Annotated in this window: 53 protein-coding genes (2 of these 53 cut by a window edge); 34 read left to right on the top strand and 19 right to left on the bottom strand. The window is 36.8% G+C overall.

Annotation, left to right across the window (positions count from 1 at the left end; genetic code table 11):
- Positions 1–918, top strand: the 3' portion of a protein-coding gene (locus DCS32_RS14065) for a dipeptidase (RefSeq protein WP_108878858.1). Its footprint begins 399 nt before the window's first position; 918 of the gene's 1,317 nt are visible here — the last part of the coding sequence; its start codon lies beyond the left edge, outside the window; it ends in the stop codon at positions 916–918.
- A 102-nt stretch (positions 919–1,020) separates the two neighbouring features.
- Here DCS32_RS14065 and DCS32_RS14070 read toward each other — a convergent pair whose 3' ends face one another.
- The gene (locus DCS32_RS14070) at positions 1,021–2,544 is read right to left on the bottom strand and encodes a DEAD/DEAH box helicase (protein WP_108878859.1); all 1,524 of its coding nucleotides are present in this window, start codon (positions 2,542–2,544) and stop codon (positions 1,021–1,023) included.
- A gap of 141 nt (positions 2,545–2,685) precedes the next feature.
- Complete coding sequence (locus tag DCS32_RS14075) at positions 2,686–3,195, bottom strand: DUF6155 family protein (RefSeq protein ID WP_108878860.1); 510 nt, start codon at positions 3,193–3,195, stop codon at positions 2,686–2,688.
- 110 nt (positions 3,196–3,305) lie between these two features.
- Here DCS32_RS14075 and DCS32_RS14080 point away from each other — a divergent pair, with 110 nt between their 5' ends.
- The gene (locus tag DCS32_RS14080; protein WP_013752154.1) at positions 3,306–3,689 is read left to right on the top strand and encodes a hypothetical protein; all 384 of its coding nucleotides are present in this window, start codon (positions 3,306–3,308) and stop codon (positions 3,687–3,689) included.
- Positions 3,690–3,788: 99 nt separating this feature from the next.
- Here the strand turns inward: DCS32_RS14080 and DCS32_RS14085 are convergent, their stop codons facing one another.
- Positions 3,789–4,100 (bottom strand): hypothetical protein, encoded by a 312-nt coding sequence (locus DCS32_RS14085; protein WP_108878861.1) that lies wholly within the window; start codon positions 4,098–4,100, stop codon positions 3,789–3,791.
- A gap of 51 nt (positions 4,101–4,151) precedes the next feature.
- On the bottom strand, positions 4,152–4,748 hold the full coding sequence (folE, locus tag DCS32_RS14090; RefSeq protein WP_108878862.1) for a GTP cyclohydrolase I FolE: 597 nt from the start codon (positions 4,746–4,748) through the stop codon (positions 4,152–4,154).
- 129 nt (positions 4,749–4,877) lie between these two features.
- Here folE and DCS32_RS14095 point away from each other — a divergent pair, with 129 nt between their 5' ends.
- The 8 genes from DCS32_RS14095 (at position 4,878) to DCS32_RS14130 (ending at position 14,420) form a co-directional block, all read left to right on the top strand.
- Positions 4,878–7,343, top strand: coding sequence for a DUF5916 domain-containing protein (locus tag DCS32_RS14095; protein ID WP_108878863.1), 2,466 nt, complete (start codon positions 4,878–4,880; stop codon positions 7,341–7,343).
- A 51-nt stretch (positions 7,344–7,394) separates the two neighbouring features.
- The gene (locus DCS32_RS14100; protein ID WP_108878864.1) at positions 7,395–8,060 is read left to right on the top strand and encodes an ABC transporter ATP-binding protein; all 666 of its coding nucleotides are present in this window, start codon (positions 7,395–7,397) and stop codon (positions 8,058–8,060) included.
- A gap of 52 nt (positions 8,061–8,112) precedes the next feature.
- Positions 8,113–8,877 (top strand): TIGR02757 family protein, encoded by a 765-nt coding sequence (locus DCS32_RS14105; RefSeq protein ID WP_108878865.1) that lies wholly within the window; start codon positions 8,113–8,115, stop codon positions 8,875–8,877.
- Between the two features lie 85 nt (positions 8,878–8,962).
- Positions 8,963–10,156: a sensor histidine kinase gene (locus DCS32_RS14110; protein WP_108878866.1), complete on the top strand. Its 1,194-nt coding sequence runs from the start codon at positions 8,963–8,965 to the stop codon at positions 10,154–10,156.
- Between the two features lie 40 nt (positions 10,157–10,196).
- Positions 10,197–12,128, top strand: coding sequence for a BatA domain-containing protein (locus DCS32_RS14115; protein ID WP_108878867.1), 1,932 nt, complete (start codon positions 10,197–10,199; stop codon positions 12,126–12,128).
- Positions 12,125–13,378 carry a dihydroorotase gene (locus tag DCS32_RS14120; protein ID WP_108878868.1) on the top strand — a complete coding sequence of 418 codons (1,254 nt, stop codon included), beginning with the start codon at positions 12,125–12,127 and terminating at the stop codon, positions 13,376–13,378. The genes DCS32_RS14115 and DCS32_RS14120 overlap by 4 nt, the downstream gene beginning before the upstream one ends.
- Positions 13,378–13,707 (top strand): DUF4870 domain-containing protein, encoded by a 330-nt coding sequence (locus DCS32_RS14125; protein ID WP_108878869.1) that lies wholly within the window; start codon positions 13,378–13,380, stop codon positions 13,705–13,707. Before DCS32_RS14120 ends, DCS32_RS14125 begins: the two co-directional genes overlap by 1 nt.
- A gap of 71 nt (positions 13,708–13,778) precedes the next feature.
- Positions 13,779–14,420, top strand: coding sequence for an alpha/beta hydrolase (locus DCS32_RS14130; RefSeq protein WP_108878870.1), 642 nt, complete (start codon positions 13,779–13,781; stop codon positions 14,418–14,420).
- Positions 14,421–14,495: 75 nt separating this feature from the next.
- Here DCS32_RS14130 and DCS32_RS14135 read toward each other — a convergent pair whose 3' ends face one another.
- Complete coding sequence (locus tag DCS32_RS14135; protein WP_108878871.1) at positions 14,496–14,987, bottom strand: hydrolase; 492 nt, start codon at positions 14,985–14,987, stop codon at positions 14,496–14,498.
- Between the two features lie 3 nt (positions 14,988–14,990).
- Positions 14,991–15,782: an MBL fold metallo-hydrolase gene (locus tag DCS32_RS14140; protein ID WP_108879302.1), complete on the bottom strand. Its 792-nt coding sequence runs from the start codon at positions 15,780–15,782 to the stop codon at positions 14,991–14,993.
- 126 nt (positions 15,783–15,908) lie between these two features.
- Here DCS32_RS14140 and DCS32_RS14145 point away from each other — a divergent pair, with 126 nt between their 5' ends.
- Both DCS32_RS14145 and DCS32_RS14150 read left to right on the top strand, forming a co-directional pair.
- Positions 15,909–17,366 carry a nicotinate-nucleotide adenylyltransferase gene (locus DCS32_RS14145; protein WP_108878872.1) on the top strand — a complete coding sequence of 486 codons (1,458 nt, stop codon included), beginning with the start codon at positions 15,909–15,911 and terminating at the stop codon, positions 17,364–17,366.
- 5 nt (positions 17,367–17,371) lie between these two features.
- Positions 17,372–17,791 carry a hypothetical protein gene (locus tag DCS32_RS14150; RefSeq protein ID WP_162533668.1) on the top strand — a complete coding sequence of 140 codons (420 nt, stop codon included), beginning with the start codon at positions 17,372–17,374 and terminating at the stop codon, positions 17,789–17,791.
- Positions 17,792–17,864: 73 nt separating this feature from the next.
- Here DCS32_RS14150 and bcp read toward each other — a convergent pair whose 3' ends face one another.
- On the bottom strand, positions 17,865–18,320 hold the full coding sequence (gene bcp / locus DCS32_RS14155) for a thioredoxin-dependent thiol peroxidase (RefSeq protein WP_108878874.1): 456 nt from the start codon (positions 18,318–18,320) through the stop codon (positions 17,865–17,867).
- 210 nt (positions 18,321–18,530) lie between these two features.
- Between bcp and DCS32_RS14160 the strand changes: the two genes are divergently transcribed.
- On the top strand, positions 18,531–19,202 hold the full coding sequence (locus tag DCS32_RS14160; RefSeq protein WP_108878875.1) for an endonuclease III domain-containing protein: 672 nt from the start codon (positions 18,531–18,533) through the stop codon (positions 19,200–19,202).
- 238 nt (positions 19,203–19,440) lie between these two features.
- On the opposite strand, the gene DCS32_RS14165 is transcribed toward DCS32_RS14160, so the two are convergent.
- Positions 19,441–20,025, bottom strand: coding sequence for an RNA polymerase sigma factor (locus DCS32_RS14165; protein ID WP_108878876.1), 585 nt, complete (start codon positions 20,023–20,025; stop codon positions 19,441–19,443).
- Between the two features lie 249 nt (positions 20,026–20,274).
- Between DCS32_RS14165 and uvrA the strand changes: the two genes are divergently transcribed.
- From uvrA to DCS32_RS14225, 12 genes are all read left to right on the top strand, one after another.
- The gene (uvrA, locus tag DCS32_RS14170; protein WP_108878877.1) at positions 20,275–23,070 is read left to right on the top strand and encodes an excinuclease ABC subunit UvrA; all 2,796 of its coding nucleotides are present in this window, start codon (positions 20,275–20,277) and stop codon (positions 23,068–23,070) included.
- A 45-nt stretch (positions 23,071–23,115) separates the two neighbouring features.
- Positions 23,116–23,955, top strand: a complete 840-nt coding sequence (locus DCS32_RS14175; protein WP_108878878.1) for a hypothetical protein — start codon at positions 23,116–23,118, stop codon at positions 23,953–23,955.
- Between the two features lie 50 nt (positions 23,956–24,005).
- Positions 24,006–24,866 carry a hypothetical protein gene (locus DCS32_RS14180; protein ID WP_108878879.1) on the top strand — a complete coding sequence of 287 codons (861 nt, stop codon included), beginning with the start codon at positions 24,006–24,008 and terminating at the stop codon, positions 24,864–24,866.
- 43 nt (positions 24,867–24,909) lie between these two features.
- Positions 24,910–25,704, top strand: coding sequence for a sugar-binding protein (locus tag DCS32_RS14185; RefSeq protein WP_108878880.1), 795 nt, complete (start codon positions 24,910–24,912; stop codon positions 25,702–25,704).
- A 192-nt stretch (positions 25,705–25,896) separates the two neighbouring features.
- Positions 25,897–27,216 (top strand): M28 family metallopeptidase, encoded by a 1,320-nt coding sequence (locus DCS32_RS14190; protein WP_204161825.1) that lies wholly within the window; start codon positions 25,897–25,899, stop codon positions 27,214–27,216.
- A gap of 40 nt (positions 27,217–27,256) precedes the next feature.
- A complete protein-coding gene (locus DCS32_RS14195) occupies positions 27,257–28,534 on the top strand; it encodes an amidohydrolase (protein WP_108878882.1) in 1,278 nt (425 codons plus the stop codon).
- Positions 28,535–28,548: 14 nt separating this feature from the next.
- The gene (locus DCS32_RS14200) at positions 28,549–30,378 is read left to right on the top strand and encodes a Xaa-Pro dipeptidyl-peptidase (protein ID WP_108878883.1); all 1,830 of its coding nucleotides are present in this window, start codon (positions 28,549–28,551) and stop codon (positions 30,376–30,378) included.
- Between the two features lie 17 nt (positions 30,379–30,395).
- A complete protein-coding gene (locus DCS32_RS14205; RefSeq protein WP_108878884.1) occupies positions 30,396–31,673 on the top strand; it encodes an amidohydrolase in 1,278 nt (425 codons plus the stop codon).
- Positions 31,674–31,858: 185 nt separating this feature from the next.
- The gene (locus tag DCS32_RS14210; RefSeq protein ID WP_108878885.1) at positions 31,859–32,212 is read left to right on the top strand and encodes a BlaI/MecI/CopY family transcriptional regulator; all 354 of its coding nucleotides are present in this window, start codon (positions 31,859–31,861) and stop codon (positions 32,210–32,212) included.
- 3 nt (positions 32,213–32,215) lie between these two features.
- Positions 32,216–34,675, top strand: coding sequence for a M56 family metallopeptidase (locus DCS32_RS14215; protein WP_108878886.1), 2,460 nt, complete (start codon positions 32,216–32,218; stop codon positions 34,673–34,675).
- Between the two features lie 846 nt (positions 34,676–35,521).
- On the top strand, positions 35,522–36,706 hold the full coding sequence (locus tag DCS32_RS14220) for a hypothetical protein (protein WP_108878887.1): 1,185 nt from the start codon (positions 35,522–35,524) through the stop codon (positions 36,704–36,706).
- 68 nt (positions 36,707–36,774) lie between these two features.
- Positions 36,775–36,924 carry an SsrA-binding protein gene (locus tag DCS32_RS14225; protein WP_108878888.1) on the top strand — a complete coding sequence of 50 codons (150 nt, stop codon included), beginning with the start codon at positions 36,775–36,777 and terminating at the stop codon, positions 36,922–36,924.
- Here the strand turns inward: DCS32_RS14225 and ytxJ are convergent.
- Positions 36,921–37,313 (bottom strand): bacillithiol system redox-active protein YtxJ, encoded by a 393-nt coding sequence (gene ytxJ / locus DCS32_RS14230; RefSeq protein WP_108878889.1) that lies wholly within the window; start codon positions 37,311–37,313, stop codon positions 36,921–36,923. The two genes, DCS32_RS14225 and ytxJ, sit on opposite strands and share 4 nt — an antisense overlap.
- A gap of 231 nt (positions 37,314–37,544) precedes the next feature.
- On the opposite strand from ytxJ, the gene clpB reads away from it, so the two are divergent.
- The 7 genes from clpB to trhA all read left to right on the top strand — a co-directional run bounded on the left by clpB (position 37,545) and on the right by trhA (position 44,751).
- Positions 37,545–40,151, top strand: a complete 2,607-nt coding sequence (gene clpB, locus DCS32_RS14235; RefSeq protein ID WP_108878890.1) for an ATP-dependent chaperone ClpB — start codon at positions 37,545–37,547, stop codon at positions 40,149–40,151.
- A 209-nt stretch (positions 40,152–40,360) separates the two neighbouring features.
- The gene (locus tag DCS32_RS14240) at positions 40,361–40,975 is read left to right on the top strand and encodes a hypothetical protein (RefSeq protein ID WP_108878891.1); all 615 of its coding nucleotides are present in this window, start codon (positions 40,361–40,363) and stop codon (positions 40,973–40,975) included.
- A gap of 256 nt (positions 40,976–41,231) precedes the next feature.
- On the top strand, positions 41,232–41,717 hold the full coding sequence (locus DCS32_RS14245) for a YcxB family protein (RefSeq protein ID WP_108878892.1): 486 nt from the start codon (positions 41,232–41,234) through the stop codon (positions 41,715–41,717).
- A gap of 284 nt (positions 41,718–42,001) precedes the next feature.
- The gene (locus DCS32_RS14250) at positions 42,002–42,220 is read left to right on the top strand and encodes a hypothetical protein (RefSeq protein WP_108878893.1); all 219 of its coding nucleotides are present in this window, start codon (positions 42,002–42,004) and stop codon (positions 42,218–42,220) included.
- Positions 42,220–42,522, top strand: coding sequence for a type II toxin-antitoxin system RelE/ParE family toxin (locus DCS32_RS14255; RefSeq protein ID WP_108878894.1), 303 nt, complete (start codon positions 42,220–42,222; stop codon positions 42,520–42,522). Before DCS32_RS14250 ends, DCS32_RS14255 begins: the two co-directional genes overlap by 1 nt.
- A gap of 853 nt (positions 42,523–43,375) precedes the next feature.
- Positions 43,376–44,104 carry a TlpA family protein disulfide reductase gene (locus DCS32_RS14265; RefSeq protein WP_162533669.1) on the top strand — a complete coding sequence of 243 codons (729 nt, stop codon included), beginning with the start codon at positions 43,376–43,378 and terminating at the stop codon, positions 44,102–44,104.
- Positions 44,104–44,751, top strand: coding sequence for a PAQR family membrane homeostasis protein TrhA (trhA, locus tag DCS32_RS14270; RefSeq protein WP_108878897.1), 648 nt, complete (start codon positions 44,104–44,106; stop codon positions 44,749–44,751). The genes DCS32_RS14265 and trhA overlap by 1 nt, the downstream gene beginning before the upstream one ends.
- 88 nt (positions 44,752–44,839) lie before the next feature.
- On the opposite strand, the gene DCS32_RS14275 is transcribed toward trhA, so the two are convergent.
- Entirely contained in the window at positions 44,840–48,058 is a 3,219-nt protein-coding gene (locus DCS32_RS14275; RefSeq protein WP_108879303.1) for a TonB-dependent receptor, read from the bottom strand.
- 280 nt (positions 48,059–48,338) lie between these two features.
- Here DCS32_RS14275 and DCS32_RS14280 point away from each other — a divergent pair, with 280 nt between their 5' ends.
- Positions 48,339–49,649 carry a DEAD/DEAH box helicase gene (locus DCS32_RS14280; RefSeq protein WP_108878898.1) on the top strand — a complete coding sequence of 437 codons (1,311 nt, stop codon included), beginning with the start codon at positions 48,339–48,341 and terminating at the stop codon, positions 49,647–49,649.
- A 97-nt stretch (positions 49,650–49,746) separates the two neighbouring features.
- Here the strand turns inward: DCS32_RS14280 and DCS32_RS14285 are convergent, their stop codons facing one another.
- The 4 genes from DCS32_RS14285 to rpsF form a co-directional block, all read right to left on the bottom strand.
- Positions 49,747–50,223 (bottom strand): DUF6495 family protein, encoded by a 477-nt coding sequence (locus DCS32_RS14285; protein ID WP_108878899.1) that lies wholly within the window; start codon positions 50,221–50,223, stop codon positions 49,747–49,749.
- A 98-nt stretch (positions 50,224–50,321) separates the two neighbouring features.
- Complete coding sequence (gene rplI / locus DCS32_RS14290; RefSeq protein WP_013752086.1) at positions 50,322–50,774, bottom strand: 50S ribosomal protein L9; 453 nt, start codon at positions 50,772–50,774, stop codon at positions 50,322–50,324.
- A 14-nt stretch (positions 50,775–50,788) separates the two neighbouring features.
- Positions 50,789–51,085, bottom strand: coding sequence for a 30S ribosomal protein S18 (rpsR, locus tag DCS32_RS14295; protein ID WP_108878900.1), 297 nt, complete (start codon positions 51,083–51,085; stop codon positions 50,789–50,791).
- Positions 51,086–51,088: 3 nt separating this feature from the next.
- Positions 51,089–51,430, bottom strand: a complete 342-nt coding sequence (gene rpsF / locus DCS32_RS14300) for a 30S ribosomal protein S6 (protein ID WP_013752084.1) — start codon at positions 51,428–51,430, stop codon at positions 51,089–51,091.
- 459 nt (positions 51,431–51,889) lie between these two features.
- On the opposite strand from rpsF, the gene DCS32_RS14305 reads away from it, so the two are divergent.
- Positions 51,890–52,591 (top strand): LytR/AlgR family response regulator transcription factor, encoded by a 702-nt coding sequence (locus DCS32_RS14305; RefSeq protein WP_108878901.1) that lies wholly within the window; start codon positions 51,890–51,892, stop codon positions 52,589–52,591.
- 90 nt (positions 52,592–52,681) lie between these two features.
- Here DCS32_RS14305 and priA read toward each other — a convergent pair whose 3' ends face one another.
- The 5 genes from priA to nadC all read right to left on the bottom strand — a co-directional run.
- Positions 52,682–55,138, bottom strand: coding sequence for a primosomal protein N' (gene priA / locus DCS32_RS14310; protein WP_108878902.1), 2,457 nt, complete (start codon positions 55,136–55,138; stop codon positions 52,682–52,684).
- Positions 55,139–55,305: 167 nt separating this feature from the next.
- Positions 55,306–55,734: a DUF2147 domain-containing protein gene (locus DCS32_RS14315; RefSeq protein ID WP_108878903.1), complete on the bottom strand. Its 429-nt coding sequence runs from the start codon at positions 55,732–55,734 to the stop codon at positions 55,306–55,308.
- Positions 55,735–55,842: 108 nt separating this feature from the next.
- Entirely contained in the window at positions 55,843–56,406 is a 564-nt protein-coding gene (locus DCS32_RS14320; protein ID WP_108878904.1) for a chalcone isomerase family protein, read from the bottom strand.
- 26 nt (positions 56,407–56,432) lie between these two features.
- A complete protein-coding gene (locus DCS32_RS14325; protein ID WP_013752079.1) occupies positions 56,433–57,380 on the bottom strand; it encodes a YihY/virulence factor BrkB family protein in 948 nt (315 codons plus the stop codon).
- A protein-coding gene (nadC, locus tag DCS32_RS14330; RefSeq protein WP_108878905.1) for a carboxylating nicotinate-nucleotide diphosphorylase crosses the window boundary here: on the bottom strand, positions 57,380–57,671 show its end. 569 nt of this gene lie beyond the right edge of the window; the window shows 292 of its 861 coding nt (coding positions 570–861); its start codon lies off the right edge, out of view — the gene reads right to left on this strand; the stop codon is at positions 57,380–57,382. Before nadC ends, DCS32_RS14325 begins: the two co-directional genes overlap by 1 nt.

The following is a 57,671-nucleotide window of genomic DNA, read 5'->3' on the forward strand; positions in this document are numbered from 1 at the left end:
ACTACTTCACAAGAAGCAAGAGATATCTGGAAATCTGGTAAAAAAGTAGCCATGATCGGTATAGAAAATGGATATCCAGTAGGTACAGATGTTTCTAATGTAGAAAAATTTTATAATCTAGGAGGTCGTTATATGTCTTTAGCGCATAATGGGCATAGTCAGCTAAGTGATAGTAACACCGGTGAAGCAGATGATGTATGGCTTCATAATGGATTGAGTGACTTAGGAAAGGAAGTTATTGCAGAGATGAACCGTGTTGGGATGATGATAGACGTATCGCATCCTAGTAAGGAAGCCATGCGCCAGATGATTGAGCTAAGTGAGACACCTATCATTGCATCTCACTCTTCTGCAAGAACGTTATGTAACCATAGCCGTAATCTTGATGACGAGCAATTGCAATGGATGCAAGATAATGGCGGTGTGGTGCAAACAGTTGCTTTTAAAAGCTACTTAAACACAGAAAAAAATGACGCATACCAAGCCGAAGCAAATCAAGTAATAAAAGATATCGCCGATTCTCTAGGAGTTGCATGGCTTGATCGCTCAGCAGCAAGAGCACTACCAGATGCCGAAAGAAAAGCGTATTACGAGACCTATACAGACGTGTTACTTCCTGCACAAAAGAAGAAACTGGCAGAACGCACAGACCTTCCTCCTGCGGTAGATGTGACAGACTTTATAGATCACATAGACTACCTAGTAGAAAAAATAGGAATTGATCACGTAGGTATCTCATCAGACTTTGATGGCGGTGGCGGTGTAGAAGGCTGGAGCGATGCTTCTGAAACTATGAATGTGACTATAGAACTTGTACGCCGTGGTTATACACAAGAGGAAATCGAGCAATTATGGAGTGGTAATTTACTGCGCGTTCTTGATGAAGTACAAGCATATGCCGCAGAGCAGAAAAGCTAATTTCTCATTTTAGAAATTAATCGTTCTTAAAAATAAAAGAGCCCAGAAGTGTAAACTTCTGGGCTCTTTTTATAGGTTATCTATAGTAGCTAAATGAATAGATTACATATCTCGTTCTCTACAAATCTGGTTAACCCTAAGCTTTAATTTACGCTCGTAATCCTCTTGTAACCAGTCTCTATAGTTTTTAGTATTATTCATAATGCTGTATGAATATAAACGCACGCGGTAAGCGATATCATCTTTTAACTTACGTGCAAGTATTCTCGCATCAAAAACATCTTCACTATTTTCAATGACCATTTCTGCGTGTTGCTCGATGGCATTTTCTAATGTTGTTTTTGCTTTAAGTCCTTCTTTAATTACACGTTTGTATTCCTTCTTGATATCAAAATAGACATTCTTAGTGTTTGCAAACTCCTTACGTAAATCTGGAGGCATCACATAGGTGAAGTTACGCTCTATCTCCTCATCTGCAATTAAATTTTCAAGATAGAAATCTGGGTATGCAAAAATCTCTTTCCAATCTATTGGTGCTTCCCAAAGTCCAAAACGTGCTGCATTGTTTCCTAAGTCAAGTACCTTAAAAGTGGTTTTACCTGGAGCAATACGCGATCCACGACCTATCATCTGGAAGTATAAGGTAAGAGATTTTGTTGCTCTGTTTAAGATAATAGTATCTACCGTAGGTTCATCAAAACCAGTGGTAAGGATACTTACAGAAGTAAGTATCGCATCTGGAGTGTTTTTAAACCAGTCTAAGATTTCTGTTCGCTCCTTTGCACTGTTGGTATTATCTAGGTGGCGTATGTCATACCCTGCCATTTTAAACGTCTCATAGACATAGCGAGAGGTATTTATACCATTATTAAAGATAAGCGTCTTCTTCCCTTTAGATTGATCCTCATAAGCGCTCAACAGCTTTTGCTGCATGATGGTATCTGTGTACAGTATATCTGAAGACTTTACTGTATAATCACCATTAATACCCAGCTTAAGCGAACTCAAACCTACATTATAGCTTATTGTTTTAGCTTTAGAGAGGAATCCTCTTTTTATCAATGCAGGTATACTCTCCCCTATTAAAAGTTCGCTATAGTTGTCCTTCATAGGCAACTTAATATTAGAACTTAGTGGAGTTGCAGTTACCCCTAAAATAAAAGCCTTATCAAAGTAGCTGAAGAGTTTTCTAAAGGAATTATAATGCGCCTCATCAATAATGACAAGACCCACATCATCCATATTCATCTGTTCCTCTTGCAATCTGTTAGTAAGCGTTTCTACCATCGCCACATAACACATGTAATCATCACCCTCCTCTAAGGTCTTCACGTCACTACTTATGATCATGTTAGGAACCATAAATTCGGTAAGCATTCTTGAGGTTTGATTAGAAAGCTCAATACGGTGCGTGAGGATTACTACTTTCTTATTTGCTCTTTTTATATAGTTACGAACTATCTCAGAGAAAATAACTGTTTTTCCACCACCAGTAGGTAGTTGATATAACAAGTTATAGTCTTCCGATGTACGATCCATTACGCTAAAAACAGCCTCAAGATCCTTGAGTTGGTAGTCGTATAATTCTTTTTCTGGAGTTTCTTTTTCTTGAATAGCGTCGCTCAAAAGTGTAGGTTTCTTCGGTTAAAAGTGAATCTTGCAAAACTAAGGGATTTTTATGCTTTCGCGAAAGCGTACTGCAAGAATTCTTGCTACAATTTTAAAAATTATGTCTTAATTATTAAAAATAGATGAAAGACGATGTTTTTAAGATGGATCTGCTGCTTCGTCAAACAAATCTGCATTAGGCCACTTACCTTCCTCGGCTAGTGCGACTATGCGCTCTAGTCGTTCTCCAAGCTCCTCTAATAAATGATGATAAGTAACATACTGTACAAGTTCTTTAAACGAGTTGAGCATACTTTTATAAAACGCATCTGGCTGCCCAGGACTAGATTGCTCAAAAGTCTGCGCAATTTCAATATTAAAAATCATCACATCAGAAAGCAACAGCGGATTCATGCCTAAGGTTTTAAAGTGCTTGATATACTTCTGTGCAATAGAACGTCTTTTTCTAGGGCGTTTGCGTCGTGTGGGGAAATACTCGTTACTTATTTTAATTTTGGCCTCGTCTACGAGCTTGTCTTCTTTAGGGTTAAACACAAAGTCATAATAGGTCTTCACCTCAGGTATACGCTCATAAAGCTCCATAATTTGCTCTTGCAATTCTGCATTGCTTAATGTGGAAATTTGCTTTTTTAACGCCCGTTTGCTCATTGCTAATTGATTACTTATTGCGAATTTATAATAAAAAATAGTCGTAAAAAGCGAATCAAAAACCTATTTTTGCAACAATACCAACTTCATATATAAATCATCATTTTACAATGAATACACTTCAAGATAGTAAAGCCGTAAACTTGATCAAAAAACTCATAGGAGATGTTGCTCAAAACGGAATTATAACGAATACAGTGGTTGAAGACCTTAAAGCGCTTCGCCCTCATACTATTACAGAGCAACTACCTTTATTAGCCAAAGCTACACGCCTTGCCGCTGAACATATAGAGGAGACAGGAACTTTTGCAATTCCTATCCCTGCAGATGATGATATTGAAGATGAAAACGAAGAAATTATTGCAGCTGCAGATCCTGCCGAAAGCACTCCGGAAGAAAGCTTACACTACTTCTTTTGCTTAATAAGAGATGTAGATAAAAAAACAAATGAAGACGAATTACGTGAATACGTAAAGGCGTTAAGAGAGTACTAGTATATCAATACTCTTTATCGATATTATAAAAAAGCCACTCAATCGAGTGGCCTTTTTTATGCGATATAATGCTGTAAATCAAGTTGTGCAAGTAAGATTTCAATCAAATTTCTTCTCAATACTTTGCCCGATTGCAGTGCTTTTAAAAACGTATGTATATAACCACATTAGTGTAAATGAAGGAATGATGTCTAAACCAGGTACAATCTCTTCTACAAAGGTGATGACACCTCCTACCTTTCCTGCAGCGCCTTTATACAATCTTGTCATAAGCCATGCAGATAACGGTGCCCATACCACGTCAGACATATCTCCTATTACTGGAAACACCCAGCTTGAGGTAACGATACCTAAGACGTCTATAAGAAGTCCAATTAATAAAAGTTTGTATTTATTTGTTTGATTATCCATAAGTATATTAAATATAATACTTTAAACTAATCAAATAACATTCCAAAAATATTAATCTAAACTTGAGGAAATCAATTTGAGAAATTCATTACGAGTTTCTTGCTTTTCAAATTGCCCTCTAAAACCAGAAGTGGTCGTTGTGGAGTTTTGCTTTTGTACACCTCTCATCATCATACACATGTGAGACGCCTCAATGACCACAGCAACACCCTTAGGATTTAATGTCGAGTTGATGCATTCTAAAATATCATGTGTAAGCCTTTCTTGTACCTGAAGTCTTCTTGAAAACACGTCTACAATACGTGGTAGTTTACTTAGTCCTACAATATGTCCATTAGGTATATATGCAATATGAGCCTTACCGAAGAAAGGAAGCATATGATGCTCGCACAATGAATAAAGCTCTATATTCTTTACAATAACCATGTCATCATAATCTTCTTTAAACATCGCTCCTTTAAGTATAGCAGCTGGATCCATATCATATCCAGAAGTAAGGAACTGCATTGCTTTTGCAGCCCTCTCTGGTGTTTTAACGATACCTTCTCTACCAGTATCTTCTCCTAAGTTTTTTATAATTGATGTAAAATTATCTTTGATTTCGTCTGTAACTTCAATGTTATATTCTTCAAAACTTCTATACGGCATAGGAGATATTTATTTTTGTTTAATCAAATATACTATTTATTAAACATTTTTATTTCTCTATTTAACTTTTTATTTAGAGTTTTCTTAGAATGACACGGTTAGATTTGTCAAGCCAATCAAACACATGCTATGCGCATTTTTCTATTTGGGATATTCTCCCTGTTTTTACTATTGCCCCATTTCCTTAAAGCTCAGCAAACTAAAACGCTTAATGCAGAGCGCATAAACACGCCACCTAAGATAGACGGTGTGCTAGATGATGCTGTATGGAAGTCTCTAGCTACTTATGATGGCTTTAACATGTTTGAACCTGGGAATGTAGGAATCATAGATGAAGACCAGCGCACAGAGATTAAAATGGCTTATGATGATAAGGCAGTTTACATAGCGGCCTATTTATTTGACCCAGATCCAGAAAATATCCCTAGTCAGTTCAGTCAGCGTGATCAAGTATTCTCACAAGCAGATCACTTTGTCGTTGCCTTAAATACTTATAATGACGGTATCAATGAAACTCGATTTTATGTAACTAGCGCTGGAACCATAGGTGATCAACGTATTACACAAAACAATAGAGATTTTGGATTTAATGTAGTCTTTGAATGTAAAGTTTCTAGAGATGACAAAGGATGGTACGCAGAGTATCGCATTCCTTATAATGCACTACGATTTCCAGAAGTAGCAGTTCAAGACTGGAGTGTAAATTTCTATAGAAGGTTAGTAAAAAAGAACGAAACACACACATGGAATTTTATAGAACGTGGTGTGGGTAGAGACACGCAGTACAACGGTACAGTTACAGGTGTACGTGATATTGATCCACCTGTAAGGCTTACTTTTTTCCCTTTTGCACAAACCTCTAATAATTTCTTTGACGGGAATAATGAAACCAATTTTGCTGGTGGTCTTGATATAAAATATGGTCTTACAGATAGTTTTACACTTGATGCCCAGCTAATTCCAGATTTTGGTCAGGTAGCTTTTGATAATGTAGAGCTCAACTTAGGGCCTTTTGAGCAAACTTTTGGGGAGAATAGAGCATTCTTTACAGAAGGAATAGATTTATTCAATAAGGGAAGAATTTTCTTCTCTAGACGTATAGGTGGAGCACCTTCTGGAAGCCCAGAGCTCTTAAATACAGAAGAAGTGATAACCTCACCTTCTACCGTAAAACTCGCAAACTCTGTGAAGATCTCTGGACGCACCAAAGGAGGTCTTGGCATAGGATTTTTAAATTCAATAGGTCAAGAAACCTTTGCGACTATTGAAAACACAACTATTACTACTGTAAACGGCGAGGAGATTATTGAAAAAAGCAGACGTGATGAAGTAATTGAACCTCTTACTAATTATAACGTATTTGTATTAGACCAGCAGTTTAATCAAAACTCCTCCGTATCGCTTATTAATACTAATGTAACGAGAAGCGGTAGCAACTTTAGAAATGCTAATGTTACTGGTGGCGTATTTGATATAGCAGATAAAGGGAACAACTTCAGAGCGTCAGGACGTGCAATTTTTAGTAATGTAAGAGAAGCGGGGGAAACCACTAGCGGTTTTTTATCTGAGTTTGATTTTAGAAAGATACAAGGAAACTGGCGCTATCGTTTTGCTCATGACTTTGCAGATACTAAACTCAACATCAATGATCTTGGTTTAAATTTTAGAAATAACTTCAACAATTTTGCTGTAGGTGGTTCTTATGAGTTGATCCAACCTAAAGGTAAATTTAATAGATATCGCTTTGATGTAACTTTAAGACAAAGACGATTATATGAACCCAGCATTAAAACAAGAAACAGCATACGCTTTGATTCCTTTTTCTCAACGACAGAACGCTTAGCTTTCGGACTTGACGCGAGTCTCAACGGCAAGGATCAGGATTATTTTGAGCCAAGAGTAGAAGGAAGGTTTGTAACCTTTGAGTCTAACATAGGTAGTAGCGGCTTTATCTCGACAGATTTTAGAAAGAAATTTGCTTTTGATTTAAGAGGTTCTGTGCGTTCTTGGTTTGGAAATCAAGATCAATTTAATCACAGTATTAATTTCTCACCTCGATATAGATTTTCAGATAAGCTACTTGTTATTTTATCATCAAATTATTCTAGCAGAAAAGACAACTTTGGATGGGTAGACAATACAGATACAGAGGTATTCTTAGGTCTTAGAGATGTTAAATCTTTAGAAAACAGAGTGAATGTAAATTATAATTTTGACCCCTATAAGGCGCTCAACTTAAGTCTACGCAACTTTTGGGCAGTATCAGATCACAGTAGTAATGTGTATTACATATTAAATAATGACGGATCGAGATCTCAAATAGATAACTACGATACTACCGTACAGCGTGATCCTAATGCAAACTTTAATATCTGGAATCTTGATGTGAGTTATCGCTGGCGTTTTGCTCCAGGAAGCGAGGCATCCCTACTCTACCGTCATCAGATTTCGAATTTTGATGAGCAATCCACTTTAGATTATGGACAGAGTCTTGGCAACTTGTTTGATGAACCTCTTAACCATACGCTGTCCCTAAGAGTTACTTATTTTATCGATTATAATAATGTAAAAGGCATCTTTAAAAAGACCGCCTAGTACGTTGGTAAAAAGCAGCTATTATAGTACTTTCACAGTCAATATTGTATTATGGTAAAGGCAGAACATATATCAAAAACTTTTGGAAACTTACAAGTTCTTAAAGACGTTGCATTAGACGTAAAAAAGGGAGAAGTAGTTTCTATTGTAGGGCAAAGCGGCGCTGGTAAAACTACACTACTACAAATTCTAGGCACACTAGACATGCCTGATAACAATGCCCAGACGCAACTTACTATAAACGGTAAATCTCTCACAGGACTTAAATCTAAGTTGCTAAGTGCTTTCCGTAATGAGCATATTGGGTTTATATTTCAGTTTCACCAACTCCTTCCAGAGTTTACAGCGATGGAAAATGTGTGTATTCCTGCATTTATTGCCAAAAAAGATAAAGCACCAACAGAGGCTCGTGCAAAGGAGCTTCTTGACTTCTTGGGGCTCTCTCATCGCTATAATCATAAACCTAATGAACTATCTGGAGGAGAGCAACAGCGAGTAGCAGTTGCTAGAGCACTTATAAACAATCCTGCACTTATTTTGGCAGATGAGCCTTCTGGTAACCTCGATACAGAAAGTGCAGATCATCTACATAAACTATTTTTTAGATTACGAGATGAGTTTAATCAAACGCTTATTATTGTTACTCATAATGAAGAGCTAGCAGATATGGCGGACCGTAAGCTTGTAATGAAAGATGGCGAGTTTGTAACTAGTTAACTTAGTACGCTTTCGCGAAAGCGCACCCCTACTACATATAATACTGTAATACATGAATAAAAAGGATCTTAAAATCTTCTTGGACGAAAAAGCAATTCAATATGAGAATGGCAATTTTATTCCACACGATCCTATTCAAATCCCTCATCAATTTGAACTAAAAGAAGATATCGAGATTGCCGCTTTCTTAACGGCAACTATTGCTTGGGGTAATCGTAAGAGTATTATCACAAATGCTACAAAGATGATGGATATCATGGGAAATGCACCTTATGATTTTGTATTAAACTACGATCCAGAGCAAGCGAATCTTTTTGAAGGTTTTGTGCATCGCACTTTTAATAGTGGAGACCTAGAAACGTTTATAAGAGCATTGCAGCACATTTATCTCAACCATGGCGGACTAGAAAATGCTTTTAAAAAAGGAATTACCACCGAAGGCCTACAACCATCTATATCAAATTTCAAGAAGTTATTTTTTGAGGTCGAGCATTTACCAAGAACACAAAAACACGTGAGTGATCCATTACGTAATTCCGCGGCAAAACGTATCAATATGTTTCTAAGATGGATGGTACGTGATGCAAGTGCAGGTGTTGATTTTGGTATATGGAACACTATTTCTCCTAGTTTACTCTCTTGTCCTCTCGATGTGCATACAAGTAATGTAGCTAGAAAGCTTAAACTTCTTAAGAGAAAACAAAACGATGCAAAAACTTTATCAGAGCTTGACAAAGCGTTGAGAAGAATGGATCCTAATGATCCTGTTAAATATGATTTTGCATTGTTTGGATTAGGAGCGTTTGAAAAGTTTTAGTTATTTCTTATGTACAATAGATATTATTTATATAGAATGTTATAAGCTATATTTTAGAAAGACTATTTTTGATTAAAATTACACTGTGATAGCACCTCAAAAGCCAATTAACGAAAGTAAACGACTAGAAGTATTAAAGTCATATAAACTTCTTGACACGCTCCCAGAAGATGCTTATGACACGATCACAAAGCTTGCTTCTCACATCTGTAATACACCAATATCACTAGTTACATTGCTTGATGCAGATCGTAATTTCTTGAAATCAAGACGTGGTATCGATATGTCTGAATCTCCTAGAGATATCTCTTTTTGTGGTCACGCTATTCTCACAGAAGATCCTATCTTTATAGTAGAAGATGCCCGCCTAGATAAACGTTTTCAAGATAATCCGCTGGTAAAAGATTTTAAAGCTATTTTTTATGCAGGTGTTCCTTTACGCACAAGTGATGGTTATGCGCTAGGTACTTTATGTGTTTATGATCACAAACCAAGAACACTATCCTTAGAAGAACAAGATGCTTTAAGAGGTCTTGCAAAGCAAACAGTATTGCTGTTTGAAGCTCGCAAACGCAATATAGACCTCGCAGCTTCAGAAAATGAAACTGCTCAACGTAATGATCGTTTAGAAGATTTTGCTCGATTAGTAGCTCATGACCTTAAGTCTCCACTTGCAAGTATAGAAGGTTTACTCAATCTCTTGAAAGAAGATTACCTGGATAGCAATGATGAAGATTTTGCACTATACCTCAAGCATCTAGATACTTCGGCGAAGTCTATGAGAGGTTATATAGATGGGCTTCTCGAGTATTATAGGGCAGATACATTGCTGGCAACAAAAGAGAACACTACACTTTTTAAACTAGTTAAAGACGTAGCAGATTTACATAAATCTAGTAATGTTGCCATTAAGATTGAAGATGACTTGAAACTAGTCGCTGTTTCTGCAATTGCTATTGACCAGATATTATCGAATCTCGTTGATAACGCCACCAAATACAACGATAAAGAGGCACCAACAATCCAAATTAGCGGAAACGAATCAAAAGACTTCTACATTATCTCCGTAAAAGATAATGGCACTGGGATTCCAGAAGACAAACAAGACATTATTTTTGACCTATTTAAAACTACAGGAACTAAAGATCGCAATGGCAAACAAGGTTCTGGAATGGGACTGGCAACCGTGCGTAAACTGGTAGAAGGATTGGGTGGTAATATTAGTGTTTCTTCTGTGGTAGGTGAAGGCAGTATTTTCACTTTTACCATTAGGCGATAAAGTCCGTTTTAAGTATTTTTGAACAAACCTAAAATCGCACATGCAGTTTAGACATCCAGAACTCCTTTATGCACTGTTCTTACTGCTTATCCCTATTCTCGTTCACTTATTTCAACTGCGTAAGTTTAAAACAGAAGCATTTACAAACGTTGCCTTTCTTCAAAAACTCAACATTCAAACTCGTAAGAGTAATTCCATAAAGAAATGGCTAGTGTTACTGTCTCGTATGGCGGCAATAGCCGCAATTGTTCTAGCATTTGCTCAACCATTTATTACACAATCAGATAGCGCAATCCGTGAAAAGGAAACTATCATTTACTTGGATAACTCATTCAGTATGCAAGCAAAGGGTTCTTCTGGACAATTGCTACGCACGGCTACCCAAGATATTATTACTAATATTCCCGAGGATCAAATCTTCACTTTAATTACAAATACAGATACGTATAGAAATACCTCTATAAAAAACATGCGTAACGAGTTGCTACAACTACCATATGCAGCATCACAGCTATCTGAAACTGCAGTAACACTCAGAGCACAGAAAGAATTTTCTAGAGACCAATCAAAAGATAAGAGGCTCATTATGATTTCTGATTTTCAAGATAATGGGGAGACGTATCAGCTACAGACTGATGGTATAGAAAAGCATTATGTGCAGCTCCAGCCAGTTATAAAAAACAATGTAAGTATAGACTCCGTTTTTATATCTAAAAGAAAAGCAGGAAGCATTGCCCTCACTGTGGCACTTTCAGCAGGTGAAAAGAAAGATATTAATACAGCCGTTTCTCTATACAACGGTGATCAATTATTGGCAAAGGGAACCGCATCTTTTGATAGCAAATTAACAACTACCGTAGTTTTTGATATAGATACAAAGGAAGAAATCGCAGGTCGTATCGTGATTGAAGATCCCCTACTCGCTTTTGACAACACCATGTTTTTTAGCATTAATAAAAGTCAGCCCATAAAAGTACTCGCAATAAATGGTGCAAACTCAGATTATTTGTCACGTATTTTTACGGCTCCAGAGTTTGAGTATGAAAGTACAAACATTAAGAATCTAGATTATAGCAGCATCCCAGAGTTTAATTACATTGTTATAAATCAAGTTTCAGAAATAGGCGTATCTCTTAGTGGTGCTTTGAACGCTTTCGCGAAAGCGGGAGGAATTACCACCATTATTTTAGATCCAAATGCAGATGCGGCTAGTTACAACAATGCGTTAAGAGGTTTAGGAAACTTTGAGATCTCAAAAAACGAAACTACTAAGCGATTAGTAACCACCATCAACTATGACCATCCTGTTTATAAAGATGTGTTTGATGCAAGAATAAAAAACTTTCAATATCCATCCGTTTCAAAGTCTTTTGCCTTACAAGGTGGAGATGCGTTACTTCGTTTTGAAGATGGAAGTCCTTTCCTGTCTTATGCTTCAAATTTCTTTGTAATCTCTGGAGGCATAGACGTTGCAAATTCAAATCTCCAAAGTTCGCCACTCATAGTTCCTACATTTTACAATATGTCACGACAGAGCTTGCAGTTGCCACGGTTGTATATGCCTGTAGGTAAAAACACAACATATGACATTCCCGTTGGACTTCAAGAAGATGATATTTTGAGTCTAGAAGACATTTCAGACCCCTCAAATACACTTATTCCTCTACAGCAATCTAAGGGAAATAAAGTACAAATTACAACGAGTGACTCGCCATCTAAAGCAAGTATTTACAATATTAAACTAGCAGATAATACAGTACAGCAAGTCAGTTATAATTACAATCGTAGCGAAAGCACATTACGATATGCAGTATTAAACACGGGTGCTACAAATCATTACAACACCTCTGTAGAAGATCTTTTTGACGAATTCAAAACAGCAGATAGTGTCCAATCGCTTTGGAAATGGTTTGTTATTTTTGCCTTGTTATTCCTAGTACTAGAAATCTTGATTTTAAAATTCTATAAATGAAAGCACTCATAAAGAACGCCATAATTGTAGACAGTGATAGCCCTCATCACGGCAGTACAAAAGATGTTAGAATTAAAGATGGCCTTATTATAGAAATAGGAGAACATCTAGAACATACAAAAGGAGAGACACTCATAGAACGTGATAATCTGCATATATCACAAGGCTGGTTTGATAGTAGCGTGAGTATGGGGCAACCAGGTTTTGAAGAACGAGAAACCATAGACCATGGCTTACAAGTTGCAGCGACTAGCGGCTTTACAGCAGTAGCACTCAATCCAAACACCTACCCTATTATTGACACAAGCTCTGATGTTACTTTTGTAAAGAAAATGGCAGAAGGACATGCAACTTCTCTGTTTCCCATAGGTGCGCTTACGCGAAATAGTGAGAGCGTAGACCTAGCAGAATTGTATGACATGCAGCAATCTGGTGCTGTAGCTTTTGGTGATTATCAACAACCAATCTCAAATCCAAACTTGCTTAAAATTGCACTTCAATACACGCAAGGTTTTAACGGACTCGTATTATCATTTCCTCAAGAGCAGAAAATTGCTGGAAAAGGGATGGTAAATGAAGGAGAAGTAAGCACTCGAGTGGGGCTTAAAGGAATTCCCGCTATAGCCGAAAGTCTTCAAGTAGCAAGAGACTTACACATTCTTGAATATGCTGGCGGAAGCCTTCACATTCCTACAATTTCCACAAAGGCAAGTGTGGAACTTATAAAACAAACTAAAGCTAAAGGACTAGACGTTACTTGTAGTGTAGCAATACACAACTTGTACTTACTAGATACAGTTATAGATGATTTTGACACTCGTTATAAAGTATTACCACCACTAAGAAACCAAGAGCATGTAGACGCACTGATAGAAGGTGTAAAAGATGGTACTATCGATATGGTGACTAGTGATCATAATCCGCTAGATGTTGAGCGCAAGCACGTAGAATTTGATAATGCTATGTATGGCGCTATATCTCAAGAAGCTACATTTAAAGCGCTACTTACCATAGTGAGTGAGAAGCGCGCCGTAACACTGCTTACTGCTGGGAGACGTAGATTTATAGGTACAAGTAATTCGATACAAGAAAATAGCCCAGCAGATATTACTTTATTTACACCAAAAGGAAGTTCCACATTTACGCAAGAACACATCAAATCAACTTCAAATAATGCCATATTCCTCAATCAAAAGATGAAGGGAGAAGTGTATGGAATTATTGCAAATAACCAACTAGTACTCAACTAATGGATGAAAACACCGTTTTTGAAGGAAAAACAGCTGCAGTTTTGAGCTACATTACCTTCGTAGGATTAATTATAGCCTATTTTATGAATAGCGAATCAAAAAATGAATTTGCTGCTTTTCACCTTAGACAGTCATTAGGTTTAACCTTGAGCTACTTCTTAGTAATGATGCCTCTTAGCTATCTTGACATACCAATGGCATCCACAGGATTTCTCGTGCTATTTTTTGCACTGTGGCTTTTTGGAATAATTTCGGCTTTTCAAGGAAAACGCCAACTTGTACCTTTAGTAGGTGCGTTTTACCAAAATGTTTTCGGCGGAAACAACTAGTCTCACTTCACGCCAGTAATAATTATACATCAAGGCATTACTTACTATGTATTGTCTACTATTTCAACTATATGTTATTAGAATATATCACACGTAAACCATCAAAATCTTCTAAGGGTAAAGCTCCATTAATTATTCTCCTTCATGGTTATGGAAGTAATGAAGAAGACCTATTTAGCTTTGCTGAAGAAATTCCAGATGAGTATTTCATAGTATCTGCAAAGGCTCCTATCGCTATGCAACCTTATGGAAATGCGTGGTATCATATCACTATAGATGGTGATGGTGTAAAATCTTCAGATAATGATGGTGCTCGTGAGTCTAGAGATATCATTGCAAAATTTATCGATGAACTTATAGCAGAGTATGATGTTGATAAGCATAATATAACCTTGCTAGGTTTTAGTCAAGGAACGATATTGAGCTATGCAGTAGCACTCACCTACCCAGAAAAGGTTAAGAATGTTATAGGCTTGAGTGGTTACATCAATGAGGAGATTATTGATTTAAAAAGTAATCCATCTTATGCACATCTTAATATTTACAACTCACATGGAACTGTAGACCAAGTAATACCTATAGATGCTGCGCGCAAAACACCTGGCTATCTCAAGAATATTGGGATTGAATCCACACTTAGTGAGTTCCCTGTAGGTCACGGGGTTCACCCTACTAACTTCTATGAGTTTAAGGAATGGTTACAAAGTAAATAGAGACATAAAAAAAACAGGCCAAGAGCCTGTTTTTTTTATATATAATGGTGATTTAAAATCACCTAAATAAATTCCTTAATTAGGATATACTAAACTCTCCACGGTTTTATAATCTACCGTTCCATCCTCATTTACAAAATACTCAACCAGCATTTCTCCCCATTTCTTGCCGTCAGAAAAGTCGGCGATGATCCAGCGGTGATTTAAAATCTGTACTTTATTAATTTGGAAAGGTCTTCCATCACCTACAAAAGTAATAAGCTCATTACCTTGAGCTGTATTTTTTGCATATAACCCATCTTCTATAGCTGGTTTAATCACAGCAATGTCTAGATCGTCATTATCAAAATATTCCTTTGCATTATCATTACCTAATAACGTGAAGTACTCCACGTTTGCTAGGCGTTCTTGATACATTCCAGCGATAGAATCTTTGTCTGCAAGTTTTATTTCTAGCTTCTCGATTTGCTTCGCTTGGTATTCTAGCCCCTTACTGCTATTTATATATTGAAAAATAATATACAATGCTGCAAATAGGAATAAGTATAAAAAAATGCTACGTCTCATAAATTATGTAGTTAAAGTAAGTCCGTCGTATGCTAGAAAGACATTTTCGGGTAATTTTTGTTCGGCTTCTGCATGAAAGCCTAGATGGTGACTTATGTGTGTAAGATAGGTGCGCTTAGGTTTAATTTTTGCAACTAAAGCAAGCGCCTCGTCAACATTAAGATGTGTATAATGCGCTTCTTCCCGCAAGCAGTTTAAGACAAGAATATCTAAATCTTGTAATTTCTCAATCTCCTCATCTGCAATAGTTTTTACATCAGTTAGATACGCTATATCTTGAAAACGATATCCAAAAACTTGCAGTGATCCATGATAGGCCTCGATAGGCTGTACTTCGATGTTACCTAATTTGATAGGTATACCATTCACCACCTCTTTTGAAGCAACACTTGGCGCTCCTGGGTATCTATTTTCTGTAGTAAAAATGTAATCAAAACGTTCGGCAAGAGTTTTCAAAACTCGTTTATGAGCATAAATAGGCATATCACCTTGTCTAAAAACAAAAGGTCTTATGTCATCCAGCCCAGCAACGTGATCGGCATGTTCATGGGTTAATAATATACCATGCAAAGGTGCTGGATCTCCTGCGGTTGTGCGCTTTCGCGAAAGCGTGCTCAACATTTGTTGTCTAAAATCCGGACCACAATCTATCACATAATTATAGCCGTCCCATTCTATTAGAACAGAAACTCGCAGTCTTATATCCCTAGGATCTGCACTTAAACACACGGGATGTGTACTTCCTATTACAGGAATTCCTTGAGATGTGCCAGTACCGAGAAAGGTGATTTTCACTAATGTTTTAGAAAATAATGCGCTTATCACGCCGTTAATTGTGTAACAAAAATACAGTTATTTTTTTGGCTACTACAACCTTTTAGTATCTTTGAGTGACCATTAATCGATGGAAAAAAACACACTATGGCTGTTAAAATTTTAGGAGACAAAGACTTTGAAAAAGTACCTCCTCTCAAGAATAAGGTACTTCGCGTAAATCTAAACGCAAATATATATGGAACTTTTGCCGAGATAGGTGCAGGACAAGAAACGGTTCGTCATTTTTTTAGAGCAGGTGGTGCAAGTGGTACCATAGCAAAGGCAATGAGTGCATATGATAAAGACTTCTCTGATGCTATTTATGGTGTGGAAGATGATGGTAGATATGTCACAGAAAAGCGTCTTAAGAAAATGCTTTCTCATGAGATGAAACTCATTGAAGATCGTATTTCACGTTACAAGCAGCCAGATAAAATCTTCTTTACTTACGCAAACACGGTAGCTACCATAGATTTTGCAAAGAAATATAAAGGTCATGGATGGGTAGGAATTAGATTCCAGATTACTCCAGAAGGTGAATTTAATGAGATTATACTGCACGTTCGTTTTCACGAAAATGACGCTCGTTTACAACAGCTTACCTTGGGAACGCTAGGTGTAAACCTTATTTATGGTGCCTTTTATAAGCATGATAATCCTAAAAACTTACTTCGCTATCTTTATGATCACATTGATCAAGATCAGATAGAGATTGATACTATAAACTTCTCTGGACCTCAATTTGAGCATGTAGATAACCGCTTAATGAGTTTACAGCTTGTTAAAAACGGAATGACAGAGGCCGTAATGTTTGACGCAAAAGGAAATAACATCCTTCCAGCAGCATTACTATATAAGAAAAACGTACTTGCACTGCGCGGTAGTTTTCGTCCTGTAACTAAGGTAAACATGGATATGTTTGAAAAAGCATATAAAATGTTTGTAGAGGCAAATCGTGTAAACGAGAAAAAGACAGAAGCTATTTTTGAAATCACACTGTCTAACCTTCGCGCCGAAGGTGATATTGATGAGGAAGATTTCATGGCAAGAGCTCGATTATTAGGTTCTCTTGGACAGACCGTAATGATTTCAAACTTTAAAGAGTATTATCGCGTTGTTGAGTATTTCTCAAACTATACTAAGGAGCGTATGGGTCTGGTAATGGGTGTGAATAACCTAATTGACATCTTCGACACTAGCTACTATCGTCACTTAAGTGGAGGTATTCTAGAAGCATTCGGTAAATTATTCTTTAAAGATCTTAAGGTGTTCTTATACCCAATGAAAGATCCAAAAACAGGAGAATATACTGATAGTGATAATTTAAAAGTACACCCACGAATGAAAGAACTTTACAAGTTCTTTAAACTGAATGGTAAAGTACTTGATATTGAAAATTATGATCCAGAAATTACAGATATCTTCTCTAGAGAAGTATTAAGAATGATTTCTGATGGTGAAAAAGGTTGGGAAGGTATGCTTCCAGAAGGAGTTGCAGAGCTTATTAAGTCTCGTAATCTTTTTGGGTATCAATCTCAAGCACTTTTAGAAGCAGATAAATAATGAATGTGCTTAATTACATAGCTGGTATCTCTTTACTATTTCTTGTATCTGCTTGCGGAGATAAGAATACTACAAGCGACATAAAAAGGGAAACTTGGCAACTTATTGAGATGACAGCCGGTATGGTACCACCATCAGATCAAGAAGCTGTGCTTTCCATGAGCCAGACCTATGTTTTTACACCAGAAATGACTTTCACAAAGCAGCAAACTAAAGATGGACCCACTATAGAAGCTTCAGGAACTTACATAACAAAGGAAACTAGTGAGGGTATTTTTTATACTTTAAAATACACAGAAGGTTTACAGATAGTAGGAAGTTGTACTGGAAATGATAGTGAAGAGTTGCTAGTACGCAATGATGGTAAACTACAGAATAGCTGGATGATGTGCGACGGACCATTACTGATTTATGAAAAGCAATAATCACACAAATTCTTATAAAATAAAGGGCGATACATTAAATGTATTGCCCTTTTTACTTTAAATATAATCTTGATTATGCGTCAAGTAATTGTGCAGCGTGATCTTTAGTTTTTACTTTTTGTATTACATCGCTCACCACACCTTCTTCGTCTACCTTGAACGTCATACGGTGAATACCGTCATATTCTTTTCCCATAAATTTCTTAAGTCCCCAAACACCAAAGGCGTTGATTACCGTTTTATCCTCATCTGCTAGCAGCTGGAAAGGAAACTCATATTTGGTTGCAAAATTCTTTTGGCGTTTTTGAGAATCTGCACTTACACCTAGTAAGTGATAACCCTGCGACTGTAATTCCTTGTAGTTATCTCTTAAATTACAAGCCTCTGCCGTACAACCTGGTGTACTTGCCTTTGGATAAAAGAAAACGATAAGTTTCTTGCCTTTAAAACTAGCAAGAGTTACTTCGTTCCCATCTTGATCTGTTGTTGTAAAATCTGGGACTTTATCGCCCACTTTTAATGTATTCATCTGTGTTTAGTTTTGGCTAATTAGGAATTCTCATCCATCATTGGCACTAGTTAATTATCTTTACGTAGCAATGTTATGCTTTCGCGAAAGCGTAATTTATCACACATAGTGAAAGCATAGAATTATAAAGTTACGAGTTCTCGCTATTACAATAAAGAAATACGTTTAAGCTTTGTGGATTACACCATAAAGAATAATTATGCCCATCATATGACTAAACAAGAAAAGGTAGACTTTACGATAAAGACATTACAAGAATTATATCCTCAGATACCTATTCCATTAGATCACAAAGATCCATATACGCTTCTCATTGCTGTGTTAATGAGTGCTCAAAGTACAGATGTACGCGTTAATCAAATTACTCCACTCCTATTTGAGGTTGCAGATAATCCTTATGATATGGTAAAACTTACGGTAGAGGACATTAGAGATATCATAAAACCAGTAGGACTTTCACCTATGAAAGCAAAAGGAATTCACGGCCTATCACACATGCTTATAGATAAGTATGACGGCGTGGTACCCGCCAGTATAGAGAAGCTTACAGAGTTTCCTGCGGTGGGTCATAAGACAGCAAGTGTTGTAGTATCTCAAGCCTTTGGCATACCAGCATTTCCTGTAGATACTCACATACATAGATTGATGTATCGCTGGGGTTTTACTAATGGAAAGAACGTAGTGCAAACAGAAAAAGATGCAAAGCGTTTATTTCCAGAACACGTGTGGAATGATCTTCACTTACAAATTATATGGTATGGACGTCAGTATTCTCCAGCAAGAGGCTGGGATCTAGAAAAAGACATCATTACAAAAACCATAGGTCGCAAGACAGTAATAGCCGACTATGAGAAGATGATGGCAAAAAGAAAGAAAAAATAAAACCTCGATGACTGGTCGAGGTTTTATCAAAGTTTAGTTGATGAATGCTTCAAATTTCATCGATTTATAATGCATAACACTTAAAGCCTTAGAAAAATTCAAGAGAAAATCTACAGTCTCTTGTTTCGGTTCAAATTGGTTCGTCTTATTATGACCTGACGAGGGTGTAGTGTAAGTTTTTGCCATGCGGTTTTTGTTTGATTCTTATCAAGAACGCAAAAATGCACCGCATATTATATTAATCTGTTAGAATTATATTATTGGTATCAATTACTTTTCTCATATTGATAAGTGCATAACGCATTCTACCTAGAGCAGTATTGATACTCACGCCTGTGCGTTCTGAGATTTCTTTAAAGCTCATCTCTTGATAAATACGCATTTTAAGTACTTCTTTTTGATCTTCTGGAAGTTCTTCTATGATACGCTTAACGTCTTTATTTACTTGATCACGCACCATTTGCTTTTCAGCATTGAGGCTATTATCACTCAACACAGAAAATATAGAAAACTCGCCTGCGTTATCAAACTTAGGCATCCTGTTATTACGACGGAAGTGGTCTATAACTAGATTATGCGCTATACGCATTGTCCATGGTAAAAATTTACCTTCCTCATTATATTTACCCTTTTTGAGAGTTTTGATAACCTTAATAAAAGTGTCTTGGAAAATATCCTCAGAGATATCACGATCATAAACCTTAGAGTATATAAAACTATATATACGTTGCTTATGTCTCGCAATGAGCATAGCTAGTGATTGTTCGTCTCCTTTGATGTAATTGCTAACGAGCGTAGCATCGTCTATTAATACACTTTTCATAAGTACTACTTTGTAGGTTAAAATTGCCAGAGAAATTCCCTTAGCCCAAAATTTTATAAAGTAGTTCTATACTATACGCAGTGTATTTGTTCGTGAATATTTCGGTAAATATATAATAAATCTGTTAACATTTGCAAAAAAACATTCATTTTGCACAATAAATTAAAAATAACGTTCAAAATGCTGCCAGCACTTGGTTTCAATAGCAAAGCACTTTCGGTATCTTTGTAATAGAACTAAAGAATTGCGATGCTTATAGACGTTAAGGATGTTAATCCTAAGAAGAATATTATCATTAAGGGTGCCAAACTGCACAATCTTAAAAATATTAATGCAGTAATCCCTCGTAACAAGCTCGTTGTAATCACGGGACTTTCTGGATCTGGTAAATCTTCTCTAGCTTTTGATACCCTTTATGCAGAGGGACAGCGCAGGTACGTGGAGAGCCTCTCCTCCTATGCTCGCCAGTTCTTAGGTAGACTTGACAAACCTAAAGTAGACTATATAAAAGGGATTGCTCCAGCCATTGCCATCGAGCAAAAGGTAAATAGTACAAACCCTAGATCTACAGTAGGTACAACGACGGAGATTTATGATTATTTGAAGTTACTTTTTGCCCGTATAGGTAAGACATATTCTCCTGTTTCTGGAAATGAAGTTAAAAAGGATACAGTATCAGATGTGGTTGCTCATGTTTCCGCTTTCGCGAAAAGAGAAAAACTACTCCTACTCGCTCCTATTCATTTAGAAAAAGGAAGAAAAATAGAATCTAAATTACAAGCCTTATTACAACAAGGATATGCACGTATACAAGTAAAAGGAGAAGTAAAACGTCTCGATGAAGTTGCTGAAATAGGTAGCAAACTCAAAGCCAAAGATGTACTTCTCGTTGTAGATAGAATTATCAATGATCCAGAAGATGAAGATTTTATAAACCGACTTTCAGACGCCGTCCAAACCGCTTTCTTTGAAGGAAAAGGCGAACTATTTATAGAAAAGCTAGCAGATAATTCTCGTCGCCAGTTTTCAAATAAGTTTGAGCTTGATGGAATTACTTTTTTAGAACCTAATGTTCACTTATTCTCTTTTAATAATCCATACGGTGCATGCCCTACTTGTGAAGGTTATGGTGATGTAATAGGAATAGATGAAGATCTTGTAGTACCTAATACTGGACTATCAATCTATGAGAACGCCGTGTTCCCTTGGCGTGGTGATAGTATGAGCCATTATCGTGACCAGCTAGTTAATCGAGCTTATAAATTTGATTTTCCTATCCATAAGCCTTGGTTCGAATTAACACCAGAACAACAGCAGCTTGTTTGGGATGGTAATAAAGAATTTGATGGGCTCAATAAGTTCTTTAAATTCTTAGAATCTAAGGCATATAAAATTCAAAATAGAGTAATGTTATCGCGTTATCGTGGTAAAACTAAGTGTAACACTTGTAAAGGAAAGCGTCTACGCCCTGAAGCGACTTATGTAAAAATAGGTGGTAAAAATATCGTTGACCTAGTAGAGCTACCACTAGACGAAGTAGCAGTTTTCTTCAAAAGCCTAACGCTTAATGAGTATGATACTAAGGTCGCAAAAAGATTACTTACAGAGATTACAAGTAGACTGAGTTTTCTTGAAAAAGTAGGGCTCAACTACCTTACTCTTAATAGAAAGTCAAATACACTCTCAGGTGGTGAATCGCAACGTATCAATCTTGCAACTTCTTTAGGAAGCAGTCTTGTAGGTTCTATGTACATTCTTGATGAGCCAAGTATAGGCTTACACCCTAAAGACACAGAAAAGCTCATTGAGGTGCTACAATCGCTACGCGATCTAGGCAATACGGTTATCGTTGTAGAACATGACGAGGACATTATGAAAAAAGCAGATTTTATCATTGATATAGGGCCAGAAGCAGGAACCTTTGGAGGAGATGTGGTTGCTGTAGGTGATTATGATGAGATTTTAAAAAGTGATTCTCTAACTGCAGGATATCTCAATGGAACATTAGAAATTGAAATTCCTAAAAAACGTAGAACTACAAAATTTTATGCCGAAGTTATTGGCGCTCGTGAAAATAACTTACAGAACGTAAACGTACGTTTTCCACTTGGTGTATTTACAGCAGTAACTGGTGTTTCTGGAAGTGGAAAATCTACCTTAGTTAGAAAAATATTATACCCTGCCATGCTTAAAGCAATAGGCGGCTATGGTGAAAAAGCAGGACAATTTACAGAGCTTAAAGGAAATTATGACAATATAAAAACCATAGAATTTGTAGATCAAAATCCTATTGGGAGATCTTCTAGATCAAATCCAGTTACTTACATTAAAGCTTACGATGACATACGTAAATTATTTGAAAGTCAGAAGCTTAGCAAAATAAGGAACTACAAAGCAAAGCACTTTTCTTTTAACGTAGATGGCGGGAGATGTGAGACTTGTAAAGGTGAAGGTGAAGTAACCATTGAGATGCAATTCATGGCAGACGTCCACTTAGAATGTGAGACCTGTAAGGGCAAGCGTTTTAAGAAAGAGGTGCTAGAAGTACAATTCAACGATAAGAATATTGATGATATTCTCACGATGACTATTGATGATGCCGTGGCATTTTTTACAACTCATAATGAAGCAAAAATCACCCGTAAGCTCAAACCATTACAAGACGTAGGTCTAGGGTATGTAACACTAGGTCAGAGCTCCTCTACCCTATCTGGAGGTGAAGCGCAGCGTATAAAACTTGCAAGTTTCTTAGTAAAAGGAACTACGAAGGATAAGACCTTATTCATTTTTGACGAACCTACAACGGGCTTACACTTTCATGACATTAAAAAACTGTTGGCTTCTTTTGAGGCACTCATTGCAAAAGGTCATTCTATTATTGTGGTAGAACACAACATGGATCTTGTAAAATGTGCAGACCACGTAATTGATATGGGGCCAGAAGGTGGAAAGAACGGAGGTATTCTAGTCGCTTCTGGAACTCCGGAAGAGGTAGCAAAAAACAAGAAGTCCTTTACTGGAAAATACTTGAAAGAAAAACTCTAGTCATTCTCAAACACATTATTCTATCGAAAGTCCTATTTTAGTACAATGGGACTTTCTTCATTTTTTAAAAACCTTGTGCAATCTGCGGGTACTCCGGTGTTTGACCCTGCGGTATTTAACCATGAGCTTGCCTCAAAAACATGCTGGTCTCCTAAGGCTGGTGGTGGTGCAAATTTTAAAACCAAAACACTTGAAGTCGTTTCAGATAATGAGCTTCGCTATAAAGCCTCATCTTTCGGTAAGATTTTTGGTGGCATATTTATTCTATTTCCACTCATATTCGTTGGAGTAGGCATCACAACCACTATTAGTGATGGTTTTAGCATAGAATCTATATTTTTCGCGCTATTTCCTTTAGTATTTATCGGTGTAGGGATCTTCTTATTAAAAAAATTATACACTACCACTAGTTTTAATAAATTAACTGGTTATTTCTATAAAGGTAAAAAGCAACAGGTTAAGAATCTTACTGTCACAGAAGATGCTCATACCTTTAAGCTAGAAACCATAAAAGCGCTTCAAATCCTACCTGAAAGAGTTCGCGGCGATAAAAGCTCGTACACAAGCTACGAGATTAATCTTGTTTTTGAAGATGGCTCGCGTTATAATGTGGTAGATTATGGGCACCGTAAGAGTATAGAACAAGATGCTGTTATGTTGAGTGATTTCTTAGGTATTCCTGCTTGGAATAAAATGACTGCTACTACTTATTTTTCAAAAAATACTGATACTACATATGGCTATAATAGTCTCGAACCAGATATTGCTCATCGAGATAATACAGAAAGTAGTTATGACAGCACTTCAACAACCTATTCTAGCAAAGAATTTACAGTTGACGAACTTGATCAAGACTACGACTCATCAAAACCAAGAAAAATGTAAATAAGTATGCTTTCGCGAAAGCGTACTAAACGACAATACATCTATATTTTATGAAAAACGTACTTCTAATACTCTTAATTATTACGACGCAGTTTGCAGCATCTCAAACAGAAACAGAAATTTTTCTACTTGACATTAATAAAGCTGATAACGGAGATACGCTCACAAACAAGCGAAACATAAGCAATAACCCAGGTTATGATAGTCAGCCGCAATTTTTAGCTAATGACATTATTATTTACGCAGGTGAACGTGATGGTCAAACAGAAATTATTCAATACACACGTGGCACTACGAGACAGTTTAACAAAGCTACATCTGGTGGAGAGTATTCACCACAGTTTATGAAAGGAAAACGAGGAATATCGGCCGTACGACTAGATCCCGATGGACTGCAACGCCTTTACTCCTATTTGCCTAGGCAAGATAAAGCACCGGTTTTGATTAAAGATGCTGTAGTTGCATACTATACATGGGCCGATAAGAATTTTATCGTGGGAGCCGATATTGTTGAAAGTAACTTACACCTAGTAATTCATAATGTAAAGAATCAAACATCTGATGACTTAGAAATCCTTGTTGGTAGATCATTTCACAACATACCAGATACAAATCTCATCAGTTTTATTGACAAATCTACAGATCAATGGGTCGTAAAATCTATCAATCCAAACACTAAGAAAATAAAGAGTATTACAGAGCTTCCAGAAGGTGTTGAAGATATTAACTGGTTACCAGATGGTACATTACTAGCTGCAAAAGGAAATACACTGCTCAGTAAAACTAAAAATTCAGCATGGGAGGTCTACCATACATTTGAAGACGAAGAACTCCAAGATATTTCAAGATTTGCTATATCCCCTAACGGTTCACAAATCGCCATAGTCGCTGCTAAAAAGGATAAAAAATAAACAAAGCAACAATCTCAATATTCAACTAAACCAACACACATCAATGAAGCATTTCTGGTCATTAAGCTTATTCTTAATCGTTTTCACTAGCTGCAATAACAATCCAAACCAACAAGAAAAAACATCAGATCTCGTTGAGGACACCTCAGAAATACCCAACTCAAAAACAGATCACCAGTTACGAAAAGTAACAAAGGCGACCATAACACCAGAGATTGATGGGCTTGCAACAGATCCAGCTTGGAAAGACTTGCAATGGCAATCACTTGATCAAAAATGGTTAGGTGAAGACTATACAGCAGAGGACTTCTCAGGTAAATACAAGCTCACCTGGACCCCAGAAGCTTTATACATCATTGCCGAAATTACTGATGATACTATTTATGATAAGGAAGATGATCCTCTTAAACTTTGGTGGGATGATGACTGCCTTGAGATATTTATAGATGCAGATAATTCTGGTGGTGGGCACCAGTTTACACATAATGCTTTTGCCTATCACGTTGCCCTAGATGGAAACGTGGTAGATGTCGCTCCTGGCCAAGTCCCTACGCTGTATAACAATCACGTGGAGTCTAAGACAATGAAAACGGGAGAAAATACAATGATTTGGGAATGTAAGATGACCGTTTATAATGACACCTACAAAGATGGTGGTGTCAATGAGCCAAAAATTCTGGATGTACATCAGAAACTAGGTTTTGCGCTTGCTTATTGTGATAACGACACAAGTGCAGAACGAGAGAACTTTATAGGCTCTGTAGCTGTACCTGGTGAAGATAAAAATAGAGGCTGGATTGACGCTGGAATCTTTGGCACTATCGAGCTCGTAGAATAACATTTATTTGCTTTAAAAATCTCAAACAATCGTTTGGGATTTTTTTTTGCTTTCGCGAAAGCGTACTTCTAGCACATACATTGTTTTAGTATCTTTAAAACATAACAATTTATTAAACACTTTATAATGTTAAACACGCATACTTCTACCCTATTTAGAGCAACTAAAAGACTATCCGTAAACTTAGGTTTTATGGTGGTAACACTACTTTGTACTGTAGCTACAGTACATGCACAAACCGATGAGAGAATCTACGAAATTATAGATGCAGTATCTGAAGATCGCTTGAGAGCAGATGTAAAGAAACTAGCAGATTTTGGGACACGGCATACTTTAAGTGATACCGTATCAAACACAAGAGGAATAGGAGCTGCGAGAAGATGGATAAAAAGCGAATTTGAAAAGACTTCACAAAACTGTAATAACTGTTTAGATGTATTTTATCAAAGTAACCTTATAAAAAAAGGCGATAATGATCGTATCACAAAAGATGTGATGGTTGTAAATGTACTGGCAGTTCAAAAAGGAACTAAATATCCTAACCGCTATGTGATCATGAGTGGTGATATAGACAGCCGCATCTCTGATCCTAATAATTATAAAGACGACGCGCCAGGAGCAAATGATAATGCGAGCGGAATGGCTGGAACGATGGAAGCTGCAAGAGTACTTTCTAAATATTCTTTTGAAAACAGCATTATATACGTAGGTCTTTCTGGTGAAGAACAAGGACTTTATGGTGGAAAAGGACTTGCTGCCCATGCTAAAGAAAAAGGATGGGAAATCATCGGGATTATGAATAATGACATGATTGGTAATATTGAAGGCGTAGATGGTATTATTGACAATCGTACGTTTAGAATATTTTCTGAGCCTGTACCGCCTACAGAGACTGAGCAACAACGCAGAGCTCGCCGTTTTTATGGTGGTGAAGTAGATGGTATCTCTCGCCAGCTAGCAAGATTTATATATAAAACCACTCAAGATTACATGCCAGAAATGAACCCTATGATGGTGTACCGTTTAGATCGTTTTGGTCGTGGTGGTCACCACAGACCTTTTAATGATGCTGGCTTTGCAGGTATCCGTATCATGGAGGCTCATGAAAACTACACACAACAACATCAAGATATACGTACAGAAAACGGCATTAATTATGGAGATACGTTTGAGCATGTAAACTTCCCATATAATGCAAAGCTTACCGCTGTAAATGCGATTAACCTTGCAAGTATTGCTTGGGCACCTCCTACTCCTAAAAACGTAGGTATTGGTGGTATTGTAGAGGCAAACGCGAGATTACAATGGGACGCTGTTGAGGGAGCTGTTGCTTATAAAGTATACTGGAGAGATACTACCTCTCCTACTTGGGATAATGCACGATTGATTACAGATGGAACTTCGGCGACATTAAAAGGGATTGTGATTGATAATTTTTTCTTTGGCGTTGCTGCTGTAGGTAAAGATGGTCATGAAAGTCCTGTTGCTTTCCCTAGCCAGATTATTAGATAACAATACACATCGATTTTTATATCACCACAACATATACCTTATGAAAAAAGTATTAATACTAAGTGCCCTCATTGCTGGTACCGCTTTCGCGAAAGCGCAAACCTCTTTTGACAAAGACATCGCCGCTGTAGAAAAAAAGGTCATAGAATGGCGCAGAGATTTTCATCAAAATCCAGAATTAGGAAATCGCGAATTTAAAACTGCCGAGAAAATAGCAAAACACCTCGAATCATTAGGTATCGAAGTACAAACAGGTGTTGCCAAAACTGGTGTCGTAGGTCTACTTAAAGGAGATATGCCTGGTAAAGTGGTTGCGTTGAGAGCAGATATAGACGCCCTTCCCGTTACAGAACGAAATGACCTTCCTTTCAAATCTGAGGTAGTTACTTCATTTTTAGGAACAGAAACAGGTGTGATGCATGCTTGCGGCCATGATACACACACTGCTATTCTTATGGGTGTGGCAGAAGTATTGTCTAAAAATAAAGACAAAATAAAAGGGTCTGTAAAGTTCATATTCCAACCATCAGAAGAAGGACCTCCACCAGGTGAAGAAGGTGGTGCAAAACTTATGGTAAAAGAAGGTGTACTAGACAATCCTAAGGTGGATGCTATTTTTGGCTTACATATTAATAGCTCTACACCAGTGAATACTATAAAATACAAGCCAGGAGGTACCATGGCTGCTACAGAACGTTTTGTAGTGAATGTAAAAGGTAAGCAATCTCACGGAAGCCAACCATGGCTTGGAGTCGATCCTATTTTAATTTCGGCTCAGATTATTAATGGTTTCCAGAGTATTATCTCACGTGAGAGTAAATTAACAGAGGAAGCTGCGGTAATTACCGTAGGGAAAATAACATCTGGAACACGATTTAACATCATCCCAGAAAGTGCCGAAATGATAGGAACAGTACGTACACTGGATCCAGATATGCGTACAAAAATCATACGTCGTATGGATGAAATGGCTGCTAGTATTGCAAAAGCGTATGGTGGTGAGGCTACAATAGACTGGCAGAATATGACTGTCGTGACCTACAATGATCTTGATCTTACTGCACAAATGCTACCTACATTACAGCAAGTAGGTGGTACAGAAAACGTGTCTTTACAGAAGGCGGTCACTGGCGGAGAAGACTTTTCTTTCTTTCAAGAGAAAGTACCTGGCTTCTATTTCTTTTTAGGCGGTATGACTGCAGGAAGTACTGAAGCTTTTCCTCATCACACACCAGATTTTGTAATCGATGAAGCTGGATTCCAGCTCGGTGTTAAGGCATTAAGCCAGATGAGCATAGACTACTTAAACGGTAAATAAAAATTTATATCCCTATGAAGTTATTTTTTAAAACATTAATGCCATTTGCAGTTGCTGCAATTGCGGCAACCACTTTACATTCTCAAGAGAATGATCAACCAATTTTTAAGGATGGAGAAGCACAGATAGTTCCTGCATTTGATACACCTTCTACTTGGATTCGCGAGGATTTATGGGTTGAAACAGAATTTGACACAGATGGTGATGGCGAGCTAGATCGAATGCACGTAGATGTGACAAGACCTCTACAAACCGAAAGCGGACTGAAACTGCCCGTTATATATGAAACAAGTCCATATTACTCCGGTGTAGCAGCAAATGATCCAAACTTATTTTATGATGTAAACCATGAAATAGGAGCTCAAGAAAAGCCAATAGCAAACGGAGTTGTCGTACGAAGAGGAAAACGCCCAGTAATTTCAAATTCGCTCATTAAGACTTGGATTCCTAGGGGTTACATCGTGGTACACTCATCTTCTCCAGGAACTGGACTATCAGAAGGTTCTCCTACGGTAGGTGGTGATAATGAATCACTTGCGCCTAAAGCTGTTGTAGACTGGCTCAACGGTAGAGCAAAAGGCTATAAAGAAATAGATAGTAAGGAAGAAGTAAGAGCATTCTGGTCTACGGGTAAAGTAGGAATGACAGGAACATCTTATAATGGAACACTTCCGCTCGCTGCAGCAACAACTGGAGTTGACGGTCTTGAAGCTATAATCCCTGTAGCTCCTAACACTTCATATTATCACTACTATAGATCAAATGGTTTAGTGCGCTCACCAGGAGGGTATCTTGGTGAAGATATCGATGTACTGTACAATTTTATTCATAGTGGAGACGAATCAAAAAGAGCATATGCCGATAGTCTTGTGCGGGATATCGAGCTTAAAAATGGTATGGACCGTGCAACAGGAGATTACAACGATTTCTGGGCAGGAAGAGATTATCTTAATGATATGAAACCAATGAAAGCCGCACTACTCATGTCACATGGTTTTAACGACTGGAACGTGATGCCTGAGCATAGCTACCGCATTTATAAGAGAGCTCAAGAAATGGGAATCCCTAGTCAGATTTTTTATCATCAGAATGGTCATGGAGGTCCGCCACCTATGAAAATGATGAACAGATGGTTTACAAAATATTTACACGGAATAGATAATGGTGTTGAAAATGATCCTAAAGCACAAATCGTTAGAGAAAACGACGCTAGAGATCAACCTACACCTTATAAAAACTATCCAAACCCACAAGCAGAGGATATAACATTATACTTAGGAAAAAGTACAGATGGAGCTGGAACATTATCTATTCAAAAAGCAAAGAAATCACCTAAGGAAACACTTGTAGATGATGCTACTGTGAGCGCTAAAGATATGATGAAAGCTTCTACCTCTCAAAACAGATTATTGTACCTCACCCCTACTCTTAAGGATGAATTACATATTTCTGGAACACCTAAAGTGACTATTAGTGTATCTAGTAGTAAGGAAGCAGCCAACTTAAGCGTCTACTTGGTTTCATTACCTTATGATGAAGGAAAAGGGATTAAGATTACAGATAATCTCATCACTCGTGGATGGGCAGATCCTCAAAATCATGCCTCCATACGTAAGAGCGAGCCTCTTAAGAAAGGTGAGTTTTATGAAGTGACATTTGACTTAATGCCAGATGATCAGATTATAAGAAAAGGACAGCAAATAGGCTTGATGATTTTTTCTAGTGATAGCGAGTTTACAGTACTTCCAAAGCCTGGAACTGAGCTTACTGTAGATCTATCAAAAACCAAAATTACACTACCCGTTGTAGGTGGAGAAACGGCGTTCAGCAACACGATTAATTAATAATAGCATTATCATAAATGAAGTATACAACAACCTTACTATTTACTAGTGTCTTACTGTTTACCGCTTTCGCGAAAGCGCAATCAAATCTAGATAAGGAAATTACAACTATAGAATCAAAAGTCATCGAGTGGCGTAGAGATTTTCATCAAAATCCTGAATTAGGAAATCGTGAATTCAATACTGCTGATAAAATTGCAAAACACCTTAAATCCTTGGGCATTAAAGTGCAGACAGGAGTTGCAAAAACTGGAGTTGTAGGAATTCTTGAAGGAAAACGCAAAGGAAAAGTAGTTGCTTTACGAGCAGATATAGATGCTTTACCAGTAAAAGAACGTGCAGATTTACCGTTTAAATCTACAGCGATGGGTGAATACCAAGGTAATCCTGTACCTGTAATGCACGCTTGTGGGCATGACACACATATTGCAATACTTATGGGTGTTGCAGAAGTACTTGCAAAAAACAATGATTTTGCAGGAACGGTTAAATTCATTTTTCAACCAGCTGAGGAAGGCGCACCTCCGGGAGAAGAAGGTGGTGCAGAGTTGATGGTAAAAGAAAATGTTCTTAAAAACCCTGATGTGGATGCCATTTTTGGACTTCACATAGGTTCTGGTCAAGATGTAAATACCATCGCCTATAAACCAGGCGGAATTATGGCAGCTTCCCAAAGTTTTGAAATCCATGTAAAGGGAAAGCAAAGTCATGGTTCTACACCGTGGACAAGTCGTGATCCAATCATGGCAGTAGTAAAAATTATAGATGGACTACAAACAATAATTTCTAGAGAAATCCCACTTACAGAAGAAGCGGCTGTGCTATCTATAGGACAAATTAACGCAGGTGTGCGAAGTAATATTATCCCAGAAGAAGTACATATAGTAGGTACATTACGTACGCTAGACTATGATATGCAAGCTTTTATAAATCAGCGTATGAAGGAGATGATTCCGGCTATTGCTGCTGCATATCGTACAGAAGCTACGCTTACTATTCCTGAGGGCTACCCTATCACCTATAATGATGTATCACTTACGGCACAAATGCTTCCATCACTTGAGAAAGCTGCTGGTAAGGATAATGTCTATGTAATAAAAGCCATTACAGGTGCCGAAGATTTTTCATTCTTTCAAAAAGAAGTTCCTGGGCTTTATTTCTTCTTAGGAGGTAAAACACCAGGTACTACAGAGGCTTTTCCTCATCATACACCTGATTTCTTTATTGATGAAAGTGGAATGCTGTTAGGAGTTAAAACATTTGTCCAACTTACACATGACTATTTAGGGCAATAGCCCCTACTCCATCATTACGGTAAAGATTATATTAACGACAGTTAACCAATGTGTTAACTGTCGTTTTTTTATGTAAAAAATTAATGAAAACTACAAATGTCGTTCATTAACTATAAAAATAGTTGTGTAACTATAATTTTCGTTGTAAGTTTGAATTATCAATCATTAGATAATCAATTGTATACATGGAAAAACTAACAAACAAAGAAGAAGAAGTGATGCACGCACTATGGAAGTTAGAGCGCGCTTTTGTTAAAGAAGTGGTTGCTAGCTTACCAGAAGGTAATCATTACAATACCATATCTACAATTGTGCGCAACCTCGCAGATAAAGGATATGTGGACTACCAAGCGTTTGGAAAGACCCATCAATATTTTCCTGTGGTATCTCTTCAGGCTTATAGAAAAGAATTTATGGAAACTACGAGTCAAAAGTTTTTTGGAAACTCTTATAAAAATATGGTGTCATTTTTTGCCAAAGAAGAAAAGATCTCTGCAGATGAGCTTAGGGAAATCTTAGCAATCATAGAAAAAAAATAACTTATGGAAATCCTTATTTTAATAGCAAGAAGTATTGGAATTCTATCCTTGTTTTATGTGATATACATTTCCATCTTGCACAAAAACACGCTCTTTACAGCAAACAGGCATTTTCTCATTGCTGGTATCATTGCAGCGCTCACGCTACCTTTTTTAGAATTTACTCAAGTTACAGAAATCGTATTGCCTTCACAGCCAGTTTTTGATACTGCAAATGTAGTTCCATTATCGCAAGTTGAATATCTTCCTACGGTAACCACAGCAGAGGTGCCAACAATTGATTGGTGGCAAATTGCATTGCTTATATATATTGTAGGCGTTATAGTCATGTGTATTAGATTAGGTGTGCAACTATTCTCCCTTAAAAATCTCATTTCTTCCGGAACTGTGGTACAAAGGAATGCATACACTTATGTTACTGTCACGAATAATATAGCACCCTTTTCCTTCTTCTCGTATATCGTATATAATCCCGAGCTTCATACGATAGAAGAACTCGAGATGATATTAGCTCACGAGCAAATTCATGCAGGACAACGCCATTCCATAGATATTCTCATCACGCAAATTATATTGGCATTGCACTGGTGCAATCCGCTAGCGTGGTTGTATAAGCAGAGTCTAGAACAGAACTTAGAATACATTGCAGATGCTCATGCTATCCAGCACATTAATAATCCGCAGCAATATCAACGTTCACTAGTTAAGGTTTCATCTCCCTCCATTCGACCAGCGCTTACTAATAAATTTTATCAATCATTCATCAAAAAACGAATCGTTATGCTCAACACACCACAATCAGGTAAACACCATCTTTGGAAACTGGGATTAATCATCCCGCTCGTCTCTTTCTTTCTATATTCTTTTAATGTAAAAGAAGTAGTCACTTATGTTGAAGAGGATAATACCGTTTTCGCGAAAGCGGAAACAACTAAAAACCCGACTAATAAAGGAAGAGATGTCTTCTTTATAGATCGTGAAACCACAAATGACAAACTAGACAGAATAGAAAAGTATGTCACAGACCATTGGAAAGAAGTCGCAATCAAATTTTCAAAAAGAAGCTTTACATCCGAAAATGACTTGTCAGCGTTTACGTTGCAGGTACAATTTGACGAGAACGAAGGTTTTGTAAATAAGCTTTCTTTTAATTCTAAAGAAATTAACCAGTGGGATGGCTATAGCCTTATGGTTAATACCGAAAAGGAGATTGTAATCATGGAGCAAAAAGATGGCACATTTATAAACATCACTCCAAACAAGACAACAATTACAGACGATAAAATAACAGCAGCAGAAGAAGATAATATTACTAATGAAGCCCTAGGTTCTAACCCCGTAATAGTCGTTAATAATAACATCGTAAGAGATGAAAATAGAAAAAAGAGTTTTACTGCTGATAGTATCACAACGCTCACTCCTACACAAGCTGTCAAGAAATATGGTACTAAGGCTCAAGACGGCGCTCTTATTGTACATAACAGTCCCAAGGCAGACACCACACGAGTAGTATCGCGTATAGTACAAGAAACTTATAGCTATATTATTACCAAAAATACAACGGATAATGAGATTGATGCGCTCATTAAGGTAATGAGAGAAAAGCACAAGGCTACTCTGAAGGTAAGTGGCATTAAGAGAAATAGAAATCTAGAAATAGAAAAAATTTCGGTCAATCTTAAAGATGAGAATGGGAATAATAAGAATTACACTTTAAAGAGCTCTAATCCTATCAGCGACATTTATATATATCGCAATGCTGACGGTAGTACAGGCATGGGAAATGTCAATATGGAGAACAATACTGGAGATACATATGACAACAGGAGAGTTAGCTTAGAAGAACGACGCAACTCAATGATAACTAGCAGAGACAGTATGCATAAAAATATGGAAGCACGCAAGCAAGACATGCTCGCTCGTATGGAAGGGCGTAGAAGTCTAAAAGGAAGAGCTCAAGTAGACTCTATGAGGCAAAATATGCTATCACGACGTGATAGTATGAAAATGCAAATGAAAGAGCGACGTGATAGTTCAAAAAGCGATAGGGAAAATTATAAAAATAGCAGACAACAAAGAGTGGGCTACTTAACACTTGATGATAAAACTTACTACTTTGTGGTTAGCCCTGAAGGGTCCAAGATTTTCTATGATCGTTGGGGAAAACAAATAAATGAAGATAATCCACTCTATAAAAAGCTTTTGAAAAAAGGTTACTTTACAGTAGATGACAAGAGCAAAGACGAAGTAATGAATATGGTACCTAAGGATGGGATTATTAAAACTGGCTCCTCTGATAAACCTATTATCTATATCAATGGAAAGTTACTTACTTCAGGAAATTTTGAGAATTTAGATCCAAATGATATTGTAAGCTTGTCAGTTGTCAATGGTGAAAAAGCAATTGAACTCTATGGACAGGCAGGAAAAAACGGAGTAATACTCGTTAAAACCAAAGATTAATTAAACTCATAATATTTTAAAAGTCCGCTTTCAATCAGAAAGCGGACTTTTTTTATGCGCTGTTTTTTTCCAACTACCACTTGTGAAAATTCACTCCAAAATGATGGAATCGGATTAATACGGTTAAAATGAGTCATAATTTCTCTACAAAAATTTTAATCTGCTCATAAAGTCCCTACAGAACTAACACAATGAATGGTTAATAGTATTTAGACTAACATATATTAACCAACTTGAAGACATCGGGATTACATATTTTAATCAATTACATTATTGTAGTTATAATATTCACGTTAATTTCATTAAAAACTTCTTTTCAATTTGTTTTACTGCGCTCAAGGTGACTTCTTTGCTTCATCAATAACAAACAACGTATCTAGTAACAATCAAAAACATCTATTATGAAAACGCAAGTAAACAACAAGCCGCAAGTAAAAAACAAACAAAGTATTAGGAATCTATACCATCTTCATGGTGAGCCTTAGTATCTCTTATATAGTAACCACATTCTTGCATTTAGGAAACTAATCACTCCAACATTCATCAATCATAAATCATCAATCAATTTTTACTAATCAATCAAAAACTATCAATCATGATCCAAATTATCATCACTGCACTAGAACTTATCTTCGGATAAACATTTGACCTCTTCACACCGCCGAGTTAAGGCCTGCTCTGTGTGTGTTTTTATAAAACTTACTTTAGATATAGCACGTTTTCGCGAAGGCGTACTAATCACATCCAACCAATTCTTTCCAGTAGTATATTTTCAGCTACATTTGGGCTTTTATAATTTTGGCACGCTCGTTGGAGTTGTCATCACCAATCAATACCCATTGTACGATGAAAAATGTATTTCTCGCAATCCTTACTACCGTATTTGTAGTAAGCTGCAATTCGGTAAAAAAGACTGCTGCAACACTTAACAGTGGTAATTATGATGATGCCATCGCCATCACTCTTAAGAAATTGCAACGCAATCCAGACAAAAAGAATAAGCAAGACTTCGTGCTTCTCCTTGAAGATGCCTTTGCAAAAGCATCTGCTCGCGATGCAGATCGTATTTCATTTCTCGTAAAAGAAAATCAGGAAGCAAATCTTGAAGAAATATATGAGACTTATGTATCGTTACAAAGACGTCAAGATCGTATAAGACCTATCTTACCTTTGCAGGTAATTGATGAGAATAGAACTGCTCGTTTTGACTTTGTAAACTATACAGACAAACTTATATCTTCTAAAGAAAAGCTAGCTGCTTCGTTATATAACAGTAGCCTTGATGCTATTATCACAGCATCTTCAAAAGTGGATTATCGTAATATTTATGATGATCTAGCATATTTAAATACGCTTAAACCAGGTTATAAAGACATCAAAAACGTGATGGAATCTGTACATCTTAAAGGGACAGACTTTGTTGCCGTGACTTTATTTAATGATAGCAATATAGCGTTACCAGTACGATTAGAAAACAAGTTGTTAGATTTCTCTACCTATGGCCTTAACGATTTCTGGACCGTGTATCATAGCAATCCGCTTAATGATGTATCCTACGACTATAATATGGAAGTTGCTTTTACAGAGATTAATATTTCACCAGAGCGCATTAAAGAAAGAGAGGTGCAACAAGAAAAACTCATTAAAGATGGAACCATCGTTTTAAAAGATGAAGATGGTAATGTGGTTTATGATGATGAGGGTGAGAAGGTTCTGGTAGACAATATGATTACGGTACGTTGCACGTACTTTGAGTTTATCCAAAACAAAGCGGTAAATGTAGTAGGCCGTGTGCGCTATTCTGATGGCAACACAAATCAGGTTCTACAATCGCTTCCACTAGCATCTGAGTTTATTTTTGATCACAGATATGCCACTTATAGAGGTGATAGAAGAGCACTAGAAGATGAGCTTTATGAGCGTACTCGCAATAGAGCAGTCCCGTTTCCTACTAATGAGCAAATGGTGTACGACGCTGGTGAAGACCTCAAAAATCGTATAAAAGACATTATTTTAAGAAATAACAACTAGTCTTTAAAAATAGATAAAAGCCGTAACGCTATGCGTTACGGCTTTGTTTTTTAGCTACTTTTGACGGTATGCAAACACTCTATAAAATTCTTGCCAAAGTTAACAAGGCAGTACTTCCCTCCTATTCAAAACGTGGTCTTGACCTTACAAAAGCTAGTAAAGTACAGCTTGCTATTATCGGGTATAGAATCTGGGTTACAAAAAGAGCGTTAGGTTAAATCTTTTCGGCGAGTGCTTGTGCGCTTATCGCTCCGTGGCTGTCAGAATATACAGCTGTCCCATTCTTTATTAAAATCATCTGTGGACTCTGGTGTATTACTTGAAATTTATATCCTACTTCGTTAGACACTTCTCTGTACGCCTTAAGGTCTAAATAATAAATATCTAATTGATTAGGGTCAATATCGTACTGAGATTCTAACTGGCGTATTACCATACGGCTTATACCGCACGTTGTAGAATGTTTAAAAATTGCCTGTGGCTTCGTTTCAGAATCTTTTGCGATTTGATCGAGTTGCTCTAAAGTGGTTAATTGCTTCCAAGGCATAGGCGCTTTTTTCTCTTTTGGCTCCTTATCTCCTCCAAACATTGAATTGAATATTCCCATTGTAATTAAGTTCTTTTTTACAAAGGTAGTCGTTGTGTCTGTGTTACGCTTTCGCGAAAGCGTAAAATAGTTCTTAAATAAGTCATAAAGTCAGCTAAAATAAGAGCTTACAAGACATTTTGTCTACAAACTCCTGTGGAATAATAATTGACTATTGCATTTAAGAATTAATATAAATCAAGACAATCTAGAGATGCATTTCTCTCTTTATACGTCTTTTAAACATATACTATGAATCTAAATAATTATACCATAAAATCGCAGGAAGCCATCCAGAGAGCGCAGCAAATTGCGCAAGAAATGGGTCACCAGCAAATAGAAAACGAGCATATTTTTAAAGCTATTTTTGAAATAGATGAGCATGTTACTCCATTCTTACTTCAAAAGCTAGATGTAAATATTCCGTTATTCCAGCAAGTTTTAGATAGCACGTTACAAAGCTACCCAAAAGTATCAGGAGGTGATATTCTACTAGGTCGTGAGGCAAATAAAGCACTCACGGAGGCTAGTATTATTGCTAAAAAAATGAACGATGAGTATGTCTCTATAGAGCATTTGATACTCGCTATTTTTGGAACAAAAAGTAAAGTAGCTCAAATCTTAAAAGATCAAGGAGTGACAGAAAAGCATTTACGTGCCGCGATTGACGAAGTACGTAAAGGAAATCGTGTGACTTCTCAAAGCGCCGAAGAAACTTATAATTCTTTAAATAAATACGCAAAAAACTTAAATGAGCTTGCTCGTAATGGAAAGCTAGATCCTGTAATAGGACGTGATGAAGAGATACGACGCATATTACAAATCTTAACGCGTCGTACCAAGAACAATCCTATTCTCGTAGGAGAGCCAGGTACTGGTAAAACCGCCATCGCCGAAGGTCTTGCGCATAGAATTGTAGATGGCGACATTCCAGAAAACTTGCAGAATAAGCAAATATTTGCCCTTGATATGGGAGCGCTTATTGCTGGTGCAAAGTTTAAAGGAGAATTCGAAGAACGTCTTAAAGCGGTTATAAAAGAAGTAACAGAAAGTGATGGCGATATCGTACTCTTTATAGATGAGATACACACCCTTGTAGGTGCTGGAGGTGGTCAAGGCGCAATGGATGCGGCAAACATTCTTAAGCCTGCGCTTGCTCGTGGAGAATTACGTGCCATAGGTGCAACCACGCTTGATGAGTATCAAAAATACTTTGAAGCAGATAAGGCCCTAGAGCGTAGATTCCAGAAGGTAACCGTAGATGAGCCAGATACAGAGAGTGCGATTTCTATCTTACGTGGTATCAAAGACAAGTATGAGACACACCACAAGGTGCGTATTAAGGATGATGCAATTATTGCTGCTGTAAAGTTATCACAGCGCTATATTACGAGCAGATTTTTACCAGACAAGGCGATTGACTTGATGGATGAAGCTGCCGCGAAAATGCGAATGGAAATCAACTCTAAGCCAGAAGAGCTAGATGTGTTAGACCGTCGTGTGATGCAGCTAGAGATTGAGATCGAGGCTATAAAGCGTGAGAAAGATGAAGATAAGCTCAAAAGCCTGCGTGCAGATCTAGCAAACCTTAAGGAGGAGCGCAACGATCTTAACGCACAGTGGCAATCTGAAAAGGATATTGTAGAGAGTGTACAAAATGCTAAGCAAGACATAGAAAACTACAAGCTAGAAGCCGAAAAAGCAGAGCGAGAAGGAAACTATGGGCTAGTAGCAGAGCTACGTTATGGTAAAATAAAAGAAGCTCAAGAGCATCTTGAGGAGCTACAAAAGGATCTTGCAAGTCAAGCAGATACTTCGCTTATTAAGGAAGAAGTAACTAGCGAAGACATTGCAGAGGTGGTTGCAAAATGGACAGGAATCCCTGTACAAAAAATGCTACAGGGAGAACGTGAGAAGTTACTCAAGTTAGAAGACGAGTTGCACAAACGTGTAGTGGGACAACGTGAGGCTATTGTTGCCGTAAGTGATGCCGTACGACGCAGCCGTGCAGGTTTACAAGATCAAAAGAAGCCAATTGGTTCGTTCTTATTTTTAGGAACAACCGGTGTAGGTAAAACAGAACTTGCAAAAGCACTGGCAGAGTACCTCTTTGATGATGAGAATGCAATGACGCGCATTGATATGAGTGAGTATCAAGAGCGTCACAGTGTGAGCCGTCTGGTGGGAGCGCCTCCAGGATACGTAGGTTATGATGAAGGTGGCCAGCTTACGGAGGCCGTGCGACGTCGTCCTTACTCTGTGGTGTTGCTCGATGAGATTGAGAAGGCACACCCAGATACGTTTAACGTGTTATTACAGGTGCTTGATGAAGGTAGACTTACAGATAATAAAGGCCGCACTGCCGACTTTAGAAATGCCATTATCATTATGACTTCAAATATGGGTAGTCATATTATAAAAGAGCGTTTTGAGGCGATTCCAGATGTAGATGCTGCGATGGAATCTGCAAAGATTGATGTTCTTGGCTTATTAAAACAAAACATACGTCCAGAGTTCTTAAATAGAATAGATGACATTGTAATGTTTAGTCCGCTTACGCGAAAAGACATTCGGGATATTGTGAAGTTGCAGTTTAAAGGGATTCAAAAAATGCTTGCACAGCAAAATATTACGCTAGACGCCACAAAACAGGCAATAGACTTTATATCCGAAGCAGGTTTCCAGCCAGAATATGGTGCAAGACCTGTGAAGAGAGCTATGCAACGCGAAGTGCTTAATCAGTTATCAAAAGAAATTTTGAGCGGTAAAGTAGCATCAGACAGCGTGATACTCGTAGACTCCTTTGACGACAAACTCGTCTTTAGAAACGAAGGAGAACGCACAGGAGAAGAAGAATAAAGATTGATTGACGATCATGTAAAGTGGATATCTAGAGATAGGTATCCACTTTTTTTATGGCCTGACTAGTAAGTTTTTACGGCTCTTTATGCGGTGACGAATACACTAATAAGTGTATATTTAGGAAATCAATTAAAATAGGCACTACTGCACCGCACTGGGCTTATGTAGAGGGCTGTTGACCACAATAAACTAAAACAATCAAAACATTGGATAAATATTTATATACATTATTAACATTCACTCTTTCAATAATATCCGGAGTAATAGGCTACTATCTAAAGCAACTAATTGACAAGAAAAAATCTAAAAATCTAAAAATCTTAAATGTCGATTTGAGCATAGCTCAGGCCTGTAGTTTATCACACAATCCAAAAGGTTATTTACCTTCACGCCTATCAGTAAAATTGGAAAATCTTTCACAAACTGATATTACTGTTAAAAGTATTTCATTGAAACATCGTAAGCATTTGGATATTTTTCCAGCTCAAATGATAACGGATAATGAGAACACAATAAAACAATATGAAATCAAGACTTTTTCGTACAAAATGGAAAAAGACATTATAAATCAAAACAGTAACAATGAAATAATAAACGTAAGGAAAAAGTTGTTAGAATTACCAACTGAATTTATTGGTACTTTATATTGGTATGTATTTAACTTGAAAGAAACTACCAAATCACGCAAAGAATTTGATAAAAAAATTAAAGGTTTAATGGTAAAAATATATACAAATATTGGCGAATATGAGAGAAAACTAAAACGAAATGAACTTAATCATTTAAAACAAGCTTTAGATAAATTTTACCCAAACCAATAGCAATAATTACTGTGGGCAACAAAGAACTGAGTCAAAAAATAAGCCTAATTCATCTGCGCTCTTTACAAGTTTTTTAGCTGATTTTAACCTATAATTTTCATTAAAGGTTTTTCCTGACTTTAAGCTTTCGCGAAAGCATTATCTTTCTCAAATACTTGTATATTTAAATCATAAATTAAAAAACAATCAAATAGGCAGTACCGCACCGAACTCGCTTTGTGTAGTTACCTGTTGCCATCAATTTAAACCAAACGCATTGAACAAAGAAAAATTATCACAATTTGAAAGAATAAAAATATTTCTTAATGAATATTATTTTGGTTACGGAATTTTCTTCTCAATCTTAAGAATTGTAGCTGGACCATTGATATTGATAATGGGTCTAAACTTGTATTATAATGGCAATACAAAACCTGGAATTGGATACTCTGGATTTATGATTTTTTTTGGAATTTACTATATGCTAAAACCTTTGATTATTATTCTAACCCAAAAGTCTTGGTTTCAGAATTTTGACCTTGACTACACAATTAATCCTGACAAAATTATTATTGAATCAGACAAAAGTAAATCTGAATTAGATTACTCTCACTTAAAAACAGTTCTGAAAAGGAAAACATATTACGCTCTCAAAACGAAATCAAAACAAGGAATTTATTTACCAATAAAACTTTTGGAATCGAACGAAATCGATATTCTGAATAAACTGAAAAACAATACAGGCAACAAAGAACTAAGTTAAAAAACAAGCCTACTTCGGCTGGGCTCAGTACAAGCTTTTAAGCTAATTTTGATCCATAATTCACATCGCAGAGCCCTCTCCAATTTACCCTTCCGCGAAAGCATCATCCTTCTTAAATACTTGTATATAAACGATCAATTAAAAAATAATAGAACAGGAATATTAGAAGTTCCGATAGCTATCGGGAGATGCGCTTGCTTTTATAGGGAACTGTTGGGATGCATAATCACTCAGCAAACTGATAAAAACTCTTTTTGTATATTTGATTAGTTAACTCAATTAATATGGATATTCAATCAACAAAAATTGAATTGGTAAAAACTATCTTAGCGATAGAAAATAGTGATTTTATTCAAAAAGTAGCTGACTTTGTAAATGCTGAAAAAGTTGATTTTTGGAATGAATTAACTACTTCTGAAAAAGATGAAATTAAAGAAGGGATCAATCAGCTTGATCACGGAAAGCGAGTTTCTTATGATTCATTCTTGAAAAAGATTTCTTAATGGAAGTATTCTTATCTGAATTAGCAGAAAGAAAACTCCTGAAACTCTCCGAATATCTCTTAGAAACTTGGAATCTAAAAACGCGTGATAAGTTTATTGAAAAACTAACTGTAAAAATTAAACAGATTTCTTATCAACTAGAAAGCTGCCCTCAATCTTCAGATCTCAAAGCCCTGTATAAGTGTGTTGTAACAAAACAAACTACCTTTTATTATAGAATTTCGACAAATCTAAACGAAATTGAAATAATTACAATTTTTGACACAAGACAAAATCCTGACAAACTAAGAAAGGATATTTAAAATACAACTCAGCATACATAAAACTGCTACGGCTGATTGCCAAAAAGCACAGGTTTCAATTATAGAAAGTTCAATTGTCATTGCAGTTAGACATGACAATACATGAAGCGTCCCGATTACACTGAAAATTGAAAACTGTCTATGCGATGCGTGAAAACGCAAATATCTGTATATTTAAATAATCAATTAAAGAACTACGCGATAGGCTTACTTGCACAACCAATAGTTGTTGGAGTTAAATTGTCTTTATTTAGGGGCCTGTTGGTAATAAATTGAAATGATGATTAAAATCTGGAATTACATAAAGGAAAATAAAACTGTTAGTATTTTGAACCTAATCGTATTTCTGATTCTAATTGTTCCCAATTCTTACTCTTTTGGACATAACTACGAAACGGAAGAATTACATTGGATTCCAAATTTTGTGTTTAAAGAAATTGACCTGATTGTATTTTATTTACCAATTCTGATTTTAACAATCGGATTTCAACTTTCTAAAAAAACTATTTGGAGAAATACATTTTTGATTTTGTTTATTGTTTTCTCAATTCTTTACTTTATTGGAGCAGTATTTTCGTTATCATTTCCAATTCAGGATTTTTCACCTGGAATTGGGAATTTATTGATTCTGACTTTATTTCCTCTAATTATAATTATTTTCAAAAGCAAACAATATTAACGCAATAAAAAGAAAAAACTATTGGCAATAAAGAACTCAGTTAGAAACAAAATCAAAATTTATAGTGTCCTAAACTATCGTAACAAAATCCCCCTAACCCCCACTAAGGCACGATAAATGTATATAAGAAAACGTTTGTTACCATTAACTATCTTTGTAACTCATACATATACCATGAAAAACATTCCATTCCTATTTATACTATTTGTTGCGTTCTCTTTAAGCGCTCAACAAAACTACTATACCTTTCAAGGTGACACCTATGACGAGGAAAGCTTTCAAGCCAAACTAAAATCTATAGAAGAGGTTTACGGTGCGCAAGGAAGCTGGAAATACACAAAAGCCAACTTTAAAGTTCGCCATTCTCGTGTGCGACAAGACTCCATTATACAAGAGGTCGAGGTGATGCTGTCGCAATCTAATAGCGCGCCTCTAGATATTAATGTAGGAGTAAATGGATTAATTAATAAACCTCTACCCGACTTTCAGCTGCAAGATCTTACAAATGGGCTTAAGTCTAAGGAGAGTTATAATGATAAAATCACACTCATTAACTTGTGGTTTACGAGCTGCCCTCCTTGTATCGCAGAGATACCTTATCTCAATGATCTCAAGAAACAGTATGAAGATCGCGTAAATTTTGTCGCTATCACTTTTGAGCCAAAAAGTAAAATCGACGATTTTTTAACTAAGAAACCGTTTGACTTTGAGCACCTAGTAGATGGTGCCAGCTATTTAAAGCAAGATTTGAAAACCAACACATATCCTAAGCTCGTATTTATGGATCGCAATGGTACCGTACGCTTTGTAGAAAATGCGGTAATGGCTCAAGGCAGAGGTCCAGCAGCAGAGGTTACAGAAATCCTTAAGGAACATCTTGACTATCTTTTAGCAGATAACTAATGGAAAACATCGTAGAGCCAACTCCAGATTACTCCCCACTTGAGGAAAAACTCAATGTATGGACACATGGATTTGGTTTTGTAGCAAGTTTGATTGCTTTGGGTTTTTTAAGCTTTCGCGAAAGCGTATCAATCACAGCAACCGTTAGTCTCATTATTTTTGGAGTTAGCATGTCTGTGCTGTATTTTGCCTCTACGGCTTACCACAGTGCTGTAAAACCAATACGTAGAGCTAGATTAAAGATTTTTGACCACGCGGCAATCTACGTACTCATTGCAGGAACTTACACACCTTTTACACTCGTAACTTTAGAAGGAAGTACTGGATGGTGGATTTTTGGGATTGCATGGTCTATCGCTTTATTCGGTATTATTTTAAAACTTTTTTTTACAGGACGATTTGATATTCTTTCTACCATTCTTTATGTAGCAATGGGTTGGCTTATCGTTTTTGCATACAAACCATTACTAGCAAATCTTGATCCAGCTGGAGTGCAATGGCTTTTTACTGGAGGTATTTTATATACGATAGGTGCTGTACTTTACAGCATTTCTCGCATTCCTTATAACCATGCTATTTTTCATGTATTTGTCTTGGGAGGCACAGCCTCTCACTTTATTGCAGTTTACAACTACGTAGGAGTTTAAACCTTTCGAAGATTATAAAACAAAAAATGCCCCTCAATGAGGGGCATTTTTATTGCTAATAATAATAATAATAAGAATCTACAATAGCTTAGTTAAAGATATAACGTAGTCCTAATTGTGCTTGCCATCTGTTTAAAAGACTTGCATCTGTTCCAAATGTTTGCGTAAGCTCTTCGTTGAATGTGTATGTAGGTACACCGTCTGCAACGCTTACACTTACCGGCTGGATACTGTTAGGTTGCTCAACTAGTCCCCAATCAGAATTGATAAAGTTTCCTAAGTTAAGAACGTCTACACTAAACTGGATGGTGTTTTTCTTTCCTTTTACATCAAAATTAAAATCTTGTAATAAACGGAAATCTACACGGCTTCTCCATGGTGCAAGTGCTCCATAACGCTCTGCATACTGACCACGATTATCACTTAAGTAATCATCTTGCTCGATGTACTGATTAAATGCTGCTGCTTGCTCTGGAGTAGCAAAATTTTGCTGTGTTACTTCTCCAGCAGTTGGGATGTAAATAAGGTCGTTAAAGTTACTTCCGTCACCATTAACATCTCCAGCATAGGTATAGTTAAAACGTCCTCCTCTAGCCCACTCTGCAAATGTAGAAATGGTAGTAGCAAACTTGCCATCGCCATATTCAAACTTCTTTGAAGCTACAGCAATTACTCTGTGCTGATCACCATATCGTGAGTTCGATAACACTGCGTCATTTGCATTACCACGTATTGCATTTGCATTAAATGCATCACCAGTAATCTCTGCATCGATAGAGTTTACATTTTTAGAATCTAGGTAGTTATATGCTACACTTGCATAAAGTCCGTTACCAAATGATTTTTCTGCTTTTAATGTAGCGTTGATTGTACGACCATTATCAGAGTTTGTAAATACATACGCATTTGTAGGTCCTCCAAAGGCATTAGTAGAAAAATCTGAAGCTTGATAGATAGGTCTGTTATCAACTCCTTCTAACGTAGCAGATGGGTTATCTAGTGCCCAGTTTTGAACGTGTGCTGCGTTAAGATCTTTTGTGTAAGAGAAATCTCCTGTAAGTACCACTCCATTTTCTAAGCGGTAATCAACACCAATGTTAGATCTCCACACTTGTGGCCATTTGAAATCTTGATCTACCGTTTGGTAAAAGAAAAAGTCAACGCCTTGTACTTGGTTACCTAACCATACAAAAGGAAAACGACCTGTAAATATACCTGTTCCTCCACGTACTTGGAATGTCTTATCTCCTTCTACATCCCAGTTAAAACCTAATCTAGGTGAGAATAAGAATCCATTATCTGGAAGTACCGTACTGTCCAATAAGATGTCTTCTCCAGTTGATGGATCTACATAAACATTTTCTGGTTGATATGTTCCTTTACGATCAATGTTCTCTTGAATTTTATCTTCTGTGTCAAAATATAAAGGCTTATCAAGGCGTAGCCCTAGTGTAAGCGTTAAATCATCTGTTGCTTTCCATTGATCTTGTCCATAAAGAGAGAACTGCCCTACATTAGTTTCGGCAAGAGCCCAACCTTGTGGATCACCAATAGGAAGACCATTATTCTCGTTAAATTCTGCCTCTGCAGATAAGAATGTACCTTGATATTGGTTTACTAAGAAATCTTGAAAAGCGACAAGATCAGTTTCTCCCGTTGTATCATTTACATAATCTGTATCTAGTACTCCATCACCATCAAAATCCATGTCTTGATCGATTGCTACACTTCCGAATAAATCAAAACCGTATCCTGTTAAGTTAAAAGAGTTGTAGAAGCTAAATTTCTCAAATGACGTACCTAAAGTAAATGTGTGACTTCCAGAAACAATATTCAAGTTGTTTGTGATTTGGAAAACTTGTTGCTCAAGTACATTTGAAATTGAAAATGGCTCATGACCTGCTATGATATAGTTTTGTCCTCCTTTTGTAATGTTTATAGATGGACCTGGTGTAGAAAAAGGCTTTCTAAAATCATCAAAGAACGTGTAACCTACTTGTAATTTGTTTGAGATGTTACTAGCAATGTCGCTATTCCACTCAAACTGGAAAGAATCTATGTTGTTGTTAATTTCGTATCCTGCATTTTCAAACTGCAATGTAGTCTGGTTAGGTCCACGCAATGCAATAGCATTTGGGTTTGCTGGATTTTCCTTAGAAGAGCGTAGTAAGTTGTAAACAAGTGCTACACGGTTCTTATCATTCACGTTCCAATCTAATTTAAAAAGTGCTTTTGTAGAACCTGCATCAAAGTTAAACCCTTCATATCTTCCTGGCTCATAAAAAGAACCATCTGCATACTGGATACTTCCTAGCGCAGCAGAAACAGCATCAAGATCTGCTGGTAATACTCGGGACTCATTAATAGCTCCGGTATTTCTGTTAGGTGCCCATGGAGCTCCAAGATCTGATCTAGATTCCTTTTCAAAGTTTGCAAAGAAAAATAGTTTGTTTTTGATGATGGGCCCTCCTATAGAGATACCATAAGTATTCTGGCTTTGATCTGCTTTAAAAACATCATCTCCAGCAACTTTACCACCTGTAAGATCTTCATTTCTGTAAAAACCGTAAACAGTTCCTTTTACTTCATTCGATCCACTCTTAGTTACAGCATTTACAGAAGCTCCTGTAAATCCAGAAAGCGTTACATCATAAGGAGCTGTACTTACTTGAATTTGCTCAATAGCATCAAGAGAAATAGGTTGAGAACCTGTCTGTCCTCCTGGAGTCGCAGCATCAAGTCCAAATGGGTTGTTAAAAACCGCCCCATCAAGACTAAAGTTATTGTACTGATCGTTACGTCCTCCAAAAGATCCGTTACTAGAAGCACTAGGCTCTAAACGGTAAAAATCTGCTGCAGATCTAGATATTGTTGGAAGTGACTTTAATTGTCTCTCACCTACATTTGTCGCTGCACCTGTGCGTCCATCACTAAAAGTATTATTACGAGAACCCGTAATCACTACTTCTTCTAACGCATTACTATCTTCGCTCAGCGTTACTTCAACATTGTACGTTTCACCTAAGTTAAGATTTACACCTGTAAACTCTTGACTTTGGAATCCTACATAACTCATGGTGATTGTATATGGCCCACCCACACGTAGATTTAATAGACTAAAACGACCATCAAAGTCTGTAATAGCACCATACTTTGTACCTGTAGGAGTGTGTACTGCAAGTACGTTTGCTCCTGGCAAAGTCTCGCTACCTCCATTTACTACTCCCGAAATAGAGGAAGTAGTTACTTGTGCCTGCAAACTAAAAGCGCCAAGTACTACGATTAAAAAGAAAAAATTTTTGAACATAAAGTTTGAATTTGTTTCCGTAAAAATACTAGAGTAAATCAAAGAATACATTCATTTTAGTAACATTTCTTTAGCATTTTCTTAACAATTGTTCAATACTTTATTGGCTCGCTTTCGCGAAAGCGTAAAACAATCATAAAAAACATCAATAATACCTGATCATTAACATAATATCAATCCAAAATTTTCTAAAATAACTTATTTAATACACAAGCAACTCCTAACACATGAACTCTATAAAAGATGATATCTCATAAATGAATAATTATCTTTGCAGTCTATGACAAGTAATCAAAAAACGCAAAAACAAATCCTTGATAAGCTAGGGATAAAGACGCTCAATGAGATGCAAGAGGCAGCTCAACTCGCAATTCAATCTGCAAGAGAGGTGATATTACTATCTCCTACAGGTACGGGTAAGACACTCGCTTTTTTATTACCTGTAATAGAAGCGCTTGATCCAGACTTTGAAGAAGTACAATTACTTATCGTAGTTCCTTCTCGAGAACTCGCTATCCAGATAGAAAACGTGGCTCGCAATATGGGGACTGGATATAAAATACACGCGGCTTATGGAGGGCAAAGTTTTAATACAGATAGACAAGCTATAAAACATCGCCCAGCTATTTTAATAGGGACACCTGGTAGACTAGCAGACCATTTAAGAAGAGAAACTTTTTCTACAGATTATATTAAAACATTAGTTCTAGATGAATTTGACAAGTCGCTAGAAGTAGGTTTTGAAGGTGAAATGACAGAAATCATTAGTTTTTTACCAGCGCTAGAAAAGAAAGTGCTTACCTCTGCAACACAGGGAATAGATATTCCAAAGTTTGTAGGCCTTACTTCTCCAGTAGAAGTAGATTACTTGCATCAAGGAGGATCAAAACTTGAGCTAAAAGCTATTGTATCGCCAGATAAAGATAAGCTTGACATGCTTGTGAAAACATTATGTCATCTAGGCGATCAGCCTGGGATTATCTTTTGCAACTTTAAAGGAACAATCGCACGTATAAGTGAATACCTTAGTGATCGTGGTATTGCTCACGGGACTTTTTATGGTGGGATGGAGCAACGAGAGCGAGAGCTGTCGTTACTTAAATTTCGTAATGGCACGCACCAATTACTACTTGCTACAGACCTTGCGGCCCGTGGTATCGATGTGCCAGAAATAAAATTTATACTTCACTACCACTTACCTATTCACGCAGAAGAGTTTACACACCGTAATGGTCGTACTGCTCGTATGCAATCTGAAGGAACTGCATATGTATTACACTGGAAAGATGAGAAACTTCCAGAGTTTATGCCACAAATGGGTGAAGAGTTTATACATGATAAAGGTATTCCTGATGGATCACAGTGGCATACTTTAGAACTTTCTGGAGGGCGTAAGGATAAGATTTCTAAAGGTGATATTGCTGGTTTCTTTTTTAAAGAAGGAAACATAGACAGAGCACACCTAGGAACTATAGAGGTAAAAAACACACAATCATTTGTAGCTGTACATAAAAGTATCGCAGAAGAAATGATAAAGAGACTAGATAACAAGCGACTTAAAAAAGCAAAATTAAGAATACAACACGCTTAGAGAAGTCTTTGTATAACAGAAAAGGATTGTAAAAACTACGTTTTATGAGTAGTCTTTACAATCCTTTTTTAATGATAACTAATTTGGGCGATAAGAATTACTTTACATCTACAAAGCGAGCAAACCATTTATAAAGGTCTCCTCGAGTTATTACAGCACCTTCACTTATAAGTTTAAACTTATCTGCATTGCGATCTGCGCTATAATCTTTGCTTGCACTCATAAAGACAACATCATCATCCCCTAAGTTTTCTTTAAGCCATGCATAGCCTTCGGCAGTGGTGATGTCTATATCTTCCTTATTGATTTTTACAGCAATAAGTGACATATTATTTTCTCCTAGTAAGAATAAGTGCATCTGGTTAGGAGATACGTGCTCTAGGTATTGTGCTTTGGTAAGCACACCTTCCCACACAAGATCTGAGAAAACATCTATTTCCTCTTCGGCTACTTGTGGTTGTTTCTCTTTAATGGTTGCCCATTCATCACCAGTGATAGATTGCGTTGCTAGAAAATTTATAAATTCTGGCTTTAGTTCTTCTAGTTGTTCTTTTGTAAGGCGAGCGTATTTCATTGTGAATCACTTTTTCGCGTAAGCGTATTAAAAAATAAATTTCATAAAAAAGCCGTCCTTACGATGTAAGAACGGCTTTTCATATAATGTCTAATGACTTAGTTAGCCTCTGCTACTACGTCAAAAGGAAGTGTAGCTACCACATTCTTGTGGAAACGTACTTTTGCTTCATAGTTACCTAAACGTTTTACAACGTTTCCTGCGATTGAAATAAATTTCTTATCGATAGAAACACCTTCTTTTGCTAGGTATTCTGCAACGTCTGCATTGTTAATAGATCCAAAAAGCTTGTCTCCATCTCCAGTTTTTGCAGTAATCTTAACTTCAAGTCCGTTAAGTTTATCTGCTTGCTTCTGTGCATCGTCCACAAATTTTTGTTCTTTGTGAGCGCGTTGCTTAAGGTTTTCTGCAAGTACTTTCTTTGCGCTAGGCGTTGCAAGTACAGCATGACCGTTAGGAATTAGGTAATTTCTACCGTATCCGTTTTTTACTTCTACTAGATCGTCTGCAAATCCTAGATTTTCAACGTCCTTCTTTAATATAAGTTCCATCTGTTATCTAGTTTCTATTTGTATAAATCAGTTACATAAGGCATCAATGCAAGGTGACGTGCGCGTTTTACTGCTACAGACACTTTACGTTGGTACTTTAAAGAAGTTCCTGTAAGACGACGAGGTAACAATTTACCTTGCTCGTTTACAAAACCTGCTAGCCAGTCTGCATCTTTGTAATCGATATACTTGATACCAGATTTCTTAAAACGACAGTACTTCTTTGCTTTGTTAGTCTCAATGTTAAGAGGCGTAAGATATCTGATATCTCCGTCCTTCTTTCCTTTTGCTTGTTGTTGTAAAGATGCCATAACTTACGCTTTTTGCTTTTTTAGTTTTTCACGTCTTCTTTCAGCCCACGAGATCGCGTGCTTATCAAGTGTTACCGTAAGGTAACGCATCACACGTTCGTCACGGCGAAAAGCTAGTTCGTAATCATTGATAGCTTGTCCATCAACAGTAAATTCAAGTAAGTGGTAAAAACCGCTTTTCTTGTTTTGGATAGGATATGCAAGCTTTTTTAAGCCCCAATCCTCTTTACTAATCATCTTAGCGCCCTTTTCTTTAAGAAGACCTTCGTACTTCTTTACTGTTTCCTTTATCTGATCATCAGATAAAACGGGATTCAAGATGAAAACAGTTTCGTAATGGTTCATATAATATGAGTTAAATTAAAAATGAGTGCAAAAGTAACGATTTACTTTTAATATTCAAATAGCAATTTGTTTATAAATTTAAAATAAAACATACTTTTTAAATAGGTTCATTTTCATGGTGTTGCTTTCGCGAAAAGTGAATTTATAAATCCAAGCAATTACTATATAATAAGGATACATATTATAGAGCTACCAATGGAAGAATTTTTAAGATAGTTAAGTTACACTTGTAGTCTAAATGCAAGAATGTATAGCTACTATTATCTTAGAAATAGACAGCTAATCGCCAATAGTCATTTTTTTATCGATTAAGACGTTAAATTCACCAATAGCTATGAGAATAAAGGAAAAATCATTCGACCAATCACACGAATAACCGATGAAAGTCATGTTTTTGTTGGTAAATAGGTTATTTTTGTCTAATATTGATGAACTTAACCTAATTAAATAATAATCGCTGTGGAAGGAGTACTATTAGACTGCGCAGTTGTAGATGATTCAAGTTTACAACGTCTAGCTATCGTAAAGATGATTAATGATCACCCTAATTTACGATTAGTTGCCGAATATAATAACGCCATAGAAACTAAAAATGGCCTTATCGAGACTAAAGTAGACCGTCTTTTTCTCGATATAGAAATGCCTATCCTATCTGGATTTGACTTACTTGATGATCTTATCCATAAGCCACAGATTATTTTTGTAACAGGTAAAACAAAATACGCTTACAAAGCTTTCAATTATAACGCAATCGATTACTTACGTAAGCCTCTTACTAAGGATCGCTTTACAAATGCTGTTTACAAAGCCATAAGTCTACATAAACTTAAAACTGAAGGTGCTGTAGAAGATGATGACTATATCTTTGTAAAAAGTAACCTAAAGAAAAAGAAAGTGATGCTCAATGAGCTTAAATATATCACTGCTCTTGGAGATTATGTAAAATTAGTTACTGTGCATGATCCTATTGTTGTACTTGCAACGATGAAATCATTTGTAGCACAATTACCACCGGAACGTTTTATGCGTATACATAAGTCTTATATTATTAATATAGACAAGGTAGATAAATACAATAGTAGAAATATTGAGATAGACGGAGAGAAAATTCCTTTATCAAGACATAAAAAGTCAGAACTTATAGATGCATTGTCTGCATAAGAGGACGTTAGACGAAAAAATAAATGTAAAATTGAAAATCCCACTCGTTGAGTGGGATTTTTTACATCTAATATGAAGTGAAAATTTTATCTAATAACAATCCACATCTATCACAAGCCGTACACTTCTGTAAGGAGCGATTGCATTAAAACTAGTGACAACACGCTTTATAGCCTTCTTTGTTTCTAAAAGTTTCTGGCGGCGGCTTATCTTAATTAATACATTACGTCTGTACTGGTTACGTATTCTTGCTACAGAAGGTGTCTCTGGACCTAATACCGCGTCTGCTCCTAGAGTTTGACGCAATGCTTTTGCGAGCCAGATACTCGCCTCTTCTATTTTTTGATAATCTCGATGCTTTAAAGTAATACGTATCAATCTATGAAAAGGTGGATACTTAAAATTACGTCGTTCTTCTAATTGCTCCTTGTACATCTCTTCAAACTTATTTGCAGAAACCTGCTGTAGGATCTGATGGTAAGGATTATAAGTCTGCACGAGTACTTTACCTTGCTTTTCTGTTCGCCCTGCCCTACCCGACACTTGTGCAATCAACTGGTAACTACGTTCATGTGCTCTAAAATCTGGAAAATTGAGCATGCTATCTGCATTCATAATACCCACAAGAGTCACATTTCTAAAGTCTAAACCTTTAGTTAGCATTTGCGTACCTACAAGAATATCTATTTGCTCTTGCTCAAAGACAGTAATGAGCTTTTCAAATCCATACTTACCTCTAGTAGTATCAGAATCCATTCTTGCAATAGATTTATCTGGATATAGCTCTTTGAGTTCTAATTCTATTTGCTCTGTACCAAAACCCTTAGTAGTAAGCTCTGCGCTTCCACAAGCCATACATTTCTGTTGTAAAGCGATATTATAACCACAATAATGACAACGTAGCTGTGACCTGTATTTATGATAAGTAAGACTTACATCACAATTAGGGCATTGTGGCGCGTGACCACAAGTAGTACATTCTAGTATAGGTGAGAAACCTCTACGGTTTTGAAAGAGAATTACCTGCTCCCCTAGTGCTAGTGCATCTGTAATTGCGCGTATTAAGGTGTCAGAAAAGTGACCCGTCATCTCACGCTTTTTGCTTTTCTCCTTAATATCTACAAGATTAATCTCAGGCATTAAAATACCTCCATGTCTTTGTTTTAAAGACACATAACCATATTTCCCTTGCTGTGCGTTGTATACTGTTTCTATAGATGGCGTTGCAGACCCAAGTAATACTTTTGCTTTAAACATTGCTCCTAGCACAATAGCAGCATCACGAGCATGATATCTAGGCGCAGGGTCGTATTGCTTAAAACTACTTTCATGCTCCTCATCTACTACTATAAATTTTAAGTCTCTAAAGGGTAATAAAAGTGCACTACGTGCCCCTATAATAATTTGAGCTTTATCTAGCTTTTTCAATACATTATTCCACACCTCTACTCGCTCGTTTACGGAGTATTTGGAGTGAAAAATCGCTACGCGCTCACCAAAGTAGGTTTGCAACCTGGTTATCAACTGCGTAGTAAGTGCTATTTCTGGAAGTAAATACAGTATTTGATTACCAGAATCAAGCATCTCTTCTATGAGCTGCACATATATTTCTGTCTTTCCCGATGCAGTTACTCCATGCAACAGGGCGACATCTTTTGTTTCAAAATGACTTTTTATTTCATCATAAGCCGTTTGCTGATATTCGTTGAGAACCTTTGTTTCAAAAACTTCGCCGTCAAAACCTACACGGTCCTGTCGTTTTTGATAGGTTTGAAAAACACCTTTATCCACAAGCGCCTTGAGCTGACTAGCAGTAGCGCTAGATGCTTTTTGTAAGTCCTGAGATGATATTGGTTTATTTGTTTTCGCTTTAAGCGAGAAAAATGTGAGCACCATCTCTCGTTGTTTTGGAGCTCGTGACAATTCCTCTAGTACAGTTGTAAGTCCCTCCTCGCCTTCGTATGCTGGGGCAATAGTGATAAATTTTACAAGCTTAGGTACATATTGCTCATAAATCTCTTCTTGCATCTCGATCAAACCTTGATCAATTAAACGCTGTATAGAAGGAAGAATTTTTTTCTTGTCTAGAATATCCATCACCTCATGAACCTTTAATTCTGAACGATGCTGTAATGCTTCATATATGAGAAACTCATCATCCTTAAGCGATGTCTCATCTATATCAAAGCCATCTTCCTTAAGTCTTATCACAGTCTCGCTTTCCAGTAAGAAAGCCTTAGGGAGTGCAGCGCGCATGACCTCTCCTTCGGTACACATATAGTAATCTGCAATCCAACTCCAGAATTTGAGCTGCTCTTCAGTGACTATCGCGTCCTCATCTAGAATTTGCTGTATTTCCTTGGCTTCATAAATTGTAGGCGCCACCTGGTGCTTGTTTTTTACAATAGAAGCATATACTTTCTTTTTTCCAAAAGGAACAGCAACCCGCATCCCTTTTTGAATATAGTTAAACTCTGCCTCAGAGACGAAGTACGTAAACGTATTCTCTACAGGGATAGGAAGTATAACATCAATAAAATAAGGCATAGCAAATTATGATAAGAAAGTATGAATATACAAAGTTACAGAAGCAGATCAAACGTAGGAGCTTATCGTCAATAAAAAGACCATTAATGTTTGACATACGCTTTCGCGAAAGCGTAAAAAAAGCCGCTCCCAAAAGAAACGGCTTTCTATATTAAACAGCAACATCATTAACGTCTTACCCACTGTTGCGTTCTAAACAAGAATGCTATATAACCACGAACGTTTAAGACATTTTTATCATCCTCGTCAATCCACAGTTTAGCTTTATACTCCTTCCCTTTCTCTGGATCAAAAATAGTTCCTCCCTCATATTCGTCATCATCTTTTTCAAGATTCTTAATGATATCAAGACCTATGAGTGGTTTATCATAATCTTCACCTTTACAGTAAATACAAGTCTTGTCACGATTTGCTGGATTTAATATATCTATAATCTTACCAAACACTTTACCATCCTTTTTATAGATTTCTATGATAGACATTGCCTCACCAGTCTCATCATCTATAGTTTTCCATTGGCCAAAAATAGTTCCTTGTTGCGCTTGTATGCTCACTGCAAAAAATAGCAGCATAAGTAGGGTTATGTGTTTTTTCATAGTATTCAAGTTTTAAAATTCTAAAATTAATTTGATTTACAGAGAGATTATAATGCATAAAAAATGGCGAATCACAAGTGATCGCCATTTTTAATATGATTTTGATTATTAGTTTTTACCTAACATCGCATCTTTAAGATCATCATCTGCTGGGTCGTTACCTAACCAGATTCCGAAAAGAGCTTTCTTAAAATCAAGACCTGCAATAGATCCTAATTCTTTTCCGTTTTTGTAAACTACAGTTCCTTTTCCTTTGATATAAGCGATATCAAAAACGTTTGTTTTTACAATTTTATCGCTGAAAAAACCTTTGAACTGCTCAATCTTCGCATCTAGCGAACTTGTGTTTCCATTCATTGAAGCATCAAAACCATCATCTACAGCTCCTATCATTTTCTTACTAGAAACCATTCCAGAAACGATGTCTAATTTAAGCGCCATAGTCTCGTCTGCATTGATAATAGCTGCTGCATCACTCTTTTTTGACACTAGATATAATCCTCCAGCATAAAGGTCAAATACTACCTTCTCTCTCATACCAGCACCATTAAGGATAAGTTCTGTACCTCCCATTGTTACTGAGTTAGGTAAGGTTGCATCTCCTACTACTGTTTGTGCCTGGCTAACTGTAAGACTACATACGGCTACTAAAGCTAATAAATACTTTTTCATAATTTGTGTGTGTGTGTGTGTGTTATTTAATTTGTACTAGGGTTTTTGTGTAAAATCCGTAATTTTTGAAGGGTTGCATTAAGCTCATAACCCAGTAAAATCAAGTTCGAATTTAACCAAATATAAAGCATCATTATTAATAATGCACCAATAGAGCCATACAACTCATTATATGTGCCAAAATTATCAATATAAATACCAAATAGGTAGGTAGTTATCATAAATAATATTGTTGTCATTAATGCTCCTGGTGAAAAGAAACGGCTTTTACGCCCTTCTTTGGTTCCGAAATAATATAGCGTAGCAATTACCGAATAAATCATAATGATTAAAAACAGGTTCTTACCTATACTTAATAGCGCGATATCCATATCGTTACTCATAAAGTCACGCTCCCTCAATGAATTAAGTAATAATTCAAAATAAATCACTACTGATATAGTAGTAACCAACAACAATGCCAGAATAATAGAAGTACCTAAAGCAACCGCATATTGCCTAAAGAAATTACGACTTATCTCATTATAATGAGAACCCTCAAAACCACTAAAAATAGCATTGACACCGTTTGCCGTTAAAAACAAGGCTAGCAAACCAGCAAAGGAAGCAAGACCTGCTCTCTCATTCTGTGAGATATCGATTATGATAGGTTTAAAGAAATCTAAGGATTGCGCAGGTATGAGCTCATAAATAAAGGCCATGAACTTGATATCAAAATTCTCAATAGGAACATATGGCACTAGATTGAGTAAAAATAACAAAGCTGGAAAAATGGCCATAAAAAAACTATAAGCAATAGAACTTGCGCGGGATCCCAGAGCTCCCTGGATAATCCCATTAAAATAAGCGCGTAGCAAGTAAAGAAGCGTCATTCCCTCAAACCCAGGAATTACGACACTATCCAAGATACTCACAAGCCAACAAAAAGGCTTGAATCTCATTAAACGTTGCTCTATCGTCTTATCTGATGCCATTAAACTGCTTTCAGACTAAGATCTAAGTTATAGACAGAGTGTGTGAGCGCTCCACTAGAAATATAATCTACACCACAAAGAGCGTACTCACGTATCGTCTCTTCATTAATACCACCAGAAGATTCTGTAAGGCATTTATCGCCTATTAATGCTACTGCTGTGCGAGTATCCTCATAATTAAAATTATCTATAAGAATGCGATATACATGCTCGTGATTTTCAAGTATTTCTTTAATCTCATCCAGACTTCTAGCTTCGACTATAATTTTGAGATCTCGCTGCTCTTCCTTA

The organism is Dokdonia sp. Dokd-P16 (genome assembly GCF_003095655.1).
Classification (GTDB): domain Bacteria; phylum Bacteroidota; class Bacteroidia; order Flavobacteriales; family Flavobacteriaceae; genus Dokdonia.

Bases quoted from the DNA above. Each gene is read 5' to 3' on its own strand.
- DCS32_RS14075 (WP_108878860.1), bottom strand. From the start codon at position 3,195: ATGAGCAAACGGGCGTTAAAAAAGCAAATTTCCACATTAAGCAATGCA.
- DCS32_RS14080 (WP_013752154.1), top strand. From the start codon at position 3,306: ATGAATACACTTCAAGATAGTAAAGCCGTAAACTTGATCAAAAAACTC.
- DCS32_RS14085 (WP_108878861.1), bottom strand. From the start codon at position 4,100: ATGGATAATCAAACAAATAAATACAAACTTTTATTAATTGGACTTCTT.
- folE (WP_108878862.1), bottom strand. From the start codon at position 4,748: ATGCCGTATAGAAGTTTTGAAGAATATAACATTGAAGTTACAGACGAA.
- DCS32_RS14095 (WP_108878863.1), top strand. From the start codon at position 4,878: ATGCGCATTTTTCTATTTGGGATATTCTCCCTGTTTTTACTATTGCCC.
- DCS32_RS14100 (WP_108878864.1), top strand. From the start codon at position 7,395: ATGGTAAAGGCAGAACATATATCAAAAACTTTTGGAAACTTACAAGTT.
- DCS32_RS14105 (WP_108878865.1), top strand. From the start codon at position 8,113: ATGAATAAAAAGGATCTTAAAATCTTCTTGGACGAAAAAGCAATTCAA.
- DCS32_RS14115 (WP_108878867.1), top strand. From the start codon at position 10,197: ATGCAGTTTAGACATCCAGAACTCCTTTATGCACTGTTCTTACTGCTT.
- DCS32_RS14120 (WP_108878868.1), top strand. From the start codon at position 12,125: ATGAAAGCACTCATAAAGAACGCCATAATTGTAGACAGTGATAGCCCT.
- DCS32_RS14125 (WP_108878869.1), top strand. From the start codon at position 13,378: ATGGATGAAAACACCGTTTTTGAAGGAAAAACAGCTGCAGTTTTGAGC.
- DCS32_RS14130 (WP_108878870.1), top strand. From the start codon at position 13,779: ATGTTATTAGAATATATCACACGTAAACCATCAAAATCTTCTAAGGGT.
- DCS32_RS14135 (WP_108878871.1), bottom strand. From the start codon at position 14,987: ATGAGACGTAGCATTTTTTTATACTTATTCCTATTTGCAGCATTGTAT.
- DCS32_RS14145 (WP_108878872.1), top strand. From the start codon at position 15,909: ATGGCTGTTAAAATTTTAGGAGACAAAGACTTTGAAAAAGTACCTCCT.
- bcp (WP_108878874.1), bottom strand. From the start codon at position 18,320: ATGAATACATTAAAAGTGGGCGATAAAGTCCCAGATTTTACAACAACA.
- DCS32_RS14160 (WP_108878875.1), top strand. From the start codon at position 18,531: ATGACTAAACAAGAAAAGGTAGACTTTACGATAAAGACATTACAAGAA.
- DCS32_RS14165 (WP_108878876.1), bottom strand. From the start codon at position 20,025: ATGAAAAGTGTATTAATAGACGATGCTACGCTCGTTAGCAATTACATC.
- uvrA (WP_108878877.1), top strand. From the start codon at position 20,275: ATGCTTATAGACGTTAAGGATGTTAATCCTAAGAAGAATATTATCATT.
- DCS32_RS14175 (WP_108878878.1), top strand. From the start codon at position 23,116: ATGGGACTTTCTTCATTTTTTAAAAACCTTGTGCAATCTGCGGGTACT.
- DCS32_RS14180 (WP_108878879.1), top strand. From the start codon at position 24,006: ATGAAAAACGTACTTCTAATACTCTTAATTATTACGACGCAGTTTGCA.
- DCS32_RS14185 (WP_108878880.1), top strand. From the start codon at position 24,910: ATGAAGCATTTCTGGTCATTAAGCTTATTCTTAATCGTTTTCACTAGC.
- DCS32_RS14190 (WP_204161825.1), top strand. From the start codon at position 25,897: ATGGTGGTAACACTACTTTGTACTGTAGCTACAGTACATGCACAAACC.
- DCS32_RS14195 (WP_108878882.1), top strand. From the start codon at position 27,257: ATGAAAAAAGTATTAATACTAAGTGCCCTCATTGCTGGTACCGCTTTC.
- DCS32_RS14200 (WP_108878883.1), top strand. From the start codon at position 28,549: ATGAAGTTATTTTTTAAAACATTAATGCCATTTGCAGTTGCTGCAATT.
- DCS32_RS14205 (WP_108878884.1), top strand. From the start codon at position 30,396: ATGAAGTATACAACAACCTTACTATTTACTAGTGTCTTACTGTTTACC.
- DCS32_RS14210 (WP_108878885.1), top strand. From the start codon at position 31,859: ATGGAAAAACTAACAAACAAAGAAGAAGAAGTGATGCACGCACTATGG.
- DCS32_RS14215 (WP_108878886.1), top strand. From the start codon at position 32,216: ATGGAAATCCTTATTTTAATAGCAAGAAGTATTGGAATTCTATCCTTG.
- DCS32_RS14220 (WP_108878887.1), top strand. From the start codon at position 35,522: ATGAAAAATGTATTTCTCGCAATCCTTACTACCGTATTTGTAGTAAGC.
- DCS32_RS14225 (WP_108878888.1), top strand. From the start codon at position 36,775: ATGCAAACACTCTATAAAATTCTTGCCAAAGTTAACAAGGCAGTACTT.
- ytxJ (WP_108878889.1), bottom strand. From the start codon at position 37,313: ATGGGAATATTCAATTCAATGTTTGGAGGAGATAAGGAGCCAAAAGAG.
- clpB (WP_108878890.1), top strand. From the start codon at position 37,545: ATGAATCTAAATAATTATACCATAAAATCGCAGGAAGCCATCCAGAGA.
- DCS32_RS14250 (WP_108878893.1), top strand. From the start codon at position 42,002: ATGGATATTCAATCAACAAAAATTGAATTGGTAAAAACTATCTTAGCG.
- DCS32_RS14255 (WP_108878894.1), top strand. From the start codon at position 42,220: ATGGAAGTATTCTTATCTGAATTAGCAGAAAGAAAACTCCTGAAACTC.
- DCS32_RS14265 (WP_162533669.1), top strand. From the start codon at position 43,376: ATGAAAAACATTCCATTCCTATTTATACTATTTGTTGCGTTCTCTTTA.
- trhA (WP_108878897.1), top strand. From the start codon at position 44,104: ATGGAAAACATCGTAGAGCCAACTCCAGATTACTCCCCACTTGAGGAA.
- DCS32_RS14275 (WP_108879303.1), bottom strand. From the start codon at position 48,058: ATGTTCAAAAATTTTTTCTTTTTAATCGTAGTACTTGGCGCTTTTAGT.
- DCS32_RS14280 (WP_108878898.1), top strand. From the start codon at position 48,339: ATGACAAGTAATCAAAAAACGCAAAAACAAATCCTTGATAAGCTAGGG.
- DCS32_RS14285 (WP_108878899.1), bottom strand. From the start codon at position 50,223: ATGAAATACGCTCGCCTTACAAAAGAACAACTAGAAGAACTAAAGCCA.
- rplI (WP_013752086.1), bottom strand. From the start codon at position 50,774: ATGGAACTTATATTAAAGAAGGACGTTGAAAATCTAGGATTTGCAGAC.
- rpsR (WP_108878900.1), bottom strand. From the start codon at position 51,085: ATGGCATCTTTACAACAACAAGCAAAAGGAAAGAAGGACGGAGATATC.
- rpsF (WP_013752084.1), bottom strand. From the start codon at position 51,430: ATGAACCATTACGAAACTGTTTTCATCTTGAATCCCGTTTTATCTGAT.
- priA (WP_108878902.1), bottom strand. From the start codon at position 55,138: ATGCCTTATTTTATTGATGTTATACTTCCTATCCCTGTAGAGAATACG.
- DCS32_RS14315 (WP_108878903.1), bottom strand. From the start codon at position 55,734: ATGAAAAAACACATAACCCTACTTATGCTGCTATTTTTTGCAGTGAGC.
- DCS32_RS14320 (WP_108878904.1), bottom strand. From the start codon at position 56,406: ATGAAAAAGTATTTATTAGCTTTAGTAGCCGTATGTAGTCTTACAGTT.
- DCS32_RS14325 (WP_013752079.1), bottom strand. From the start codon at position 57,380: ATGGCATCAGATAAGACGATAGAGCAACGTTTAATGAGATTCAAGCCT.